The organism is Xanthomonas nasturtii, assembly GCF_001660815.1.
In the GTDB taxonomy this organism is placed as follows: Bacteria; Pseudomonadota; Gammaproteobacteria; order Xanthomonadales; family Xanthomonadaceae; genus Xanthomonas; species Xanthomonas nasturtii.
This window is the reverse complement of the sequence record NZ_LYMI01000035.1, coordinates 1-40,493: the sequence shown is the minus strand read 5'-3', so window position 1 is coordinate 40,493 and position 40,493 is coordinate 1. Positions and strand designations below refer to the sequence as shown.

Annotated in this window: 27 protein-coding genes and 1 other RNA gene; 21 read left to right on the top strand and 7 right to left on the bottom strand. The window is 64.1% G+C overall.

Annotation, left to right across the window (positions count from 1 at the left end; all coding sequences use genetic code 11):
* Window positions 1-107: 107 nt before the first annotated feature.
* From mazG to nudE, 3 genes are all read right to left on the bottom strand, one after another.
* On the bottom strand, window positions 108-1,058 hold the full coding sequence (mazG, locus tag A7D16_RS13915) for a nucleoside triphosphate pyrophosphohydrolase (RefSeq protein WP_064633675.1): 951 nt from the start codon (window positions 1,056-1,058) through the stop codon (window positions 108-110).
* Window positions 1,059-1,297: 239 nt separating this feature from the next.
* On the bottom strand, window positions 1,298-2,098 hold the full coding sequence (gene cysQ / locus A7D16_RS13910) for a 3'(2'),5'-bisphosphate nucleotidase CysQ (RefSeq protein WP_064633682.1): 801 nt from the start codon (window positions 2,096-2,098) through the stop codon (window positions 1,298-1,300).
* Entirely contained in the window at window positions 2,095-2,643 is a 549-nt protein-coding gene (gene nudE, locus A7D16_RS13905; RefSeq protein WP_064633673.1) for an ADP compounds hydrolase NudE, read from the bottom strand. The genes cysQ and nudE overlap by 4 nt, the downstream gene beginning before the upstream one ends.
* Before the next feature lie 41 nt (window positions 2,644-2,684).
* On the opposite strand from nudE, the gene bioA reads away from it, so the two are divergent.
* A complete protein-coding gene (gene bioA, locus A7D16_RS13900; protein WP_064633671.1) occupies window positions 2,685-4,103 on the top strand; it encodes an adenosylmethionine--8-amino-7-oxononanoate transaminase in 1,419 nt (472 codons plus the stop codon).
* Entirely contained in the window at window positions 4,094-4,828 is a 735-nt protein-coding gene (locus A7D16_RS13895; protein ID WP_064633669.1) for a 16S rRNA (uracil(1498)-N(3))-methyltransferase, read from the top strand. Before bioA ends, A7D16_RS13895 begins: the two co-directional genes overlap by 10 nt.
* A gap of 155 nt (window positions 4,829-4,983) precedes the next feature.
* Here the strand turns inward: A7D16_RS13895 and A7D16_RS13890 are convergent, their stop codons facing one another.
* Window positions 4,984-5,982, bottom strand: a complete 999-nt coding sequence (locus A7D16_RS13890; protein ID WP_181920570.1) for a glucokinase family protein — start codon at window positions 5,980-5,982, stop codon at window positions 4,984-4,986.
* A gap of 718 nt (window positions 5,983-6,700) precedes the next feature.
* Between A7D16_RS13890 and A7D16_RS13885 the strand changes: the two genes are divergently transcribed.
* From A7D16_RS13885 to A7D16_RS13840, 9 genes are all read left to right on the top strand, one after another.
* Window positions 6,701-9,379 carry a TonB-dependent receptor gene (locus tag A7D16_RS13885; RefSeq protein ID WP_064633665.1) on the top strand — a complete coding sequence of 893 codons (2,679 nt, stop codon included), beginning with the start codon at window positions 6,701-6,703 and terminating at the stop codon, window positions 9,377-9,379.
* Between the two features lie 206 nt (window positions 9,380-9,585).
* A complete protein-coding gene (locus A7D16_RS13880; RefSeq protein ID WP_064633663.1) occupies window positions 9,586-11,271 on the top strand; it encodes an alpha-L-fucosidase in 1,686 nt (561 codons plus the stop codon).
* A gap of 3 nt (window positions 11,272-11,274) precedes the next feature.
* A complete protein-coding gene (locus tag A7D16_RS13875; RefSeq protein WP_064633661.1) occupies window positions 11,275-12,342 on the top strand; it encodes a glycosyl hydrolase family 18 protein in 1,068 nt (355 codons plus the stop codon).
* 253 nt (window positions 12,343-12,595) lie between these two features.
* A complete protein-coding gene (locus A7D16_RS13870; protein ID WP_064633659.1) occupies window positions 12,596-15,046 on the top strand; it encodes a family 20 glycosylhydrolase in 2,451 nt (816 codons plus the stop codon).
* A 21-nt stretch (window positions 15,047-15,067) separates the two neighbouring features.
* Window positions 15,068-17,758 (top strand): beta-mannosidase, encoded by a 2,691-nt coding sequence (locus A7D16_RS23535; protein ID WP_064633658.1) that lies wholly within the window; start codon window positions 15,068-15,070, stop codon window positions 17,756-17,758.
* Window positions 17,759-18,138: 380 nt separating this feature from the next.
* The gene (locus A7D16_RS13855) at window positions 18,139-20,799 is read left to right on the top strand and encodes a glycoside hydrolase family 3 C-terminal domain-containing protein (protein WP_064633654.1); all 2,661 of its coding nucleotides are present in this window, start codon (window positions 18,139-18,141) and stop codon (window positions 20,797-20,799) included.
* Between the two features lie 496 nt (window positions 20,800-21,295).
* Window positions 21,296-22,759, top strand: coding sequence for a glycoside hydrolase family 125 protein (locus A7D16_RS13850; protein WP_064633652.1), 1,464 nt, complete (start codon window positions 21,296-21,298; stop codon window positions 22,757-22,759).
* A 135-nt stretch (window positions 22,760-22,894) separates the two neighbouring features.
* Window positions 22,895-25,237: a GH92 family glycosyl hydrolase gene (locus A7D16_RS13845; RefSeq protein WP_064633650.1), complete on the top strand. Its 2,343-nt coding sequence runs from the start codon at window positions 22,895-22,897 to the stop codon at window positions 25,235-25,237.
* 86 nt (window positions 25,238-25,323) lie between these two features.
* A complete protein-coding gene (locus tag A7D16_RS13840) occupies window positions 25,324-27,165 on the top strand; it encodes a glycoside hydrolase family 35 protein (RefSeq protein ID WP_064633648.1) in 1,842 nt (613 codons plus the stop codon).
* 75 nt (window positions 27,166-27,240) lie between these two features.
* On the opposite strand, the gene A7D16_RS13835 is transcribed toward A7D16_RS13840, so the two are convergent.
* Complete coding sequence (locus A7D16_RS13835) at window positions 27,241-27,501, bottom strand: XAC0095 family protein (protein ID WP_064633646.1); 261 nt, start codon at window positions 27,499-27,501, stop codon at window positions 27,241-27,243.
* Between the two features lie 156 nt (window positions 27,502-27,657).
* Here A7D16_RS13835 and A7D16_RS13830 point away from each other — a divergent pair, with 156 nt between their 5' ends.
* From A7D16_RS13830 to A7D16_RS13795, 8 genes are all read left to right on the top strand, one after another.
* Window positions 27,658-28,245: a restriction endonuclease subunit S gene (locus tag A7D16_RS13830; protein ID WP_193395469.1), complete on the top strand. Its 588-nt coding sequence runs from the start codon at window positions 27,658-27,660 to the stop codon at window positions 28,243-28,245.
* Between the two features lie 15 nt (window positions 28,246-28,260).
* Window positions 28,261-29,769 carry a type I restriction-modification system subunit M gene (locus tag A7D16_RS13825; RefSeq protein ID WP_064633644.1) on the top strand — a complete coding sequence of 503 codons (1,509 nt, stop codon included), beginning with the start codon at window positions 28,261-28,263 and terminating at the stop codon, window positions 29,767-29,769.
* Window positions 29,762-30,628, top strand: a complete 867-nt coding sequence (locus tag A7D16_RS13820) for a BRO family protein (RefSeq protein WP_064633642.1) — start codon at window positions 29,762-29,764, stop codon at window positions 30,626-30,628. Before A7D16_RS13825 ends, A7D16_RS13820 begins: the two co-directional genes overlap by 8 nt.
* Before the next feature lie 162 nt (window positions 30,629-30,790).
* Window positions 30,791-31,879: a virulence RhuM family protein gene (locus A7D16_RS13815; RefSeq protein WP_239687008.1), complete on the top strand. Its 1,089-nt coding sequence runs from the start codon at window positions 30,791-30,793 to the stop codon at window positions 31,877-31,879.
* A 125-nt stretch (window positions 31,880-32,004) separates the two neighbouring features.
* The gene (locus A7D16_RS13810) at window positions 32,005-33,255 is read left to right on the top strand and encodes a restriction endonuclease subunit S (protein WP_064633638.1); all 1,251 of its coding nucleotides are present in this window, start codon (window positions 32,005-32,007) and stop codon (window positions 33,253-33,255) included.
* On the top strand, window positions 33,252-36,542 hold the full coding sequence (locus tag A7D16_RS13805; protein WP_064633636.1) for a type I restriction endonuclease subunit R: 3,291 nt from the start codon (window positions 33,252-33,254) through the stop codon (window positions 36,540-36,542). Before A7D16_RS13810 ends, A7D16_RS13805 begins: the two co-directional genes overlap by 4 nt.
* A complete protein-coding gene (locus tag A7D16_RS13800; protein WP_064633677.1) occupies window positions 36,542-37,285 on the top strand; it encodes a M48 family metallopeptidase in 744 nt (247 codons plus the stop codon). The genes A7D16_RS13805 and A7D16_RS13800 overlap by 1 nt, the downstream gene beginning before the upstream one ends.
* Window positions 37,286-37,591: 306 nt before the next feature.
* Window positions 37,592-37,792, top strand: a complete 201-nt coding sequence (locus A7D16_RS13795) for a hypothetical protein (protein WP_064633634.1) — start codon at window positions 37,592-37,594, stop codon at window positions 37,790-37,792.
* Between the two features lie 57 nt (window positions 37,793-37,849).
* Here the strand turns inward: A7D16_RS13795 and A7D16_RS13790 are convergent, their stop codons facing one another.
* Together A7D16_RS13790 and A7D16_RS13785 are read right to left on the bottom strand one after the other, a co-directional pair.
* Window positions 37,850-38,179: a RebB family R body protein gene (locus tag A7D16_RS13790; protein ID WP_064633632.1), complete on the bottom strand. Its 330-nt coding sequence runs from the start codon at window positions 38,177-38,179 to the stop codon at window positions 37,850-37,852.
* Window positions 38,180-38,583: 404 nt separating this feature from the next.
* Window positions 38,584-38,660: non-coding RNA, sX9 sRNA (locus tag A7D16_RS13785), on the bottom strand.
* Between the two features lie 108 nt (window positions 38,661-38,768).
* Between A7D16_RS13785 and A7D16_RS13780 the strand changes: the two genes are divergently transcribed.
* Entirely contained in the window at window positions 38,769-39,854 is a 1,086-nt protein-coding gene (locus A7D16_RS13780; protein ID WP_064633630.1) for a sialidase family protein, read from the top strand.
* Window positions 39,855-40,351: 497 nt separating this feature from the next.
* The coding region (locus A7D16_RS21680; RefSeq protein WP_147308512.1) for a transposase at window positions 40,352-40,493 on the top strand (142 nt) is incomplete at its 3' end.

The following is a 40,493-nucleotide window of genomic DNA, read 5'->3' as shown; positions in this document are numbered from 1 at the left end:
CGGCGTTGCCGTGACGCTTGCGCATCACCGCCTCCAATTCAGCACGCTGTTGGATCGTCAACTTCGTTCTTTGCATGACACACTACCTGGGGATCATGCATCCGATTTCAATGATTCAGTGGACTAGCGCTGTCGCCAGGCGGTTGGTCGGACACCGCTGCGGCGCTGGTGGGTGCGTGGCTGGTGGGTGCGTGGCTGGTGGAACCATCGCCTGCCGAACTGTCGATGGCCGAGGCATCGCCGCCTCGTTCGCCACGCTTGACCTGCTGCCACAGCGCTTCCTGATCGCTTAGCGACAACGCATTCAATGCAGTGCCGGCCGCGTGCGCCTGTGCTTCCATCGCACGGAAGCGACGTTCGAATTTGAGGTTGGCGTGCCGCAGCGCAGCGCCCACATCGACCTTGGCGTGCCGCGCCAGATTGGCGCAGACGAACAAGACATCGCCAAGTTCGTCTTCCAGCCGCGCCTGATTGTCGTGCACCGGGCCGCGCGCGAATTCCACGCGCAGCTCTTCGATTTCTTCCTGCAGTTTCTCCAGCACCGGTGCCGGGCCGGGCCAATCGAAGCCGACCCGCGCCGCACGCGCCTGCAACTTGGTGGAGCGCTGCCATTCGGGCAGACCGCGCGCGATGCCGGCGAGTGCGGAGTCGTCCTGGTTGCCGGCGGCGCGACGTTCCTCGCGTTTGATCTGCTCCCAGGTGGCGCTCACCGCCTGCGCATCGTCGAGCTGCTGATCAGCAAACACATGCGGGTGACGACGCACCAGCTTGTCGCTGAGCGTGGCGACCACGTCGGCGAAACCGAAGGCACCTTGCTCGGCTGCCATCTGCGCATGGAAGACGACCTGCAATAGCAAATCGCCCAGTTCGTCGCGCAGGCCCGCCAGGTCGTTGCGGTCGATCGCATCGGCCACTTCATAGGCTTCTTCGATGGTGTACGGCGCGATGCTGGCGAAAGTCTGCTGCACATCCCAGGGGCAGCCATGGTCGCGATCGCGCAGGCGCGCCATCAGCTGCAACAGCTGCTGGATGTCGCCGGTCGGCGGGGTCTGGGGCATCGTGTGTTCCTGGAACCTTGAGAGTGAGTGCGCTGCCGGCGGTACGTCGCACATGGGGCGATGTCATCGCATGCTGCAGCACGACCCCGCATGCAACCGCGCACGGGCACCCAAGTGTACCTTTCAGGTCGTCCGCTTCTTGCGCGGCTGCGGCGTAGGCATAGCCGCAGCAGTCCAACGCGCGCGTGGCAGCGCGTCGCGCCAGCACGGTGTCGCGCGCTGTCCTCCACGCGCACCACTCACGCCAGCCAATCGCGCCAGGGCAGATTGGGGTCGCCCAGTGCGATGAAGTCGCCATTGAGCAAGGTATCGCGGCGGTTGTAGCGGAACGGTTTGCCGCTGCCACCGGCCAGCAATACGCCGCCGGCCGCATGCAGCACGCACTGCCCGGCGGCGGTGTCCCACTCGCAGGTGGGGCCGAAGCGTGGATAGACATCCAGGTCGCCTTCGGCGATACGGCAGAACTTCAACGACGACCCTTGCGCCACCACCTCGATCTCGCCCATGCGTTCCAGTGCGGCAGCGGTGCGCGCGTCGCGGTGCGAGCGGCTGGCGGCCACGCGCAGCGGCATGGCCGCCGGGGTGCGGGTGTGCAGCATCTCGTCGCGGTCGCCGTCGCGGCGGAAAGCGTTCTCGCCGCGTGCGGCATACCAGACCCGCCCATCGACAGGCGCCTGCACCACCCCCAGCACCGGCGCGCCCATATGGATGAGTGCGATGTTGACGCTGAACTCGCCATTGCGCTTGACGAACTCGCGGGTGCCATCCAGCGGATCGACCAGCCAGTAGCTGGTCCAGTACTGCCGCTCTTCCCAGGCAACGTGCGCAGACTCTTCCGACAGCACCGGCACATCCGGGGTGACGCGGCGCAAGCTCTCGACGATGACCCGATTGGCGGCCAGGTCGGCCTGGGTCAGCGGGCTGGCGTCGTCCTTGATCTCGACAGCAAAGTCCTGTGCGTATACCTGCATGATGGCCTCACCCGCTTCGCGGGCGATGGCGATCACGGTTTCGCGCAATTCCATCGGGATGCGGATCACCGGTTGCGCTCCAGCCATTCGCGCGCAATGAACAATGCGGCCAGCGAGCGGCCTTCGGAGAAATCTTCGCGCAGCATCAAGTCGTCCAGACGGGCGATCGGCCAGGGAATCACGTCCATCTCTTCCGGCTCGTCGCCGACCAGGCGTTCGGGGTAGAGGTCGCGCGCCAGCACCAACCAGGATTGGTGACTCATATAAGTAGGAGCGAGCGTCATCGCGCGCAACACCTGCACCTGGCGCGCGCCGTAGCCGGCTTCTTCCTTGAGCTCGCGGTCGGCGGCCTGCTCCGGCGTCTCGCCCGCATCGATGCGGCCCTTGACCAGACCCAGTTCATAGCGATGCACGCCGGCGGCATATTCGCGCACCAGCAGCACGGTCTGCGCATCGAGCATCGGCACCACCACCACGGCCCCATGGCCCTGGCTGAGTTGACGTTCGTAGATGCGCCGCTGCCCGTTGGAAAATTCCAGATCCAGCTGCTGGCGACGGAACGGCCCCTCGCCCAGATCGGTGATCTTGTGGATGGTCGGCAGGCGCGGGCTCATGCGTCGCACGCAGCCGCGGAGCGGGCCGATAGAATAGGAGGATGCATCGACATGTTCATGAACCCGAAATCCTAGCAGACCCTGCAGCCGCACAAACTGCCGAACATTGGCGGCAACGCGATCTTGCAGTGCTGTGGCACCCCTGCACGCAGATGCGCGAGCATCCGCACACGCTTCCGTTGGTGCCAATCGCGCGTGGCGACGGCGCGTGGCTGGTCGGCCATGACGGCCGCCACTATCTGGACGCAGTCAGCAGCTGGTGGACCAACCTGTTCGGCCATGCCGAACCGCGCATCGGTGCGGCCATCGCGCGCCAGGCCGGCGAGCTGGAGCAGGTGATGCTGGCCGGCTTCACGCATGCCCCGGCCGTGCAACTGGCCGAGCAGCTGCTGGCGATCGCGCCGCGCCAGGCAGGGCGCGCGCCGCTGGCCAAGGTGTTCTATGCCGACAACGGATCGGCCGGCGTGGAGGTCGCGCTGAAGATGGCCTTCCACTATTTCCACAATCGTGGCGAGCACCGGCGCACGCGCTTTGTCGCCCTGGAGAACGGTTACCACGGCGAAACCATCGGTGCGCTATCGGTGGGCGACATCCCGCTGTATCGGCGCGTGTATGCGCCGCTGCTGTTGGAGTCGATATTTGCGCCCTCGCCCGATGCCTACCTGGCCGAGCCCGGGCAAAGCGCGGAAGACTACGCATTGCAGGCCGCCGATGCGCTGCAGGCACTGTTCGAACGATCGCCCGGCGAAATCTGCGCGCTGATTCTGGAGCCGCGCGTGCAATGTGCCGGCGGCATGCGCATGTACCACCCGGCCTATCTGCGTCGCGCGCGCGAGTTATGCGATACGCATGGCGCGTTTTTGATCGCCGACGAAATCGCCACCGGCTTCGGCCGTACCGGCACCCTGTTCGCCTGCGAACAGGCCGGCGTGATGCCAGACCTGCTGTGCCTGTCGAAGGGGCTGACCGGCGGCTTTCTGCCGCTGTCGGCGGTGCTGGCCACGCAGCAGTTGTACGACGCGTTCCTGGACGATTCGCGCGAGCGTGCCTTCCTGCATTCGCACAGCTACACCGGCAACCCGCTGGCATGCGCGGCGGCGCTGGCGACGTTGCAGATCTTCGCAGACGACGAGGTGATTGTGCGCAACCAGCACACGGCCGCGCGCATGCGCGAGCTGGCTGCGCAAATCGGCGAACACCCGGCCGTGGCGGACGTGCGCCAGGCCGGCATGATCGTGGCGTTCGAGCTGACCCAGGGCGGCGACAAACGCACCCCGTTCCCGTCTGCGGCGCGGGTTGGGCTGAAGGCCTATCGCGCCGCGCTCGACAAGGGCGTGGTGCTGCGCCCGCTCGGCGACGTGCTGTACTGGATGCCGCCGTATTGCGTGGGCGACGCGCAGCTTGCGCTGCTGGCCGAGACCACGCGCCATGCCATCGCGGAGGCGGTCGCATGCGCCTGACCCGTTCGCATGTTGCGCTGCCGCTGCACTGCGACCAGGAAGTGTCGCTGCCGGAAGAGTCGGCCAACCACCTGCTGCGGGTACTGCGGCTACGCGAGGGCGATACCTGCATCCTGTTCAACGGCGACGGCAGCGACTACCACGCGCGCATCACCGTGGCCGGCAAGCGCGAGGCGCGCGCGCTGGTGGAACGCGTGGAGGCGCTGTCCAACGAGTCGCCCTTACGCATCACGCTGCTCCAGGGCATCGCACGCGGCGAGAAGATGGATCTGGTCCTGCAAAAAGCCACCGAGTTGGGCGTTGCGGCCATCGTGCCGGTCAATGCCGAGCGCACCGAGGTCAAGCTCGATGCAGCACGCATGGAAAAACGTGTCGCGCATTGGCGCAGCGTGGTGGTGTCGGCCTGCGAGCAATCCGGTCGCGCACGCGTACCAACCGTCGCAGCGCCGCTTGGCTTGCAAGAGGCAGCGCAGGCCAGCGACCTACAGGCGCGACGGCTGACACTGGACCCGCAGGGCGAGCATCGCCTGTCCACGCTGAGTGCGGATGTCGCGCAAGGGATCATCGTGGCGATTGGGCCGGAAGGCGGCTGGTCGCCGCGCGATCGCACGATCCTAACCGAGGCCGGTTTTAGCGGCCTGCAACTGGGTCCGCGCATCCTGCGCACCGAAACTGCCGGGCTGGCGGCGATTGCCGCACTGCAGTCGCGGTTCGGGGATCTGTAGCGCGGTGTTGCGGGTCGTGTGATGCCCGCCGTAAATCGTAGAAGCGCGCTGGCGCGCGATGAGGCGTTATCGGGAAAGCCTCATCGCGTCCAAGGACACTCCTACACGAATGCGGAATGCGGAATGCGGAATGCGGAATGCGGAATGCGATCAAATCAGCGGCCGTGCTGCAGAAACCAGCTGGCTGCACCGATGACGCCGAGCTGGCCATGCTCGACGATGCTCACCGGCACCTGCTCCAGCGCTGGACGCAATGCGCCCTTGTCGAGCAGGCGTGCGACAAAGTCGCTGTTGGCAATGAAGGTGGCGATCTGCGGCAGGAACCCGCCAGCCAGATAGACGCCGCTGCGCACGCCATAGAGCAGCATCATGTCGCCGACCACGCTGCCCATGAATCCGCAAAACGCCTGCAATGCATCGTGCGCGAGCCCGTCGTTGCCGGCCAATGCGGCGGCGGTGACATCGGCCGGACCTTGATGCACGGCAGGCTCGCCGCGCAGCGCAGCCAACGCGGTGTAGAGGTTCAACAGGCCCGGGCCGGACAACAAGGTTTCGGTGCCCACGTGCGTGCGCGTGCGGCGCAGTTCCTGCAGCAAGGCCACTTCCAGATCGCTGGCGGCGGCGAGCGCGGCGTGGCCGGCTTCAGTCGGCAACACCATCGGGTTGGCGCCATTGGGAATCCATACCGCCGCACCCAGCCCGGTTCCGGGGCCGAGGACCAGCGCCGGGCCTGCGGCACCTTGCGCAGGGCCGGACAACTGCATGACCTGATTGCCGGCCATGTAATTGGCGGCGTAGGCGACCGCTTCGAAATCGTTGACCAGGTGCAAGGCCTGCATGCCGAGCTGGCGGCGAATCTGCTCCGGCGCCAGTACCCACGGCAGGTTGGCCGTGATCACGGAGCCGTCTTCCAGCGCATAACCGGCACTGGCGATCACGCCGCGGCGTACCGGCGCGCATTGCAGCTCGGCAAAGAACGCGGACATGATCTCGGCCAGGCCTGGGTAATCGGCGCAGCGATACTTGCGGTAGTCCAGCACCGTGACCGGCTTGCGCGCATCGGCGCTTGCGCAGACCAGTGCCAGGCGCACATGCGTCCCTCCCACGTCTGCGGCAACGAAGGTGTCGGGGCGCGGAAAGGACACCGCTTCCATTGGGCTGCTTGCGCTCACGCATTCTCCTGATAAGTGGCAGCGGGCTGGCGTCTTGTCCCGTTGTCCGACGAACGGCAGTGGGTAGACAACGTTGTCAGTATTCGCCCCGTAACGCAACCACGGCGACCACGTGCAGCGGGATTTCCCGCCCCGCCCATCATCCACGAAAATTCCGCACGAATCACGGCGATTTACGCACAAAAACCCGAGCGGACGCGAGCGAAGGCCGCACAGCGATTGAAGGCTTCAATTGCGCACACGATGCCTAACCTCACGTGCGCGCAAGCTCTCACCGACTTCGACACCGACGTCCAAAAAATGCTGCGTCGCAGCGCAATCGCAGCCGCATCAGAGATCTGTGACGATGTGTTGACAACGCTGTCAGCGCTACGCGAGACTCGACCCAAATCGAGGTTCTGGCAGGAGGGGCCAGGAACTGTTCGGTACTGACGAACGGCGCTTCCCTCGCCTGCATGCCCAGATTCGCGAGTGGCACGTCGCCAGACGTTCGACTCGCCGATGTCGCATTCGCTCTACCGTTTCACCACACGGGGGACACCTCCTCTACCACGCGAATCGACACCACCTGCTGCCCTTGCGGAGCAAATGAGTGCGACCACCGCGATCGGTCAGGACGTGTTGTTTTGCCGGCCACGCCGAGCGCTTGACGCCTTGAAGAAGGCCGCGCGCTCACAGCACTAACCAAAGAGGTTTAGCCATGCACAGCCGCACCACGACGTTAGCACTCTGTATCACCGCCGCTCTGTACTGCTCCGGCTCTGCAATGGCTGCCGGACAAGAACAACAAGCCCCGGCCAGCGCGCCGTCGGCCACCACCGAGCTGGACACCATCACCGTCACCGGCTACCGCGCGTCGCTGGAGAAGAGCCAGGCGGTCAAGCGTTCGGCCAACGCCATCGTCGATGCGATCAGCGCCGAAGACATCGGCAAGTTCCCGGACATCAATGCCGCTGAATCGCTGTCACACCTGCCGGGCATCACCGTCGACCGCCAGTTCGGCGAAGGCGAAAAAGTCAGCATCAACGGCACCGACCCGGCCTTGAACCGCGTGCTGCTCAACGGCCAGACCATTGCCTCGGGCGACTGGGGCGGCAATCCCACCGACACCAGCGGCCGTACCTTCAACTACACCCTGCTGTCGCCGGAAATCATCGGCCTGATGGAGGTCTACAAGACCCCGGAAGCGCGCATCGACGAAGGCTCGATCGGCGGCACCGTGATCGTGCATACCCGCAAGCCGCTGGACCTGCCCAAGAACACTATCCGCGGCTCGATCGGCTACAACTACAACGACCGTTCGGAAGAAGGCAATCCGCGCGGTTCGGCGCTGTGGAGCTGGAAGAACGACGACGAGACCTTCGGCGCGTTGATCTCCGCCACGCACGACAAGCAGGACCTGGCACGCGCCGGTATCGAATACTTCGGCTACACCACCGGCGCCGGCATTCCGCCCACCGCCACCATCACCGGCGACGGCAGCGATGTGGCCACCGCACGCGTACCGGCCGGCATCAGCAGCGCGTTCTTCCAGCAGACCCGCGAGCGCAGTGGCCTGCAGGGTGCGTTGCAGTGGAAGCCGAACGAGCAGAACGAATTCAACCTGACCGGCTTGTACATCAAGGGCAAGTACAACAACTTCAGCCAGGCGCGTTACGTGTGCCCGGCGTGTAATGACGACCGCCAGAAAATCACCAGAGCCAACGTGGAAAACGGTGTTGTCACCTCGGCCACGGTGAGCGATGGCGCAGCGGGTCAGCCATATGCGCAACTGGATGCCAACTACCGCGAGAGCACCGTCACCACCAAGAGCCTGAACCTGCGTCACGACTGGTCCGGCGAAAAGTGGGTGTTCACCACCCAGGGCGGTTACACCGAAGCCACCGGCGGCAAGAACCCCGAATACCTGATGAAGTTCCTGATGCAGGACGGCGGTTACAACTACGCCTTCGATGGTCGGAGCACCGCAGTGAACTACGATAACGGCGGCGCCTCGAACTGGGTGTTGCCGGGAAATCCCGCCGGCCTGGCGCCCGGCCAGGAGGGCAATGTTCCGGGCACCACGACTGGCATCATGCAGGCTGGCGGCATCGCCTACCAGGAGAGCCTGGACGAGGAAAAATACTTCCAGTGGGATGCCGCACGCGATCTGGAATGGGGCCCGTTCACCAAGCTGCAGTTCGGCTACAAGTACATCAACCACGACAATGGCGTGGATGCACGCGGCAACCGTATCAACTCCACTGACACGGTGGCGTTGACACAGTTCAATCCGGGCATCACGCCCAGCAGTCTTTACGACGGTCTGGGTGCCAGCGGCGACCTGACCACCTGGCCAACTGCAGGCCTCGGTGCCGTGCGTAATTACCTGCTGTCGCAGCCGCAGGGACCTTATCGGACCGACTTCGGCGCGTCGTTCCAGGTCGGGGAGATCACCCAGAACATCTACACGCAATTGAATTACGAAACCGGCAAGATCCGCGGAAACGTCGGTGTGCGCCTGGTGGATACCACCAACAAATCCGAGTTTTGGCAAAGCAACGACGGCGGCGCAAACTTCAACCGTGTCGCCGAAACCAACGACTATCGCAAGGCGTTGCCGAGCTTCAATATCGCCTATGACATGACCGAAGACAGCGTACTGCGCTTCTCGGCAGCCAAGGTGATCGCCCGTCCGCGCTACTCCGATCTGGCCGGCACTTTCACCATCAACAGCGGCACCGGCGATCTGACCGCCAGTGGCGGCAATCCGAATCTCAACCCTTATGAGTCCACCAACTATGACGTGGCGGCCGAGTGGTATTTCGCACCGTCCAGCATGTTGTCCGGTGAAGTGTTCTATCGCGACATCAGCTCCTACATCGTCAGGACCACGGCCAGCCAGCAGTTGAATCCAGCACCGCCTGCAGTGGCTGGCGTGTATCAGGTCACTACGCCGATCAACGTGTCCGACGCCAAGGTCAAGGGTGTGGCGGTGAATTACCAGCAGACCTTCGGTTTGGGTTTTGGCTTGCAGGCCAACTACACGTTTGCCGAATCCGATTCCAGCTCCGGCTTGAACCTGCCATACCTGTCGCGTGACACCTATAACGTGATCCCGTATTGGGAACACGGCGACTGGATGGTGCGTATGAACTATAGCTATCGCTCCAAGTACTTTACCCAGATCGGCCGCTTGGCGTCGAACGACTTTGCAGACGCTTACAAGCAGCTGGATTTGAGCGCCTCGTATCAGATCACCGACTACATGGGCATCACCTTCGGCGCCACCAACCTGCTGGATTCAACCTACCGACTCTTCAGCAACACGCGTGATACCCCAACGGCGTTCTACAAGAACGGCCGCGGCTACCAGGCCCAGTTGAACTTCAAGTTCTGATGTAGCACCGGCGCGCCACCGCCCCTCCACGGTGGCGCGTTTTTTTTGACCCGACCGTTGCACGCAACGGTCGGGTTGATGTTGTACCAAGGAGTGGTACTGGCCACGCCCCTTCGCAGCTGAGGGAGCATGGCCAGGCCCGCTTTTGCCATCCACGCGCGGCCGCAGCATGACCGACGCGTCTCGCTTACAGGAGTGCAGTTCCCATGACGACCGATAGCCGCGTGTTTGCGGCTCCATCCCGCCGCCACGCCGGAGCTGCACCCAGGAGTCGAGCGCTCGCGTTCGCTCTGCTGCTTGCGTTGCCCGCCGTGCAGGCGAGTGCCGCGCAATCGCCGACCGCGCCGACCGCTACCACGCTCAGCCCCGAGGCCATCGACCAGCAGTGGCTCGATGCCACCGCCAAGTACGCGCCCGAACGCGAGCGTCTGGTGCGCGAAGCCGAAGCCGGCGCACGCAAGGGTCCGTTCCGTCCCGACTGGGCCGCACTGAAGGCGTATCAGTCGCCGGCGTGGTACGACAACGCCAAGTTCGGCATCTTCATCCACTGGGGCGTGTTCTCGGTGCCGGCGTTCGGCAGCGAGTGGTATTCGCGCAATATGTATCTGCAAGGTTCCAAGGAATTCGCCCATCACGTCGCCACCTACGGGCCGCAGGCCAGCAGCGGCTACAAGGATCTGATTCCCAAGTTCACCGCGCCCAAGTTCGACCCCAATGGCTGGGCCAGGTTGTTCCGTGAGTCCGGCGCGCGCTATGTGGTGCCGGTGGCAGAGCACCACGACGGCTTCGCGTTGTACGACTCCAAACTCTCCGACTGGACCGCGATGAAGATGGGGCCCAAGCGCGACCTGCTGGGCGAGCTATCCAAGGCGATCCGCGCGCAGGGGCTGCACTTCGGCCTGTCGTCGCATCGTGCCGAACACAATTGGTTCTTCGACGGCGGGCGCACCTTCGACTCCGACGTCAACGACCCGCGCTATGCGGCGCTGTACGGCCCGGCCCAGGTGCGCCTGCCGGGCAAGGACGATGCCGATGTGGCCAACGACTGGACGCCGGTCTCGCAAGCCTGGCTGGACGATTGGCTGGCGCGTACCACCGAGTTGATCGACACCTATCAACCGGACCTGATCTATTTCGATTGGTGGATTGCCCACCCCACCTTCCGGCGCAGCCTGCCGACGATGCTGGCGTACTACTACAACCAGGGCGCAGCGCGGACCGAGGCCGACCGCGGCGTGGTGGTGAACTACAAGCTGGGCGCCTTCCCCGAAGGCGCCGGCACGCTGGATATCGAGCGCGGCCAGCTGACCGGCATCCATCCCACCCACTGGCAGACCGATACCTCGGTGAGCAATGCCTCGTGGGGCTACATCGAAAACGACACCTACAAGTCGCCCACCTTCATCATCCACATGCTGGCCGATGTGGTGGCCAAGAACGGCAACCTGATGCTCAACATCGGCCCGCGTGCGGATGGCTCGATCCCGGACACCGAGCGCGGCATCCTGCTTTCGATCGGTCGTTGGCTCAAGACCAACGGCAGCGCGATCTACGACAGCACGCCGTGGCGCGTGTATGGCGAAGGCCCCACCGAAGTGGTGGGCGGCACCTTCCAGGACGTCAAGACCAAGCCATATACGGCCGAAGATTTCCGTTTCACCACCCGCGATGGCGCGCTGTATGCGATCGAGCTGGGTTGGCCGAGCAATGGTGAGGCGGTGATCCGCTCGTTGACACCTGCCGATGGCGTGCGCGGCGTGACGCTGCTGGCCAACGGCAAGAAGATCCCGTTCGAACAACGCGCCGATGGCCTGCATCTGCGGCTGCCGGTCAAGCCGGTTGGCGAGAGCGCGTATGTGTTCCGCATCGACCTCTCTTCCCCCACTCCCTGATGGATGTTGTCTTTCATGAGTAAGCGATTGACCTGGATGTTGCTTGCGCTGGCGTTTGCCTGCGCCCCGGCCCTGGCCAAAAATCCCACGGCGTTGTTCTATCTGATGAACACGCAGAAATCGACCAACTCGTTCATCGCCAACGTCGACAAGATCGATGTGGTGGTGCCCACCTGGTACGGCGTGGATCAGAACGGCCTGGTCAACGGCACGCCCAACATGTACCTGTACGACATCGCCAAGCAGCACAAGCTGCGGGTGATGCCGATCCTGTCGATGACCACCGGCCGCGACGGCTTCCACAAGCTGATGCACGATGAGGCGGCCAAGAAGCGCATGATCGAATCGCTGCTGATCCACGGCAAGCGGCACAAGTACTACGGCTTCCAGTTCGATTTCGAAAACATCGCCTGGACCGATCGCGATGCCTACACCTTGATGGTGAAGCAGACCGCCGATGCGCTGCACAAGGCCGGTTTCAAGATGTCGGTGGCAGTGGTGCCCAATGCACCGGGCCATGCCGAAGGCGGCCAGTTTTCCAAGTGGATGTGGGAATACTGGCGCGGTGCGTACGACCTCAAGGCGCTGGGCCAGGCCGCGGATCTGGTCAGCATCATGACCTACGACCAGCACACCCGCTGGACCACGCCGGGCCCGGTCGATGGCATGGTGTGGATGAAGAAGCACCTGGATTACGCCATCACCCAGGTGCCGAAGGAAAAGCTCTCGCTGGGCATCGCCACGTACGGCTACCGCTGGTACACCGGCAACCCGGTGAAGGAAGACGGCACCGAAGCGTCGAACATCGCAGCCGCGTATATCGATGCCGACGAATCCTTCCCGCTGGCGATCGAACAGAACGCCACCGTGCAGTGGGATCCGGTGGAGCAGGAATCGTGGTTCTATTTCTATCGCGACGATATGCGTGAGTGGGTGTTCCGCCCGGACGCGCGCAGCTTCAAGGCGCGTTATGAGCTGACCAAGCAGTACGGCCTGGAAGGTTTCAGCTGCTGGGTGCTGGGCGCCGAAGATCCGAAAGTGTGGGATGAGCTGCCCACCGCGCAGCGCTGACAGCAGCTGACGCAACGCTGCGCATGCGCGCGGGCGAGGCCGGTGCTGGTGGCGGACTGCATGTACTGCGACCCGCTTCCTGCGCTGCACGCGCCCGTTTTGCAACGACCGATGCGGTTGCCTTGGTCGCGCGACAACGCACTGGCTACGCTGCGCAGCGGGATGAAGCGTGCGCCAGTCCCTGCGTCTTCCGACACGGCTTTGCTACTGTGCGTGGCTGCCGTGTACCGCCGCCACATCAGGATGTGATTGCATGATGTCGAACTCCGCACCCACCGCGCGCCTGACAGCCGCGCCGCCGTTGTCCTCGCGCCTGCTTGCGCTCGCATTCGCAGCGGCGTCGCTGGCCGCTTGCGGTCAACGTGCAGCCGGCACCTCGCCAGCGGCGGCCACTGCAGGCGCGCCTGCAGTGGCAACAACAGCGAGCGCCAACGCAGCGTTGCCGTTGATCCCTGCAGCGGTCGAAGTCGAACGCGGTAGCGGCAGCTTTACGGTGGGCACCGGCACGGTGATCTCGATCTTGCCCGGCGATGCCGATGCGCGCCGCAGTGCCGAACATCTGGCCGATCTGCTGCAGCGCACACGTGGGCTGCGGCTGGAAGTGCGGGTCGAACCCAGCGCATCGCCGGGCAGCATCCGCCTGGAGCGTACTGCGCAGGCGCCGGTGGCACACAAGGAAGGCTACAGCCTGGAGGTGGATGCCAAGGGCGTGCGCATTGCCGCGCGCGATGGCGCCGGCTTGTTGTATGGCGCCATCAGCGCCTGGCAACTGATGACACCGGATGCGCGCAAGGGCGAAGTCCAGCTGCCGTCGGTGGCGATCCGCGACTGGCCGCGTTTCAGCTGGCGCGGCCAGCATCTGGATGTGGCCCGCCACTTTCATGATGTGGCCACGGTCAAGCATGTGCTCGACACGATGGCGCTGCACAAGCTCAACGTGCTGCATTGGCATCTCACCGACGACCAGGGTTGGCGCATCGAGATCAAGCGCTACCCCAAGCTCACCGAGGTTGGCGCATGGCGCACGCCTCCGGGTGGCGGCCAGCACGGCACGCCGCAGCGTTATGGCGGTTTCTACACGCAGGAACAGATCAGCGAGATCGTCGCGTATGCGGCGCGCCTGCACATCACCGTGCTGCCCGAGCTGGACATGCCCGGGCATGCGCAGGCAGCCGTTGCCGCCTACCCGGAAGAAGTGGGCGTGCCCGGCGTACGCACCCAGGTGGGCGTGGACTGGGGCGTGAACCCGTATCTGTTCAACACCAGCGAACGCAGCCTGAGCTTCATCACCAACGTGCTGGATGAGGTGCTGACGTTGTTCCCGTCGACCTACATCCATATCGGTGGCGATGAGGCGGTGAAGGATCAATGGGAAGCCTCGCCGGCCGTTCGCGCACAGATGCGCAGGCTGGGCGTCAAGGACGCGCATGCGATGCAGGGCTGGTTCAACGAACAGCTGGCGAGCTACCTCACCCAGCACGGCCGGCGCATGATCGGCTGGGATGAAATTCTGGAAGGCGGCGTGCCGGCCAGTGCATCGGTGATGTCGTGGCGCGGCGTCGAAGGCGCGGTGGTGGCGGCAAAGCAAGGTCACGATGTAGTGCTTGCGCCGGGCGACTGGTTGTATCTGGACAATTTGCAGACCACGCGCAGCGACGAACCGAACGGCCGGCTGACCGTGTTGCCGCTATCCAAAGTCTATGCATTCGATCCGGTGCCGGCCGAGCTCAGCGCCGAACAGGCCAGGCACGTGCTGGGCGCACAAGGCGCGTTGTGGTCCGAATACATTCCGTCCAGATGGCATGTGGATCACGCCCTGTTCCCGCGTCTGTCGGCGGTGGCGGAAGTGACCTGGTCGCCGCCGGCAGCACGTAACTGGAACAGCTTTCTGACGCGCCTGCCGGCACAGCTACAGCGCTATAAGGCACTGGGCATCGACTACAGCGACGGCGCCTTCGCCGCCGATATCGCGCTGGAATCCGGTCCCAACCCGGTACTCGCCGGCGGCCCGGCCAAGGTGGCGTTGAGCACGCAGACCGGTGCGGGCACCCTGCACTACTCCATCGACGGCAGCGAGCCCACGCCGGCATCGCCGCGTTATCAAGCACCGTTTACGATTCAATTGCCAACCACGGTCAAGGCCACTGCGTTCGATGCCAACGGCACGCCGCTGGCGGCCACGCGCAGCCGCAGCTTCGATCGCGCCAGCCTGTTGCGGGTGGACACGCAAGGGCTGCGCCACTGCGTGAAGTCCGGCGCGCTGGGCCTGCGCCTGCCGCTGCTGCCGGAGATGACCGGCGCCGACACGCCGGTCTACAACGTCGATCTGTTCCATGCCTGCCGCATGTATCCGCAAGCGCGCCTGGACGGGATCGGCGCGATCCGCATCGACGCCGCACGTCTGCCGAACAACTTCGGTCTGGCCCACGAGCAATCCAAGGTCGTGCAGTACCCGGCCAAATCGCGCGGCGGTGAGCTGGAAGTGCGACAAGGCTGCGAGGGCGAACTGCTAGCCAGCGTACGTCTGCCCCAGGGCGACGGCGTGGGCGAGCAGCTCACCCTGGAAACCCCATTGCCTGCACGCACCGGCGTCCATGATCTGTGTCTGCGTTTCACCGCACCCATTCGCGGCCCGTTGTATGCCATCGGCGCCGTTCAATTGATTGAAACCACCGCGCAGGCGCCCCCCGCCGCCACGCGCTGATCCATCCAAGGAGAGTCACCCATGCCCCTGTCCCGTCATCGTTTCGTCCCCGCCCCCGCCCGTCTCGGGCTTGCCCTGGCCTTGGCCATCTCGCAGGCCTGGGCCGCGCCTCCCACGGCAGAGACCCTGGATAAAGGCTGGCAGGTGCGGCTGGTGCCGGGGCAGGAACAAGCCAAGACCTATCCGAAAGCCGCAGCGTGGTTGCCGGCGCAGGTGCCTGGCGCGGTGCAGACAGATCTGATCGCCGCCAAAATCGTGCCCGACCCGTTCTATCGCGATAACGAAGGCAAGATCCAGTGGGCGGGCCTGAGCGATTGGCAGTACCAGACCCGCTTCAACGTGGATGCGGCCACGCTCAAGCGCGAGCACGTGGAACTGGTGTTCGATGGCCTGGATACCTTTGCCGAGGTCACCCTCAACGGCAAGCCGCTGCTCAGCGCCGACAACATGTTCCGGCAGTGGCGGGTGGATGCGAAATCCCTGCTCAAGCGCGGCAACAACGTGCTCGAGGTCAGGCTGTACTCGCCGATCAAGAAGATCCAGCCGTGGCTGGCCAAGCAGCCGTATGCGCTGCCGGGTGCCTACGATTCGGCATTCGGCGACGAGCCCGAATCGCGGCACAGCTCCACTTATGTGCGCAAGGCACCGTACAACTTCGGTTGGGATTGGGGCCCGCGCATGGTCAACGCCGGCATCTGGAAAGATGTGCGCGTGGAAGCGTGGGATGCCGTGCGTGTGGACGGGCTGCATATCGCCCAGCAACGTGTGGACGCGGACAGTGCGCAACTGCAGGCGCAGCTGGAACTGCAGGCCGGCCGCAGCGGGCCGGTGCAGGTGACGCTGGATGTGCTTGGGCCGGATGGGAAGAGTGTCGGCCAGTTCACCCAGCAGGCGGTGGTCGACCCGGGCCAGAACCGTATCGATTTGCCGGTGCGCATCGCCAAGCCCAAGCGCTGGTTCCCGGCCGGCTACGGCGCGCAGGACCGCTACACCTTCGTGGCCAGCGTGCGCGATGCCGATGGCGACAGCCAGCAGATCAAGCGCATCACCGGCCTGCGTTCGGTGGAATTGCGCCGCGAAAAAGACAAGTTCGGCAAGAGCATGGAGATCGTGATCAACGGCATCCCGATCTTCGCCAAGGGCGCCAACCTGATCCCGCTGGATGCGTTCCCCGCGCGCGTCAGCCCCGAGCGCATGCGCAGCACCCTGCAGGACGCGCGCGATGCCAATATGAACATGCTGCGCATGTGGGGCGGCGGGCATTACCAGGACGACCACTTCTACGAGGTGGCCGACGAGTTGGGCATCATGATCTGGCAGGACTTCATGTTCGGTGGCGCAGTGCCGCCGTACGACGTGGAGTTCCGCGAGAACACCCGGCAGGAGGCCATCGAACAGGTCAAGCGCCTGCGCGACCACCCCAGCATCGTGTTGTGGTGCGGCAACAACGAAGTGCAGACCGGCTGGGAAAACTGGGGCGACCGGGTCAAGTTCAAGCAGTCGGTGGACCCGGAAGAACGCAGCCGCATCGAGCGCGGCATGACCACCTTGTTCGGTACCGTGTTCCGCGAAGTGGTGGCCACCTACGATAGCGACGTGCCGTACTGGGCTACTTCGCCGGGCACCAATTTCGATGGCGCTGCGGACCAGGCCAACGATGGCGACATGCACTACTGGAAGGTGTGGGGCGGCCCTGCGCTGCCGGTCACCGAATATCTCAACGTCACCCCGCGCTTCATGTCCGAATACGGCCTGCAGTCGTTCCCGGACATGCGCACCGTGCGCGCGTTTGCCGAATCCGGCGACATGGATCCGGAATCGCCGGTGATGCGCGTGCATCAGAAGTTCGACAAGGGCAACGGCAACAAGCGGCTGATGCTGTATATCCGCCGCGAATTCGGCGAGCCCAAGGATTTCGAAAGCTTCGTCTACCTGAGCCAGCTGATGCAGGCCGAGGGCATCAACCTGGCCGCCTCGCATCTGCGCGCCTCGCGCCCGCAATCGATGGGTTCGCTGTACTGGCAGCTCAACGATGTATGGCCGGGCGCGTCGTGGTCCAGCGTGGATTACTACGGCCGCTGGAAGGCGCTGCACTATCACGCACGCCGCTTCTACGCGCCGGAAATGATCGCCGCGTTGCGTAACGACAAGGGCCAGACCGAGGTCTCGCTGGTGTCCGATCGCACCACGCCGCTGGCGGCACGCTGGCGCATGCGGGTGATGAGCATGGACGGCAAGCTGCTGAGCAAGCGCGAAGAAAAAGCCAGCGTCAAACCGCTCAGCAGCCTGCAGGTGGGCAACTTCAGCGACAAGCAATTGCTGGGCAGCGCCGATCCCAAGCGGACCTACGCGGTGTTCGAGTTGTTCGACGGCGAGAAGCTGCTGTCGCGTGAAGTGGTGTTCTTCGCACCGGCCAAGCAGCTCGCAATGCCGGCCGCAAAGATCGACAGCCAGTGGCGCGCCGATGGCGACGGCTATGCGCTGACGCTGACCAGCAACACGCTGGCGCGCGAGGTGTGGCTGTCGTTCGGCGATGTGGACGCCACGCTGTCGGATAACGCCTTCGACCTGCTGCCCGGCGAGCCATTGACCGTGCGCGTGAGCAGCAAGGCTGCGTTGGCACAGCTGCAATCCACCCTGCAGGTGCGCGACCTGGCGAGCACGCTGGCCGGTGCACCGCCGGAGCCGCAGGAAGCGCCGGCCGCGAAATGAGCCACGACCGGGCGCGATTGATGCGTTATTCGGGCCCGTCTCCCGCGGTATGGGAGACGGGGTTGCCGGCCGCACGGCAGTCTCGCTGGGCCCGATCATGCAGCCAGCGGAGCTGACGGTTGTGCTGGCAACGCCGGGCGCAGACGTTGCACACGGCAAGGGAAGGCGCGTCTCTATCGCGAGGTTTTACGACAAGGCCGCTGTTCTGCACCGCGCTGGCAACGCTCGCCGCACAGACACGGATCTGGCAATGACGTACCAGCCAGCCCCAGGTAACGACCGGCAACCGCGCAGCGTTCCCCAAACCCCTGTTCTGCCGCGCTCCCTGCGGCAGCACCCAAGACAACGCGCGGCGCTGACCGCTGCGCAGGAGTAGATCGATGTCATCCGTGTTTGTATCGCGCCTTGCCATTGCGCTGGGCCTGAGCCTTGGCTTGCCGTGCAGCGTGCATGCCGCCACTGCCCAGCGCGCCGGTAGCCCCGAACAACGTGCCGCTGCCTTGGTGGCGCAAATGAGCCGCGAAGAGAAAGTCGCCCAGGCGATGAACGATGCGCCAGCGATTCCGCGTCTGGGCATCCCCGCCTACGAATGGTGGAGCGAAGGCCTGCATGGCATCGCGCGCAATGGCTACGCCACGGTGTTTCCACAGGCGATCGGCCTGGCCGCCAGCTGGAACACCACGCTGATGCAGCAGGTGGGCACAGTGGTCTCCACCGAGGCGCGCGCCAAGTTCAACCAGGCTGGCGCCCCGGGCAAGGACCACCCGCGTTACGCCGGGCTGACCATCTGGTCGCCCAACATCAACATCTTCCGCGACCCGCGCTGGGGCCGTGGCATGGAAACCTATGGCGAGGATCCCTTCCTCACCGGGCAACTGGCGGTCGGTTTCATTCGCGGCCTTCAGGGCGATGATCTGGAACACCCGCGCACGATCGCCACACCCAAGCACATCGCCGTGCACAGCGGCCCGGAGCCGGGGCGGCATGGGTTCGATGTGGATGTCTCGCCGCGCGATGTGGAGGCGACCTATACGCCGGCCTTCCGCGCGGCGTTGGTCGAGGGCCAGGCTGGCTCGGTGATGTGTGCCTACAACTCGCTGCACGGCACCCCGGCGTGCGCGGCCGACTGGCTGCTCAACGGCCGCGTGCGTGGCGATTGGGGCTTCAAGGGCTTTGTGGTCTCCGACTGCGATGCGGTGGACGACATGACCCAGTTCCATTACTTCCGCCCCGACAATGCAGGTTCGTCTGCCGCAGCGCTCAAGGCCGGGCACGATCTCAACTGCGGGCATGCCTATCGCGACCTCGGGACCGCCATCGAACGCGGCGAAGTGGACGAAGCGCTGCTCGATCAATCGCTGGTGCGCCTGTTTTCCGCACGCTATCGGCTGGGCGAACTGGAAGCCCCGCGCAAGGATTCGTACGCGCGGCTTGGCGCGAAGGACATCGACAACCGCGCCAACCGTGCATTGGCCCTGCAGGCGGCTGCCGAATCGATCGTGTTGCTGAAGAACGCCGATGCCACGCTGCCGCTGAAAGCAGGCACGCGGCTGGCGGTGGTCGGCCCGAATGCCGATGCATTGGCCGCGCTGGAGGCCAACTACCAAGGCACCTCAGCTGCGCCGGTGACGCCACTGCTCGGCCTGCGCGAGCGCTTCGGCACCCAGCAGGTGCACTACGCGCAAGGCGCGCCGTTGGCTGCCGGCGTGCCGGGCATGATTCCGGAAACGGCATTGCGTAGCGACGGCAAGCCGGGGCTGCGTGGCGAATATTTCGACAATGTGGACATGACCGGCGCGGCGCGCGTGGTGCGGCAGGACCGCGTGGTGAGCTTCAACTGGGACCAGGTCGCCCCGGCAAAGGGCGTGCCGGCCGACCGTTACGCCGTGCGCTGGAGCGGCGAGCTGCTGCCACCCGGTGCCGGCGATTACACCCTGGCAGTGCGCGTGGCGCGCTGCTTCGATTGCACCGGCCACGACCCGGTGCGGCTCTACATCGACGACAAGCTGGTGGTTGCCGGCAATGCCGAAGACAAGCACGTGCCGGCCGGCATGCACAACGCCGATGGCCGCAGCGTGGAAACCGTGCTGCATTTCGACGATACCCGCCCGCGCAAGATCCGCCTGGAAATGGAGCACCGCGGCCAGGACCAGGGCGTGCGCCTGGAATGGCTGGCACCGGCAGCCGCGCAGCTTGCCGAAGCAGAACGGGCCGTGGCGCAGGCCGATGCAGTGGTGGCCTTCGTCGGCCTGTCGCCGGATGTGGAAGGCGAAGAGTTGCGCATCGATGTGCCCGGCTTTGACGGCGGCGACCGCAACGACATCGCCCTGCCCGCCCCGCAGCAAGCGCTGCTCGAACGTGCAAAGGCCTCCGGCAAGCCGCTGGTGGTGGTGTTGATGAGCGGCAGCGCAGTGGCGGTGAACTGGGCCAAGACGCATGCCGATGCGATCGTGGCCGCGTGGTACCCGGGCCAGTCCGGCGGCACCGCCATTGCCCGTGCGCTGGCCGGCGACGACAACCCCGGCGGGCGGCTGCCGGTGACGTTTTACCGCTCCACCAAGGACCTGCCGGCATATGTCAGCTACGACATGAAGGGCCGCACCTATCGCTACTTCAAGGGCGAGCCGCTGTTTCCGTTCGGCTACGGGCTGAGCTACACCAGCTTTGCGTATGCGGCGCCGCGCCTGTCCACCACCATCCTGCAGGCCGGCAGCACGCTGCAGGTGACCACCACCGTGCGCAATACCGGCACCCGCGCCGGCGATGAAGTGGCACAGGTGTATCTGCAATACCCGGACCGCCCGCAATCGCCGCTGCGCAGCCTGGTCGGCTTCCAACGCGTGCACCTCAAGCCGGGCGAACAGCGCGAACTCACCTTCACGCTGGATGCGCGTGCGCTGAGCGACGTGGACCGCACCGGGCAACGCGCGGTGGAAGCCGGCGATTACCGCGTGTTTGTCGGTGGTGGGCAGCCGGGTACCGGTGCGCCGGGCGAGGCAGCAGCATTGACGATCCAGGGTCGGTCGCCGCTGCCCAAGTAGGCGCGTGGTGGCGTTGATGCGTGCAGGCGCCGGTTCAATGCCGACGCTTGTGCGCAGACGGCATACGCAGCAATTCGGGTGCGTCGTCAATCGCCTGCTGGTGCCCGCACGGTGTCTTGTGCAGACGTGTCTTTTAAAGCCGTGTGGGCGCATCGGCGCATCGTGCCTATCCAAAGATGGCGGCCAGCGCACGCGCGCTTCCTGCAAGCGCCCTTGGCGCCCTTGGCGCGGGTGGTGCAAGCGTCGACACCCCGGCCACCAAAGGTTTGCGCGCATACGCGCAAGCCAAGGACCAGCCCGCCAGCCACGCCGTCGCACAGCCGCGCATACGGCAACGAATTGTGCGGGCGCACTATGCATATTCGGCGCACACGTTGTATGGTCATCAGGAATTGGTCATGCATAGGTCTCATCGCTCTGGCTGCCCTGCGGCGGCCGCCAGCGCAGGGATGAGGGTCGTGCGGATCGCCGGTCGAACCCATGGAGTCTTGAGGTCATGCATACCCGCCGCGACATCCTTCAGCTGCTCGGCGCCAGCGCCGGTGCCGGTTTGCTGGCCAGCGCCCTGCCCGCGTTCGCGGCCGTGCCTGCTGCACGTGCTTCCACTGCGGGCGGTGGGTTCGTCAGCAAGCGCCCGCCCAAGGCGCAGCGCCGCTTCGTCAGCAAGGCAATCGAGCAGCAGATCGTGCAGATCAAGGCGCAGATCGCCGACCCGGAACTGGCCTGGCTGTTCGAGAACTGCTACCCCAACACGCTCGACACCACCGTGGAAACCGGCACCCGCAACGGCAAGCCGGACACCTTCGTCATCACCGGCGACATCCATGCGATGTGGCTGCGCGATTCGTCCGCGCAGGTGCACCCGTATGTGCCATTGGCCAAGCGCGACCCGGCGTTGCGGCGCATGTTCCATGGCCTGATCCAGCGCCAGGCTGCGTGCATCAAGCTCGACCCCTACGCCAACGCCTTCCTGCCCGATGGCCAGACCCAGCGCCTGAAATGGTCGCTCAACGACATCACCGAGATGAAGCCCGGCGTGGGCGAGCGCAAGTGGGAAGTGGATTCGCTGTGCTACCCCATCCGCATCGCGCACGAATACTGGCGCGCCACCGGCGATGCCGCACCGTTCGACGACGACTGGCGCGAAGCGATGCACGTGGTGGTGCGCACCTTCCGCGAGCAACAGCGCAAGGACAACCGCGGCCCGTACGTGTTCCAGCGCCCCTCCCCGCTGGCCACCGAAACGCTGGTGCTGGAAGGCTACGGCCAGCCGACCAGGCCCAACGGCATGATCCATTCGATGTTCCGTCCCTCCGACGATGCCTGTGTGTTTCCGTTGTTCGTGCCGGCCAACCTGTTTGCGGTGACCTCGCTACGGCAATTGGCCGCGATGAGCACGGCATTGCATCGCGACACCGCCTTTGCCGCCGAGTGCACCGCACTGGCCGATGAAGTGGAAACCGCCACCCGCCAGTTCGGGCAATTGCGCGACAGCGATGGGCAGGCGTACTGGGCATTCGAAGTGGACGGCTTCGGCAACCAGCTCTTCATCGACGACGCCAACGCCCCCGGCCTGCTCAGCCTGGCCTACCTGGGCTGCTGCGACCGTGCCGACCCGGTGTTCCTGCGCACCCGCCAGCTGGCCTGGAGCGAGCGCAACCCGTATTTCTCGCGCGGCACCGCCGCCGAGGGCGTCGGCAGCCCGCACAGCGGCATGGGCACCATCTGGCCGATGTCCATCGTGCAGTACGCGCTGGTCAGCGACGACGACGCACAACTGCGTCAATGCCTGCAGTGGCTGAAGACCACGCACGCCGGCACCGGCTTCATGCACGAGGCATTCGACAAAGACACCCCGAGCACCTTCACCCGCGACTGGTTCGCCTGGGCCAACACCTTGTTCGGCGAACTGATCATCGACCTGCATCAACGCAAACCCCAGCTGCTGCGTAGCGTCTGATTCCCAGCGGGAAAGGCGCAGCGTTCGGCGCCTTCCTTCTCCCCTCGGGACCTCGGTCCCCTTCATGGGGAGAAGGTGCCCGAAGGGCGGATGAGGGTACGGCGCACCCACCTCGCGACATCAGAGACCACACACATGGCAACACGACGCGGTTTTCTCCAAGGTGCCATCGCCGCAGCACTGTTCGGTAGCGTCGGCCTGCCCGGCATGGCCCGCGCGCGCGCCGGCAACTACGCGCTGCCGGCCGACGCGCACACCCGCGCCGATCTCACCCGCCATGTGGATGTCTTCATCGGTACCGGTGGCCACGGCCATACCTTTCCCGGCGCCACGCTGCCGTTCGGCATGGTGCAGCTGAGCCCGGACACCTACAACGCGGTGTGGGATTCGTGCTCGGGCTATCACGAGTCCGACGGCTCGATCATGGGTTTCTCGCACACGCATCTGTCCGGCACCGGCATCGGCGACATGCTGGATTTCCTGCTGGTGCCCGCCACCGGCGAAGTCAGGCTGGTGCCCGGCCCGCTCGACAATCCGGACGCCGGCTACCGCTCGCGCTACGACCATGCCGATGAAGCCGCATCGCCCGGTTACTACCGCGTGCGCCTCAAGGACAGCGGCGTGCATGCCGAACTCACCGCCACCGCGCGCGCAGGCCTGCACCGTTACCACTTTCCCAAGGGCAAGCCGGCACACGTGGTGCTGGACCTGTGCCATGGCATGCAGGACAAACCCGGCATCCCCACCCGCGTCAGCGATGCGCAGCTGCGCGTGGTCGACGCACAGACCCTCACCGGTGGGCGTCGCGTGTATCAATGGGCCAAGGGCCGTTACATCTACTTCGCGCTGCGCGTCTCGCGCCCGTTTGCGCGCGTGCAGCTGTACAACGAAGACCAACCGCTGGCTGCCGATGCGCGCAGCAGCGACGGCGTGCATCTCAAGGCTGCGCTGCACTTCCCCGATGCATCCGACGCCCCGCTGCTGATCAAGGTCGGTATCTCCGCGGTCAGCGCCGACAACGCCCTGGCCAACCTCGACGCCGAACTGCCCGACTTCGACTTCGCGCGCGTGCATGCGCAAGCCGTCGCCGCCTGGGAAAAAGAACTGGCCCGCGTGCGCATCGACAGCGACGACGAGGCGCAACGGCGCATCTTCTACACCGGCCTGTATCACAGCCTGCTGGCACCGACGCTGTTTTCCGACGTGGACAACCGCTACCGCGGCATGGACCTGCAGATCCACACCGCGCCTGCCGGCTACCACAACTACAGCACCTACTCGTTGTGGGACACCTACCGCGCCGCGCATCCGCTGCTCACGCTGGTGCAGCCAGAGCGCGTGCCCGACCTGGTGCAATGCCTGGTGCGCGGCGCCAACGAATGCCCGGACGGCGTGGGCATCTGGCCACTGCAAGGCGTGGAAACCGGCTGCATGATCGGCTACCACTCGGCCGTGGTATTGGCCGAAGCGCATGCCAAGGGCTTTACCGGCATCGACTACAAGGCCGCATGGCCGGCGTACCGCAAACGGGCAATGGACGACACCACCCACGGCCTGGGCGAGTACCGCAAACTCGGTTATATCCCTGCCGACAAAGTGGACGAAGCGGTCAGCCGCACGCTCGAATACGCCTACGACGACTGGGCCTGCGCACATCTGGCGCAAGCTGCGGGCGCCACTGATGATGCAAGCGCATTGCGCGAACGCTCGCGCAATTACCGCAACGTGTTCAATCGCGACAGCGGCTTCGTGCAGGCGCGGCTTGCCGACGGCAGCTGGGCCACACCGTTCGACCCGCGCGGCATGGGGCACATCGCCAAGTGGCGCGATTTCACCGAGTCCAATGCCTGGCAGGCCACCTTCCTCAATCAGCACGATCTGTACGGCTACATGGACTTGTACGGCGGCCGCGACGGCTTTGTCGCCAAGCTGGACGAGCTGTTTTCCACCAGCTCCGACCTGCCCGCCGACGCACCGCCGGACATCGACGGCCTGGTCGGCCAGTACGCGCACGGCAATGAGCCCAGTCACCACGTGGCGTATCTGTTCGCCTATGCCGGGCAACCGTACAAGACCCAGGCGATGGTGCGCCGCTTGCTGCGCGAGCAGTACCACGACGCGCGCAACGGTCTATCGGGCAATGAAGACTGCGGGCAGATGAGTGCGTGGTTCGTGCTCAGCGCGCTCGGGTTGTATGCGGTGGATCCGGTCAGCGGCAACTACATCGTGGGCAGCCCGTTGTTCAAGCGCGCCACGCTGGATGTGGGCAACGGCCGCACCCTGCGCATCGTGGCCAACAACAACAGCGCGCAGAACGTGTACGTGCAATCGCTGACCTGGAACGGCAAGCCGCTCAACCGCGCCTGGCTGCGCCATGCCGATCTGGCAGCAGGCGGCACGCTGGAATTTGTCATGGGGTCCAAGCCGAATCCCGCTTTCGGTGCGAACAAGCAGGATCTGCCGCCGTCGTTTGCGTAAGACAGGCCGGGCACACCGCCTGCCCATGCCTGCCGCTTCGCTCCGTTTCATCGCCATCCATCAAGCGTTACCGTCGAGAATCGCCCATGTTGCGCACTACCCTTTGCCCCCTCGTTCTGGCTCTCGCACTCGCGCTGCCTTTAACCGCTGCAGCCGCAGACGCCGAACGCTGGCCCAGCGTCGGCACGCAGGGCACGCAGTTCGTGCGCAACGGCAAGCCTTACCAGATCCTCTCCGGCGCCATCCATTTCCAGCGCATTCCGCGCGCCTACTGGAAAGACCGCCTGCAGAAAGCGCGCGCACTGGGCCTGAATACCGTAGAAACCTACGTGTTCTGGAACCTGGTCGAGCCGCAGCAAGGCCAGTTCGATTTCGATGCCAACAACGATGTCGCCGCGTTCGTGCGCGAAGCCGCCGCACAAGGCCTCAACGTCATCCTGCGCCCGGGCCCCTACGCCTGCGCCGAGTGGGAAGCCGGTGGCTACCCGGCCTGGTTGTTCGGCAAGGACAACATCCGCGTGCGCAGCCGCGACCCGCGTTTTCTCGCCGCCAGTCAGGCGTATCTGGACGCGGTAGCCAAACAGGTGCAGCCGCTGCTCAACCACAACGGCGGCCCGATCATCGCCGTGCAGGTGGAGAACGAATACGGCTCCTACGACGACGACCATGCCTACATGGCCGACAACCGCGCCATGTTCGTCAAGGCCGGCTTCGACAAGGCATTGCTGTTTACCTCCGACGGCGCCGACATGCTCGCCAACGGCACCTTGCCCGACACCCTGGCAGTGGTGAATTTTGCGCCAGGCGAAGCCAAGAGCGCCTTCGACAAGCTGATCAAGTTCCGCCCCGAGCAACCGCGCATGGTGGGCGAATACTGGGCCGGCTGGTTCGACCATTGGGGCAAGCCGCATGCCGCAACCGATGCCAGGCAACAAACCGAAGAACTGGAGTGGATCCTGCGCCAGGGCCACTCGGCCAACCTCTATATGTTCATCGGCGGCACCACTTTCGGCTTCATGAATGGCGCCAATTTCCTGGGCAATCCCAGCGACCATTACGCACCCCAGACCACCAGCTACGACTACGACGCCATCCTCGACGAAGCCGGTCGCCCCACGCCCAAGTTCGCACTGATGCGCGACGCCATCACCCGCGTCACCGGCGTGCAACCGCCCGCGCTGCCGGCGCCGATCGCCATCGCCGCACTGCCGGAAACCCAGCTGCGCGAATCCGCCTCGCTGTGGGACAACCTGCCCGCACCGATCGCCATCGACACCCCGCAACCGATGGAACACTTCGGCCAGGACTATGGCTACATCCTCTACCGCACCACCATTACCGGCCCGCGCAAGGGCGCGCTGTATCTGGGTGAGGTGCGCGATGTGGCGCGCGTGTATGTGAATCAACAACCGGTCGGCAGCGTCGAACGCCGGCTGCAACAGGTTTCCATCAACGTGGACATTCCGGCCGGCCAACACACCCTGGATGTTCTGGTCGAAAACAGCGGCCGCATCAATTACGGCCAGCGCATGGCCGACGGCCGCGCCGGCCTGGTCGACCAGGTATTGCTGGACAACCAACAACTCACCGGCTGGCAGGCGTTTCCGCTACCGATGCGCTCGCCCGACAGCCTGCGCGGCTGGACCCGCAAGCCTGTGCAAGGCCCCGCCTTCCACCGCGGCACGCTGCGCATCGGCACCCCCACCGACACCTATCTGGACATGCACGGCTTCGGCAAGGGCTTCGCCTGGGCCAACGGCGTCAACCTCGGCCGCCACTGGGCCATCGGCCCGCAGACCGCGCTGTATTTCCCCGCGCCGTTCCAGCGCAAGGGCGACAACACCGTGGTGGTGTTCGATCTGGACAGCACCGCCAAGCCCAGCGTGCGCGGTTTGAAGCAGCAGGTGTGGCTCAAGCCGAACGATTGACCACGCCCGCTGTTCCAGAAACGGCAATGCGATCGCGCAGCGGCGCAAACGCAAGCGCCGTCCTTCGTCAGTCACTTACTCGGCAACGTCTAGCGTTGCCGGCCGGCGCGCTTGCTCAAGAACCTGTTGCACTTGTTCGGCCAGCAGCTCCATGCAGAACGCCAGTTCGTCCATGCGGATCGCCGCACGCGGTGCTTGCTCTTCGCTGCGTGTGCGCGGCTCGGCCATGCGCGCCAAAAAACGCATGTGGTCTCCTAGTTTCTGCAGGCGGTACTGCGCCTGCTCCGGCAGGTAGTAGCCGGGCAATGAGCCGGCTGCGTCGGGTCCTTGTCTCATCCATCCTCCAGCAGCAGGTGAGTGGCGCCAGTAGCTGCGGCACCTGGCTTGAATGCTACCAGCTAGATAAAGCAATTTTTCCACTTTTCATTGCGTCATTTCGAATGAAGCAAAAATTTGTTGACTGGCGAACAATACTGCGTCACCATGTGCTTCATGTCGAATCATGCAGTCAATTCTACGCTATCCGAACTGGCCGACACCCGTATGGGTTACCCGTTCCGGGGCGCGATCCCTGAAGTCGCCGACGGCAGCGTCCGTGTCATCCAGACCAGGGATGTCACGCGTACCGGCCTTTGCGCCTACAACACGCTTGTTGCAACAGAAGTCGAAGGGCGCAAAGAGCCCGATTGGCTACAGGACCAGGACATCGTCTTCATCGCCAGGGGCGCTCATACCTTCGCAGCGCTGGCACAGGCACCGCCGCCGCGCACGCTTTGCTCGCCCCACATCTACGTCATCCGGGTCAAGGCGCCACACCGGTTATTGCCAGCCTTTCTTGCATGGCAGCTCAACCAGGCCCCGGCGCAACGTTACCTGCGCCAATCTGCCGAAGGCAGCAACCAGCTAAGCATTCGCCGCGCTGTCCTGGACAGCACCCTGATTCGATTACCCCCGCTACAGGTCCAACGCGCCGCCATCGCCATCGACCAGGCCGCGCAGGCCGAGCGCGCCACCCTCCACGCATTGATCGACAACCGCACCACCGAGCTGGCGATCTTCGCCGAGCGCCTCCTCGCCTAAGCCTTTGGAACTCCCATGAGCAAGACCGATATCGCCCAGGACACCATCAACGCCGCCGTCTGGGGCGCCTGCGACACCTTCCGCGGCACCGTGGACCCCAGCGTCTACAAGGACTACGTGCTAACCATGCTGTTCCTGAAGTACGTCTCCGACGTCTGGCAGGACCACTATGACGACTACAAGACCAAACACGGCGACAAGCCTGGCCTGATCGAAGAATTGCTCAAGAGCGAGCGCTTCGTGCTGCCGCATAGCGCCAACTTCTACACGCTGTACGACCAGCGCCACCGCCCCGGCAATGGCGAGCGCATCGACACCGCCCTGCACGCCATCGAAGACGCCAACCTGGGCAAGCTGCGCGACGTATTCCAGGACATCAGCTTCAACGCCAACAAGCTGGGCGAGGAGCAGCAAAAAAACGATCTGCTGCGCCATCTGCTGGAAGACTTCGCCAAGCCGGCGCTCAATTTGCGCCCCTCGCGTATCGGCCAGCTGGACATCATCGGCAACGCCTACGAGTACCTGATCAAGAACTTCGCCTCCAGCAGCGGCAAGAAGGCCGGCGAGTTCTACACCCCGCCGGAAGTCTCCGCGCTGATGGCGCGCCTGATGGACCCGCAACAGGGCGATGACATTTGCGACCCTACCTGCGGCTCCGGCTCGCTGCTGCTCAAGTGCGGCCGCCTGATCCGCGAGCGCACCGGCACCGGCAAGTATGCGTTGTACGGCCAGGAAGCCATCGGCAGCACCTGGGCGCTGGCCAAGATGAACATGTTTCTGCATGGGGAAGACAACCACCGCATCGAATGGGGCGACACCATTCGCAACCCTAAATTACTGGCTGGCAACCACCTCAAGGACTTCGACATCGTCGTCGCCAACCCGCCGTTCTCGCTGGAAAAATGGGGCCACGACAGCGCCGGCAACGACCCGCACGACCGCTTTCGTCGCGGCCTGCCGCCGCGCACCAAGGGTGACTACGCCTTCATCCTGCACATGATCGCCACCATGAAGCCGCGCAGCGGCCGCATGGCGGTGGTGGTGCCGCACGGCGTGCTGTTCCGTGGCGCCGCTGAGGGCCGCATCCGCCAGAAGCTCATCGACGAAAACCTGCTGGACGTGGTGATCGGCCTGCCGGAAAAGCTGTTCTACGGCACCGGCATCCCAGCGGCGGTGCTGGTGTTGCGCACCAAGAAAAAAGACAAGAACGTGCTGTTCATCGACGCCAGCCGGCACTACCAGGACGGCAAGAACCAGAACCTGCTGCGCGAAAGCGACCTGCAGCGCATCCTGGACACGGTGCAGGCGCGCCAGAGCGTGGACAAATACGCCTACCTGGCCAGCCCGGCCGAGATCGCCGGCAACGACTACAACCTCAACATCCCACGCTATGTCGATACCTTCGAGGAAGAAGCCGAAATCGACCTGATGGCGGTGCGCCGCGAGCGCGAGCAGTTGAAGGGCGAGCTGGCAAAACTGGAGATGCAGATGGCCGCGTATTTGAAGGAGCTTGGCTATGAGTGACGACAAACAAGACATCGCCATGGATACCGACAACGGCTTTCCCGCACAGAGCGCTACAGCAGTACGACGCACCTGGCACGAGGGCCGCTGGTGGTTTGCAGTCATCGACGTGGTGGCCGCCCTGAGCGACTCGGAAAATCCGGAAAACTATTTGCGCAACCTGCGTCGCCGCGATGAGGAACTGTCCAGTAGTTGGGACAGTCTGGTGCGCCCCTTGCGCGTCACCACGCCAGGCGGACCACAGCAGCTTAATTGCACAACGCTGGAAGGCGCGCTGCGCATCATTCAATCCATCCCCTCGCCCAAAGCGGAACCCTTCAAGCGTTGGCTGGCACGCATCGGCAACGAACGCATCCAGGGCGAAGAGGCAGCTGATTTCGATGCATTGAGCGAGAATCAGCGCCGCCTGTTCCTGCGCGACCAGATCAGCCAGCACAACAAGGATCTGGCGGCGGCCGCCAAACAGGCCGGCGTGGAAACGCCATTGGAGTACGCCGTCTTCCAGGACCACGGCTACAAGGGCCTGTACGGCGGCCTGGGCGCAAAGGACATTCACGCGCGCAAGGCGCTGAAGAAAAGCCAGAAGATCCTCGACCACATGGGCAGCACCGAATTGGCCGCCAACCTATTCCGGGCCACGCAGGCCGAAGAAAAGCTGCGCCGCGACAACGTGCAGGGCAAGACTGCGGCCAACCGCACGCACTACGCTGTCGGCCAGACCGTGCGCAAGACCATCGAAGAACTGGGCGGAACCTTGCCGGAACACCTGCCTACCCCGCAGACCAGCATCAAGCGGCTGCAGAAGGACGCCACGCCGCCGCTGGGGCAGGACACGGACGACGACCAGGACGCACGATGAACCTCCATTTCGTCTCATGGCAAATCAAGCACTTGCCGCAAGGGGGGGGTCAATGTGACCCCCCCCTTGCCTGGGTTAGGCCGACAACCGCCCAAGCCGGTTTGCAGCGATGTGCCTCTCAATTCCGGACCTGGGTGGCCGCTTGGCTGGAGGTGACTGGCGATGCGTAAGCGCCCACATCCTGACCAGCCCCCCCCCTCGGCCACCGCAGGTGCCGAGGGGGCGGACAACACGCACGGCGAACTTGTGCTCTACGCCACCGAAGACGGCGCAACGCGCTTCTATCTGCGCGCCGAGAACGGCAGCGTCTGGCTCAGCCAGCTGGAACTGGCCGCGCTGTTCCAGACCTCCGTCTCCAACATCAACATCCACATCAAGAACGTCCTGGCCGAAGGCGAGCTGCAGGCCGGGGCAACCATTAAAGATGACTTAATGGTTCGTACCGAAGGCACCCGCCAGGTACGGCGGCCGTTGAAGCTCTACAACCTGGACATGATCCTGGCCATCGGCTACCGGGTGAAGTCCCCGCGCGGCACCCAGTTCCGCCAGTGGGCCACCAACCACCTGCGCGAGTACCTGGTCAAGGGTTTCGTGATGGACGACGCGCGCCTGAAGGACCCAGCCGGCTGGGACCACTTCGACGAGCTGCTGGAACGCATCCGCGACATCCGCACCTCGGAGAAGCGCTTCTACCAGAAGATCCGCGACCTGTTCGCGCTGTCGGTGGATTACCGCGACGACGACACCGCCACCGGCCAGTTTTTTGCCATGGTGCAGAACAAGATGCTCTACGCCGTCACCCAGAAGACCGCCGCACAACTGATCGTGGAGCGTGCCGATCCCGACCGGCCCAATATGGCGCTGACCGGCTGGAAGGCCGGGCGCGTGCGCAAGACCGATGTCATCGTGGCGAAGAACTACCTGCATGCCGAGGAGATCACCCAGTTGAACCGCATCGCCGCGATGTTCCTGGACTACGCCGAGGACCGCACCAGCCAGCGACATGACCTGCGCATGGACGACTGGCGCCAATACGTGGACCGCTTCGTCGAATTCAACGAACGGCCGCTGCTGAAGGATGCCGGCACTGTGAGCCACGAGCGCATGCAGCAGATCGTCCATGAGCGCTATGCGCTGCTCGATGCGAAACGTCGCAAGGAAGAGGCTTTGGCGGCGGACAAGGAAGACATCAAGGCCCTGGAGTCGGTGGAAAGGTTGGCGCGCAAAGGAGGCAGTCGTGCTTCCGAATGACGAGAGTAACGCGATGCCAAAAACACCTTTTTTATTCCCAACCGGCAATCCCGCATGTGGCTTCTTGCCTACCGCTCACATCACATCAACCGTCGATACGAAGAAAAGTTACAAGGAAAGCCGTGATGCTACCTGAGGGCTGGAGCCGCCGACCGCTTCACGAAGTTGCGGATGTGCGCACTGGAGTGGCGAAAGGGAAAACTGGTCTGACTGACCCGGTGGAACTTCCCTATCTTCGCGTGGCAAATGTGCAGGATGGCTTTATCGACCTCAGCGAGGTAAAGACGATTGCTGTGGAAAGGCATCAGATCGATCGGTACTCGCTCCAGGCGGGCGACATCCTGATGACCGAGGGCGGCGATTTCGACAAGCTGGGGCGAGGCGCCGTTTGGAGCGGCACGATTGATCCTTGCCTGCATCAAAATCACGTTTTCGCAGTCCGTGCCAAGCGAGAGCTGGTCAATCCACTATTTTTATCCGCGCTATCTGGGAGCGAATACGGACGCACATATTTCCTCGGATGCGCAAAACGCAGCACCAACCTTGCAAGCATCAACTCTTCGCAGTTGAAGGCATTTCCGGTCCTGCTGCCTCCCGTTGCCGAGCAGAATCAGATCGCCCACATCCTCTCCACCTGGGATCAAGCCATCGCCACGACCGAGCAACTTCTTGCGAACGCGATTCGCCATCGAAAAGTGCTAATAAACCAACTTTTCATCCATGGCCGGCACAGCGACATGACCACACATCGATGGAGATTCACAGACTTCGACGAGATCTTCGACCGCGTGACACGACGAAACGCGATTGGAAATTCGAATGTACTCACCATCTCAGGCACTCGCGGACTTGTCAGCCAGCGCGACTATTTCAAAAAATCTGTCGCAAGCGAAAATCTCTCAGGCTACACACTGCTCGAACGTGGCGAATTTGCTTATAACAAAAGTTATTCGACTGGCTACCCGATGGGCGCGATCAAACCCTTGACTCGCTACGACCAAGGTGTGGTCTCCAGTCTCTACATCTGCTTCCGGTTCCGCGATGGAACCGAGGCCGATGCGGACGCCGACTTTTTTCGTCACTACTTCGAGGAGGGAATGCTCAATGAAGGACTTTCTGGAATTGCGCAAGAAGGCGCGCGCAATCACGGGTTACTCAATGTCGGCGTTGGCGACTTCTTCAAACTGCGCCTGCACATTCCTGATGTGACCGAGCAACGGCGTATTGCTGCCGTCCTCAACATAGCCGAGCAAAAAGAAAAGCTGATCGCAGCACAACTGCACAAACTCCGCGATGAGAAAAAGGCCCTCATGGCCCAATTGCTCACCGGCAAGCGCCGCGTGCGCCTGCCCGCCGGCGAGGCAAGCACCGCATGAGCCACAGCGCCCCCGACACCCGCGAACAGGCCAGCGCGCAGCTGCCCGCCCTGCACCTGCTGTGCAACCTGGGCTGGCACTACCTCAGCGCCGCCGAGTGCATGGCGCTGCGCGGCAGCACGCGCGAAGTGCTGCTGGTGCCGCGGCTGCTGGAGGTGCTGCAAACGCGGCGCTACACCTACAAAGGCCAGGAGTATCCGCTCTCGCCCGGCGCCATCGACCAGATCGTGCGCGAGCTGTCGGCGCTGCCGCTGGGCGAGGGGCTGTTGGCCGCCAACGAAACGTTGTACAAGCGGCTGGCGCTGGGCATCACCGTCACCGAGTTCATGCCCGACGGCAAGAAGCACCAGCCCACCATCGCGGTGATCGACTGGACGGATACATCCGCGAACCGCTGGGACATCACCGAGGAATGCGAGGTGCTGTCTGCGCAGGGCACGCATGCCCGCACCCCGGACATCGTAGGCTACGTCAACGGCCTGCCGCTGGTGGTGATCGAGACCAAGCGCGCCAATGCCGGGCATGCCGGCAAGTCGATGGTGGACGAGGCCATCAGCCAGCAGTTGCGCAACCAGCGCAGTGAGGAGATTCCGCAGCTGTTCGCTTACGCGCAGCTGCTACTGGCGCTCAGCCTGACCGAGGCGCGCTACGGCACCACCCAAACCCCGGCCAAATTCTGGGCGCGCTGGCGCGATGAGCAGTTCGACGAGGCGTATCTGCATCGCCTCAAAAACGCTGCCTTGCCCGCGGCTACCCGCGATGTGCTGCTGGCCGGCAAGCCGGCACCGTTGCGCGCCTACTGCCAGGCGTTATGGGCGCACCCTATGCTGCCCACCGAGCAGGACCGGCTGCTGGCCGGCTTGCTCACGCCAGCCCGCTTGCTGGAGGTTCTGCGCAACTTCGTGCTGTTCGACCGCAAGGTGGGCAAGCTGGTGGCGCGTTACCAGCAGTTCTTCGGTATCCGTGCACTGCTGGCGCAACTGCGCAAGCTCCGGCCCGATGGCAGCCGCGAGGGCGGCGTGCTCTGGCACACCACCGGCTCGGGAAAGAGCTTCACCATGGTGTTCCTGACCAAGGCGCTGCTGCTGGATGAGGCCCTGCAGGAATGCCGGGTGCTGGTGGTCACCGACCGCACCGACCTGGAAACCCAGCTGGCGCGCAACTTCCTGAGCGGCGGCGCGTTCGGCTCGGCGGTCGCCACCCGCAAGGACGGCGAGCGCAGCAAGGCCACCACCGGCCGCGACCTGGCGCAGCGCATCGGCCAGGGCACTGAGCGCATCACCTTCTCGCTGGTGCAGAAGTTCACTACTGCCGCCAAGCTGCCCGAGTGCCGCAATCCCTCGCCCGATCTGATCGTACTGGTGGACGAAGGCCACCGCAGCCACGGCGGCGAAACCCACGAACGCATGCGCAAGGCGCTGCCCAATGCGGCCTATCTGGCCTTCACCGGTACCCCGCTGCTGAAGGACGAAAAGACCGCCAACAAGTTCGGCCCGATCCTGCACGCCTACTCGATGCAGCGCGCGGTGGAAGACCAGACGGTGGCGCCGTTGCTGTACGAAGAACGCGTGCCGGAGCTGGATGTCAACGAAGCGGCGGTGAACCGCTGGTTCGACAAGATCACCGCCGGGCTGTCCGAGGCGCAGAGCAGTGATCTGAAGAAAAAGTTCGCCAGCAAGCGCGCGGTGTATGGCGCCGAAAACCGCATCGAACTGATCGCCTGGGACATCGCCGCCCACTACCACGAGCACGTCAAGCCGCTTGGTTTGAAGGGCCAGGTGGCCACCGACAGCAAGCGCGACGCAATCCGCTACAAGCGCGCATTGGACCAGACCGGCCTGGCCAGCAGCGCCGTGGTGATCTCCCCACCCGACACCCGCGAGGGCAACAGTACGGTAGATGAAGACAACGCGCCGGACATCCACAAGTGGTGGAAGCAAACCATGACCGATGCCCGCATCAGCCCGGAAGACTACGAGCGCGAAACGGTGCACGCCTTCGGTGGCGAGGGCGACCCAGACCTATTGATCGTGGTGGACAAGTTGCTTACCGGCTTCGACGAACCGCGCAATGGCGTGCTGTACATCGACAAACCACTGAAGGGCCATAACCTGATCCAGGCGGTAGCGCGAGTGAACCGCCTGCACGATGCAAAGCGCCACGGCCTGCTGGTGGATTACCGCGGCATCCTGCCGGAGCTGGATACCGCCGTGCGCGCCTACCGTGATCTGGAAACCCGCACGCAGGCGGGCTTCGACGTAGCCGACCTGGAGGGGCTATATCACGCGGTCAGCAGCGAATATAAACGCTTGCCGGCACTGCATGCGCGGCTATGGGCGTTCTTCGACGGGGTGACCAACCGCCGCGACCTTGAACAGTTCCGACAACGCCTGATCCCGCACTTCGTGCACGGCGCCGATGGCGAGGACTACGACGAACGCCAGGCCGTGCGCGAAGACTTCTATGCGGCACTGACAGAATTCGGCCTTTGCCTGCAGACTGCCTTGTCCTCGCGTAGCTTCTTTAAAGACACCGCCTTTCCAGACGCGCTGATCGATCGCTACAAGCAGGATCTGCGCTTTTTCTCTGGCCTGCGGCTGATCGCCCGGCAGGACGCGATGGAGACAGTGGACTACGGCATTTACGAAGAGCAGATCCGCAAGCTGGTGGACAAGCAGGTGATCGGCCGCGAGGTCCGTGAACCCGAAGGCGCCTACGTGGTACATGAGCTGGGCCAGCCACAGGACCCACAGTCATGGTCTGACGAAAAAACCCGCAATGAGGCGGACCTGATCCAAACCCGGCTACGTAAGACCATCGAACAGGACCTGGCAGGCGATCCTTACGCACAAAAGGTCTTCGGCGAGCTGCTGCGGCAGGCCATCACCGAGGCAGAAGCCATGTTCGACCATCCGTTGAAGCAGTACGCAGTCTTCAAGACCTTTGAACAGCGGATGGCATCCGAGCAAACACCTGGCATTCCTCTCGCATTGACCGACAATCCGCGTGCCAGCGCCTACTTCGGGGCCATCCGGCTTGGGCTGGGCGAGGAGGCGATGCAGGCCAAGAATGCTGCCGAGATGGCGCAACTGATTGAACTGGCCACCACAATCGACGAAGTGGTCCGAAACGCCGTCGCGGAGCATTCGCTGAACCTGCACAGCATCGAATCGCAAATCCGCCAGACATTGCTTCCGCTGATCTTTGATCTACTGGGGCTGGACCGCGCCAAACTCATCGTGGAACAGGTGATCCACATCACGCGTGTCGGACTGAGTCGCACGTGATCCAGGATCCGGCCGATGCCCACGTGGTGGTGACCTATGGCGAGCGCCGCATCCACTGCAAGATCCGCCGATCTGCGGCACGGCACACCCAACGGGTGGCCATCCATGTGGAGCCTGACGGCCAGGTGCTGCTGGATGCGCCGTTGCAGGCAACGCAGGCGCAGATCAGGCAGGCGCTCACCCGGCGTGCGCGCTGGATCCACCTGCACCTGACAGCAATCGAAAGCCGCCTGAAACATGTCGCACCCTACGCATACGTCAGTGGAGAAACCGTGCTGTACCTGGGCAGACGCTACCGGCTGAAGGTAATCCTGGACGACCAACTGCACAGCGTGCGCTTACGTGGCGGCTACCTCGAAATCCGCCTCCCCAGCCGTGCCCCCGAGGCGATACGCGCGGCGCTGGAACGCTGGCAGCGCGAGCGCGCCAGGCAGGTTTTGCCGCAACGCGTGAACGCCATGGCCGAGCACCTACGCTGGATCAAGCAGTCACCGCCCCTGGCGGTGCGGCCGATGCAGCGCCAGTGGGGAAGTTGTTCGCCTCTCGGCAGAATCAGCCTGAATCTGGCCCTGATCCGTGTTCCTAGCGCCTGCATCGATTACGTCATCCTGCATGAGCTATGTCACCTCAAGTTCCACAACCACGGCAAGGCGTTCTACCGCCTGCTCGATGCCCACATGCCGGATTGGCGAAACGTCAAAATGCGCCTGGATGGCCTGGCCGAGCTGGCATTACGTCACTGAGCCAGAGCTGGTCTTTGGACGGCAGGCAGCTTTCAGCCAACGCCATCGGTGCGGCTTCGACAGGGCAGGTCGCTTGCCAATTGGCAATGCCTTCAACGATAGATTAAACAAACGTCAGGAGTCTGGCGGCCGGCGCTTCAGACCTGAGCCTGCCCGCCGTTATCAGAACGTCCGGTGCCGCTGCACCGCCCGTACCATCCAGGTATCGGACGGCGCAGATTCCAGGCAAGATCACCGGCTGACACCGTTACGCGGGCGCTTTGGTTGCTACGTAGACGGCCTGATTGCAGGTTCCAGGAGCGTTGCATGTCGTCGTCCACCGTTGCACAAGAATCCGTCCCCGCAGGTCCGGAACACACCCAGCACACCTTCGCAGAGCAGATCCACAGCAAGCCCATGGGCAGTGCCGAGGCCGCGCACCTGATGACGTTCCTGTCCCAGACCGAATCGGCCAAGAAGCCGCAGACCCTGCTGCCACCGCAAGCGCGCGACGACAACGCCGCCTGAGCGATGCGCTGGCGTCGGCGGGAATGGCGACAGCACTAGCGCTGTCGCCAGAGGCTGTTACTTGGACGAGTTGAACGCCTTGAGCACGGTCAGCAGACTGGTGAGATTGTCTGCGATGCCACCTTGCGCGACCTTCTCGACATCCGCTGCTGATGCGGACGTGTCGACACCGTAGACCTGCATCACGCCCTGGTTGGTGGCCGCCTGCGCCGACGTGTTCTGCTGTCGTTGCGCAGGGACTGCGTTCTGAAACAGGATGTCGCCCGCATGGGTCATGCCTTGGTACACCGTCCCCATCGCCATGGCCGGCGATTCGCCTACGACCTTGACGTTGGACTGCGTGACGGCATCGGTGATCTGTTCGTTGACTGCGGTGGGAAACGCCATGGATGTGCTCCTGAGTGGATGGATGCACGGCGGTATACGTTCTGCAGGCCAATGGTCGCTAAAAACCAACCGCGATTGTTTACCCCATCGCGCCACGCGCCGACACAGCAGCACGCCAACTGCACACCGTGCCATCTCGATAGCGACCGGCGCGCGCGCTACTCAATCCCCGCAATGCCACTTCTCAATGCGCGTCGCAGCACGACTGTGATCGTGCACCTGTATGCGATGCCGGACAGCAACCGCTCACCCAGGCGCAGGCTTTTCTCATACTTTCAGCAGTCCTCCCAGCCACTCAAGTGCGGCCAATGCCACAGCAGAGCGTCTGGCATGACATCGCGACTCATCAGACTAATCGGCGACTAGCGCCGCCTCGACGGGGCTGCGCACCTGGTCTTTGGAGCGGCTAGCAACACGTGGCGAGCAGTCGTCAGGTGAGCGCAGACGGTGCGCTCAGAAACGGAGTGGACGAGTGATGGATCAGATTCCGAACACCGGCTGCGCGCGCATGGCGGCCACGCAGTAGTTTTGTCAGCTGCCCTCGATAAGTAATAGTTAGTTTTTCAATTCATCACAGGACCAGATCACGATGCATTCGTCACGCTTGATGAGGCGCCTCGTTGCAAGCCTTGCCGCGAGCCTTGGTGTGTCAGCTGCGCTGGCGCAGCCGGCAACGTCGCCGCCCTCGCCGATCGTGCTCAGCGAATTCATCGCCGACCCGGCCCCAACCCCGCAAGCACACGCATCCACATTGCTGGAGACGCGCGACGGCACCCTGTTGGCCGCCTGGTTTGGTGGTGCGCACGAAGGCGCGGCCGACGTCGGCATCTGGCTTACCCAGCGCGGCGCGCAGCGGTGGCAGCCACCGCGCCGCATCGCCGATGGTGCGCACGCCGGCGCCGATGGCGCTGCAGTGCCGGCCTGGAATCCGGTGCTGTTTCAACCGGCCAACGGGCCGGTGCAGCTGTATTACAAACTCGGCCCCAATCCGCGCGATTGGTGGGGCCTGCGCATCACCTCGACGGATGACGGTGCGCACTGGTCACCACCACAGCGCCTGCCCAACGGCATCCTCGGGCCGATCAAGAACAAGCCGGTGCAGTTGCCGAATGGTCGCATCCTCGCGCCCAGCAGCAGCGAAGACCGCGGCTGGCGCGCGCATCTGGAATGGAGCGACGATGACGGCGCGCAGTGGCAGCGCGGCATGCCGCTCAACGATGCGGGCGCGATCGGCGCGATCCAGCCCAGCCTGCTGCTGCACCCCGATGGCCGCCTGCAGGCGCTTGGCCGCAGCCAGCAGAACAAACTCTTCAGCACGTTCTCAAGCGATGGCGGCCTGCATTGGCAGCCGATGCAGTTGCTCGAGGTGGATAATCCCAATTCCGGCACGGATGCAGTGATGTTGCGCGATGGCCGTGCATTACTGGTCTATAACCCTGGGGTTGCAGGCAAGGACTGGTGGGACGGCCGTGGCACCCTGGCAGTTGCCGTCTCCAACGACGGCACGCACTGGCAGCGCGTGCTGACACTGGAAAACAGCGAAAAAGACGAGTTTTCCTATCCGGCCGTCATCCAGACCCACGACGGCCTGGTACACATCAGCTACACCTGGAAGCGCCAGCGCATCAAGCACGTGGTGATCGATCCGGTACGGCTTGTTGGCAGCGAGAAGTGAGTCGTAATGAGTGATGCGCCACTAGCAACGGTGTCGCAACGTTTGGTTTGAGGCTTGGTGCAATAACCGACGCGCCTGGATGGGCTCGTCGATGCGGATGCCATCGCGTGCGCGCCGCTGGTAACTTGCCTACAAACCAAGTCGACTGGTCCTTGCACAAAATTCACGGCGTCGGTCGAGTGCGTGGAACCCTCCCCGCTCGCGAGACACGCCACAAACCCGTCCCTTTAGCTCGATGGCCGCATCCATGCCGCCAACGGTCCCGCAATCGGCGAGGGCACCGCACCAGACAGTTGGCTGGTGCCTTTATTGAAGAACGAGAACACCGCATAACGCGGCTTGCTGGCCGCTTGTTGAAAACGTTGCGCATCGACCAGCTCCACTGGTCCTTGCCCGCCCACCGTCGCGGGACCTTGAGCGGCATGGATGCCGCGCCAGAGCCTCCAGGGTGAAGTGACCCCCGGAAGTTGGACACCCCGTCCAACTCCGAGGATTTCATGAATCGATATGACGCACGCTTCAAACTTCAGGTCGCCAAGGAGGCCTGCAAGACCTCAATCTCGCTCAAGGCGGTGGCCCGCAGTTATGGTCTGGATTTCTCTACGGTCAGGCGTTGGGCAGCGACCTACCGGCTACATG

Coding starts and splice junctions, on each gene's coding strand:
- mazG (WP_064633675.1), bottom strand. CDS start 1,058: ATGCCCCAGACCCCGCCGACCGGCGACATCCAGCAGCTGTTGCAGCTG.
- nudE (WP_064633673.1), bottom strand. CDS start 2,643: ATGAGCCCGCGCCTGCCGACCATCCACAAGATCACCGATCTGGGCGAG.
- bioA (WP_064633671.1), top strand. CDS start 2,685: ATGCATCGACATGTTCATGAACCCGAAATCCTAGCAGACCCTGCAGCC.
- A7D16_RS13895 (WP_064633669.1), top strand. CDS start 4,094: ATGCGCCTGACCCGTTCGCATGTTGCGCTGCCGCTGCACTGCGACCAG.
- A7D16_RS13890 (WP_181920570.1), bottom strand. CDS start 5,982: ATGGAAGCGGTGTCCTTTCCGCGCCCCGACACCTTCGTTGCCGCAGAC.
- A7D16_RS13885 (WP_064633665.1), top strand. CDS start 6,701: ATGCACAGCCGCACCACGACGTTAGCACTCTGTATCACCGCCGCTCTG.
- A7D16_RS13880 (WP_064633663.1), top strand. CDS start 9,586: ATGACGACCGATAGCCGCGTGTTTGCGGCTCCATCCCGCCGCCACGCC.
- A7D16_RS13875 (WP_064633661.1), top strand. CDS start 11,275: ATGTTGTCTTTCATGAGTAAGCGATTGACCTGGATGTTGCTTGCGCTG.
- A7D16_RS13870 (WP_064633659.1), top strand. CDS start 12,596: ATGATGTCGAACTCCGCACCCACCGCGCGCCTGACAGCCGCGCCGCCG.
- A7D16_RS23535 (WP_064633658.1), top strand. CDS start 15,068: ATGCCCCTGTCCCGTCATCGTTTCGTCCCCGCCCCCGCCCGTCTCGGG.
- A7D16_RS13855 (WP_064633654.1), top strand. CDS start 18,139: ATGTCATCCGTGTTTGTATCGCGCCTTGCCATTGCGCTGGGCCTGAGC.
- A7D16_RS13850 (WP_064633652.1), top strand. CDS start 21,296: ATGCATACCCGCCGCGACATCCTTCAGCTGCTCGGCGCCAGCGCCGGT.
- A7D16_RS13845 (WP_064633650.1), top strand. CDS start 22,895: ATGGCAACACGACGCGGTTTTCTCCAAGGTGCCATCGCCGCAGCACTG.
- A7D16_RS13840 (WP_064633648.1), top strand. CDS start 25,324: ATGTTGCGCACTACCCTTTGCCCCCTCGTTCTGGCTCTCGCACTCGCG.
- A7D16_RS13835 (WP_064633646.1), bottom strand. CDS start 27,501: ATGAGACAAGGACCCGACGCAGCCGGCTCATTGCCCGGCTACTACCTG.
- A7D16_RS13830 (WP_193395469.1), top strand. CDS start 27,658: ATGTCGAATCATGCAGTCAATTCTACGCTATCCGAACTGGCCGACACC.
- A7D16_RS13825 (WP_064633644.1), top strand. CDS start 28,261: ATGAGCAAGACCGATATCGCCCAGGACACCATCAACGCCGCCGTCTGG.
- A7D16_RS13820 (WP_064633642.1), top strand. CDS start 29,762: ATGAGTGACGACAAACAAGACATCGCCATGGATACCGACAACGGCTTT.
- A7D16_RS13815 (WP_239687008.1), top strand. CDS start 30,791: ATGCGTAAGCGCCCACATCCTGACCAGCCCCCCCCCTCGGCCACCGCA.
- A7D16_RS13810 (WP_064633638.1), top strand. CDS start 32,005: ATGCTACCTGAGGGCTGGAGCCGCCGACCGCTTCACGAAGTTGCGGAT.
- A7D16_RS13805 (WP_064633636.1), top strand. CDS start 33,252: ATGAGCCACAGCGCCCCCGACACCCGCGAACAGGCCAGCGCGCAGCTG.
- A7D16_RS13795 (WP_064633634.1), top strand. CDS start 37,592: ATGTCGTCGTCCACCGTTGCACAAGAATCCGTCCCCGCAGGTCCGGAA.
- A7D16_RS13790 (WP_064633632.1), bottom strand. CDS start 38,179: ATGGCGTTTCCCACCGCAGTCAACGAACAGATCACCGATGCCGTCACG.
- A7D16_RS13780 (WP_064633630.1), top strand. CDS start 38,769: ATGCATTCGTCACGCTTGATGAGGCGCCTCGTTGCAAGCCTTGCCGCG.